Here is a 57,671-nt window from a genome sequence, read left to right as displayed (position 1 = left end):
CGACGGCGTCTGGGTCGTACCCGGGGCGCCGTACCACCACCAGCCCGGGGTGCACATCGCGGTGCGCCACGCACGCGAGCGGGGCCTTCCCTTCCTGGGGACCTGCGGCGGGTTCTTCAGCGCGCTGATCGAGCACGCCCAGAACGTGCTGAAGCTCCCCCAGGCGCAGGGGGTGGACGAGGACCCGGAGAAGCTGACGCACCTGGTCACCCCGCTGACGTGCTCCCTCAACGGGGAGACGGCACCGTTGCGCGTCGCCGAGGGCTCGCTGCTGTCCACCATCTACGGACGCACGGAGGCCGAGGAGGTCTTCCACTGCTCCTACGGGCTGACGCGGGAGTTCATGGACGAGGCCAGCGACGGCACCCTGCGGATCAGCGCCTGGGACGCCGAGGGCGCGCCCCGCGCGCTGGAGATCACCGACCACCCGTTCTTCGTCGGCAGCCTCTTCCAGCCCGAGCTGTCCTCGCGGCCGGGCGCCGAACACCCCATCCTCACCGCCTTTCTCGACGCGGTGAGGCGGCGCGCGACAGCGCCCGTGGGGCAGTCGGCGGGCTGATCGGCCCATCCCCGCGGAAGGCATAGCACGCACCAACCGGCGCTCCCCCACCCCGTTCCCGCGCCTCGGGGCGCCGGGGCGGGCAGCGCCGGCCGACCAGCGAGAGGGCAGCCATGACAGGGGAGACAAGCGGTGTGTCCCGCCGCGGACTCATGCGGACCGGCGCGGGACTCGGCGTGCCGGCGCTGCTGCCGGTGATCCACCCGTCCCAGGCCAGCGCCGGCACGCCGGCCGCCGGATCGGGGGCGGGGACCGGCGCCGCCCGGCTCGACGGGTCCGAACTGGCGGAGTTCACCGAGGGGTCGGCCGCGCTGACGCCGGACCGGACGGCGCGCACCGCCTGCCAGTTCTGCAACGCGAACTGCGGTCTGCGGGTCGACCTCAAGGCGGACCGGATCCTGGCCGTGCGGGGCGAGGCGGACGATCCCGTCCAGCGCGGCCAGCTCTGCGTCAAGGCCGGGATGATGCCGCAACTGACCTACAACGAGCGGCGGTTGACCACTCCGCTGATCCGCGTCGGCGGCGCCAAGGGATCGGGCGAGAGCCGCTTCGCAGCGGCCACCTGGGACGAGGCACTGCGGACGATCGCCGAACGGCTGCTGGAGCTGCGGGACGCCGGGCAGGCCCACACCATCGCCAACCGGACCACCGGTCGCCTCCCCCGTGGCACGGGCTCGCTGGTGGCCCGGCTCTTCGCGATGCTCGGCAGCCCCAACAACACCGACGTCGGCCCGGTCTGCAACGACGCCGGCGCCAACGCGCTCACGGCCACCTTCGGGCTGGGGAACTTCACCAACGGCTACGGCGTCGACGGGGCGAGTGGCCAGGAGGACCTGGGCGCCGCGCGCCACCACCTCTTCCTCGGCACCAACCAGGCCGAGACCCATCCCGTCACCTTCGACCACCTCCTGCGGGCCAGGGAGACGACCGGCGCGACGCTGACCGTCGTCGACCCCCGGCTCACCCCCACGGGGGCACTCGCCGACCGGTGGGTCGCGCCCAAGCCGCACACGGACCTCGCGCTGTTGCTCGGCATGCTGTACCACATCGTCGAACGCGACCTGTACGACGCGGAGTTCGTCGACCGGTGGGTGACCGGCTTCGCCGAGCTGCGCGACCACCTCGCCCACCACGGCCACACCCCCCGGTGGGCGGCCGGCATCACCGACGTGCCGGCGGCGACCATCGAGGCGATGGCCGAGGAGTACGCCGCCGCCCGGCCCGCCGCGATCTTCTGCAACGCGGGGATATCCCACCAGCTCGGCGCCTTCGACACCTATCGCGTGATCACCTTCCTCGCGGCGGTCACCGGCAACATCGGCCGCGCCGGCGGCGGTTGCAACTTCATGCACAACACCTGGCCGGGGGACCTCCGGCTGCCGCCACTGGACGTCGACCTCCCCGAACCGGCCACGGCGGCGCTGCCCGTCGGCCCGGACTACTTCGCCGAGTCGATCCTCACCGGCCGGCCCTACGGGCTGCGCGCGGTGCTCACCCAGGGCAATCCGTTGGTGTCGTCCGCCAACACCGCGAAGGTCAAGGAGGCGTTCGCCGCCCTCGACTTCTACGTCTACGCCGGCCTGTTCATGGAGGAGGCCGCCGACTACGCCGACGTGGTCCTCCCGGTCTGCGCCGGCCTTGAGACGGAGGGGGTGTACATGCGGCGCGACGACCGGGCCATCCGTTGGCAGGAGCGGGTCCTCGCGCCCGTCGGCGAGTCCCGGCCCGACTGGCAGATCTGGATCGGGCTCGCCCACGCGCTCGCCGAGCTCGACACCCGCCGCCCAGCCGCCGAGTGGCGCCGGGCGTTCCCGTCGGACTGGATGGACTACGGCGCGCTGTGGGCGGAGTTCGTCGCCCACACCCCGGGCATGGGCGGCATGTCCGAGCAGCGCCTGGCGGACCGCGCCGAACCGCTGCGCTGGCCCTGCCCCTCCCCCGAACACCCGGGCGTGAGCACCCTCTATCTGGACCACCCCAGCTGGTACGAGGCCGCCGAATCCCTCGACGCGGCCCACCGGGGCAAGCGGTTCCTCACCCCCAGCGGCACGGTGGAGATCACCACACCCGCGCTCCAGCTGAGCCTCGCGAGCGCCGGACACGACGCGCTGCCCACCTTCTACACCCACCCCGAGGTGACCGGGGGTCACCCCACCGTGGCCTACGGCACGGACTTCGTCACCAATCCGGTCAACCCCCAGGCACTCACCCACCCGGTGCGCCTGGGGGTGCCGGGGGACGGCGCCGTGCACCGTCGCTATCCCCTGATGGGCATGACGGGCCGCCCCAGCGTCGTGCACTTCGCGAGCGTCACGCACTGGACGGACACCGGGAAGCAGCTGAACGGCATCCGCTTCGTCCAGATCCACCCCGCCACGGCGCGCGCCGCCGGCATCGCCGACGGCGCGCCGGTCCGCGTCGAGTCCCCGCGCGGCTCGGTCACCGGCACGGCCCTGCTGTGGGAGGGCATCCGCCGGGACACCGTCTTCGTCCCCAACACCTTCGGCCCCGCCCAGGAGAGCGGCGACCTCTTCCAGACGCCGCGCTACGAGGCCGCCAACACCCTTGTCGACGACCGCTACTACGACAACCTCTCGGGCCAACAGGCGTACAAGTGCTTCGCCTGTCGGGTGGTCGCGATCTGATCCCGCCCCTCCGGTACGGCCCGCCCGCCCATCCTCCGCAGTCCCTCGAAAGGCAGCGCATGTCCCCCACCCCCGACGCCCGCCTCGCCTCGGCGGCGCTGACCGTGCGCCCCGTGACCGGATTCGACGCCACGGTGCGAGTCCTCGGGTCCAAGAGCTACACCAACCGCTACCTCGCGCTGGCCGCGCTCAGCGGCGAACCCACCGTCATCGACAACGCCCTGCTCTCCGACGACACCCGCTACCTGGCGCGCGCCGTCGAGGCGTTCGACCATGTCACCTGCGCGATCGACGAGACGTCGGCCCGTATCACCGTCACCCCCACCGGGCGCCCGATGCGCGCGCCCGACCAGGAGATCTACGTCGGCGGGGCCGGCACCCCGCTGCGGTTCCTGATCTCCATGGCGGGCCACGCCGCCGGCACCACCGTGATCACCGGCAACGCCCGGATGCGGGAACGGCCCATGGGGGACCTGCTCTCGGCGCTCGGCCCGCTGGGGGTGGCCGCCACCGCGGCGCACGGCAACGGCAGCCCGCCCATCCGGGTCACCGGCGGCTCCTTCAAGGGCGGCGCCACCAGCGTCAGCGGCGCGGTCTCCAGCCAGTTCACCTCCAGCCTCCTCATCAACGCGCTGCGCGCCGAGAGCGACACCGAGATCACCATCACCGACGAACTCGTCTCCAAGCCCTATGTGGAGATGACCATCGCGGCGATGGCCGAGATGGGGGTCCACCTCTCCCGCGCGGGCTACCGGCGCTTCACCGTGCCGGCGGGGCAGCACATCCGAGGTGGCCAGGTCACCGTCGAGCCGGACGCCTCCGGCATGTCCTACTTCCTCGCCGCCGCGGCGATCCTCGGCTCGACCGTGACCATTCCCGGCATCGGCACCACCTCCCACCAGGGAGACGTCCACCTCGTCGACGCGCTGCGACGGATGGGCTGCGAGACCCGTGCCGACGCGGAGTCGGTCACCCTCACCGGCGGCCGACTGACGGCCATCGACATCGACATGGAGGCGATGCCGGACGTGGTACCGACCCTCGCCGTCGTCGCCGCCCACGCCACCGGCACCACCCGCATCACCAACATCGCCTCGCTGCGCGTCAAGGAGTGCGACCGCATCGCCGCCGTCACCACCGAGCTCCGGAAGATGGGCATCGGCGTCGAGGAGCACCCCGACGCCATGTACATCACCGGCGGCACCCCGCACGGCGCGACCATCGACACCTATGACGACCACCGCATCGCGATGACCTTCGCCGTCGCCGGGCTCCGCACCGAAGGCGTCGTCATCAACGACCCCGGCTGCGTCGCCAAGTCGTTCCCCACCTTCTGGGCCACCCTCGACACCCTGCACCCGGAAGGGGTCAGCACCAAGTGACCATGTCTCAGCCCGGTCTGCTCCTCGTCCTCGACGGCTGGGGCCACGCGCCGCCCGCGCCGGACAACGCGATCTCCCTGGCCACCACCCCCACCCTCGACGCGCTCACGGAGCACGCCACCCTCGCCGAGGCGTCCGGGGACGCCGTCGGGCTGCTGCCCGGCACCGTCGGCAACTCCGAGATCGGGCACCTGGTCATCGGCGCCGGCCGACCGCTGCCCTACGACAGCCTCCTGGTGCAACACGCCATCGACGACGGCAGCCTGGCGCGCGACCCGAGGCTGACCAAGCTGATCTCGGACGTCGCCGCCCGCGACGGCACGCTCCACCTGATCGGCCTGTGCTCGGACGGACAGATCCACGCCCATGTCGACCATCTCCGCGCCCTGTTGGCCGCCGCCTCGGCGGCGGCCCCGCTGCGCGTGGCGATCCACGCCATCACCGACGGCCGGGATGTCGCCGACCACACCGCCGCCGGCTACCTCGACCGCGTCCTCGGCCACATCGGGGAGGCGGGCATCGGAACGCTGGCGACCGTCGTGGGTCGCGGCTACGCCCTCGACAAGGCGGGCCGCCTCGACCTCACCGAGCAGGCGGTCGCGCTCGTCGCCGACCTCGGGGGCCGGGCGGCGCGGACCCCGGAGGCGGCCGTCGCCGGCGGTACGGGCGACGAGTGGACCGCCCCGACCCACCTCCCAGGCGCCGCGCCGATCGCCGACGGCGACGGGCTGGTCTGGTTCAACTTCCGCAGCGACCGCGTCCAGCAGTTCGCCGACGCCCTGCACGACCACCTCGCCGCGACGGGCCGCACCGTGTCCGCGCTCAGCCTCGCCCGCTACGACACCCGCACCCCCATCACCCCGCTCGTCGAGCGGGCGGACGCCTCAGGCGGACTCGGCGACCAGCTGCGGGCCGCCGGCGTCCGCTCGGCGCGCATCGCCGAGGCCGAGAAGTTCGAACACGTCACCTACTACCTCAACGGCCGCGACCGCTCCCCGAGGCCGGTCGAGGAGCACCTCCGGATCACCGACGCCGCTCCGCCGGACTATGTCGCCCGCCCGGAGATGAACATCGACCGGCTCACGGACGCCATCCTGACGGCCACCGCCAGGACCGACCTCCCCCTGGTGGTCGCCAACCTGCCCAACATGGACGTCGTCGGGCACACCGGCGATCTCGACGCCACCGTCGCGGCCTGCGCGCACACCGACCGCGCCATGGCGAGCCTCCTCAAGGCGGCGGAGGAGGCGGGCCGTTGGGTCCTCGCCGTGGGCGACCACGGCAACGCCGAGCGCATGACCACCACCGGCGGCGGCGCGCGGCGCCCCTACGGCGGCCACACCACCCACCCCGTCCCGCTGGCCATCCGCACCGCCGACGGCGGGACTCCCCCGCCCGCCGCCCACGCGACCCTCGCCGACGTCGCCCCCACCGTCCTCCGGCTGCTGGACGTGCCGCCGGGCCTCACCATGACCGGCAAGCCCCTCCTCTGACAGCGCGGAGCGTCACAGCCAGTGCCTCGCCCAGGGAGCGACAGCCGGAACCAGCCGGTAGTAGACCCGGCTCGCCCTGCGCTCCGACACCAGCAGACCGGCCTCCCGCAGCTTCCGGAGGTGGTGGCTCACGGTCGGCTGGGAGACGCCCACGTCCTGGATGTCGCAGACACACGCCTCACCCCCCGGCCGACTCGCGATCCGGGACAGTAACCGCAGCCGCACCGGGTCCGACAGGGCCTTGAACATGCCGGCCAGCTTCTCCGCCTCCGACGTCGAAAGCCCCTCGACCCCCGACGACCCACAGCACCCGTCCGCCGACGTCACCAACCGCGACACGACACAGTCACACGAGGAAACCGACATGCGTCGATTTTGACAGCTGTCGATTCAGCCCGCCAAGTGGGCCGAGTCGGCAGCGCCTCGACGCATTACTTTACCTTCCGGATGGTAAAGTTACGCGCTATGCGACCGAGCGCGAAGAGAGCCATCCTGGACGCGGCCGTCCGCGTCACCGAACGCGAGGGCATCACGGGCCTCACCCTGGAGTCCGCCGCGGTGGAGGCGGGAGTCACCAAACCCGGCCTGATGTACCACTTCCCCAACCGCGACGCGCTGCTGCTCGCCCTCCAGCGGCATCTGACCGGCGCCTGGGAGGAGCGGCTGGAAGCCGAGGTGGGCGGGCCCGCCGCTGACGCCACCCCGCGGGAGAAGGCCGCCGCCTACGCCCGGGTCGGCGTGGCGGGTGGCGCGGCCAAGGCGGATCTCGCCTTCATGGTCGAGTCCGCCTCACGCCCCGAACTGGCCGCCGTGTGGGCCGCGTTGATGGAGCGCTGGGCGCCCCTGCCGACCTCTGCCGAACGTCGCGAGGTGGATCTGCTGGTGGCCCGGCTCGCGGCCGACGGGATGTGGCTCCTGGACGCCACGGGTGACACCGCGCTCTCCGGCGAGGTGCGGCGAGCACTGGGCGAGCGACTCGCCGAGCTGGCCGACGGCCGGTAGCAGAAGCCGGACGCAGGCCCCCGGCGCGCCCGCCGGGGGACGGCCCCACACCGCGAGGAGCAGACGATGGAGAGCAGAAGGCGCTGGTGGGTGCTGGCGACGGTCTCGGTGGGACTGTTGCTGATCACCGTGGACATGACCGTCCTGTACACCGCGCTGCCGACGTTGACCGAGGAGTTGGGGGCCGACGCCGCACAGAAGCTGTGGATCATCAACGCCTATCCGCTGGTGATGGCCGGTCTGCTGCTCGGCGCCGGCACCCTGGGCGACCGGGTCGGGCACAAGCGGATGCTGCTGTCCGGCCTGGCGATCTTCGGTGCCGCGTCGTCGGCGGCGGCGTTCGCGTCCTCACCCACCGCGCTGGTCGCGGCCCGGGCCCTGCTCGCGGTGGGCGCCGCGGCCATGATGCCCGCCACCCTCTCCCTGGTGCGGACGGTCTTCGAGGACGAACGCGAGCGGGGCGTCGCGATCGGCGTGTGGGGTTCGATGTCGGTGTGCGGCACCGCGCTCGGCCCGATCGTGGGCGGGGTGCTGCTGGAGCACTTCTGGTGGGGATCGGTCTTCCTGATCAATGTGCCGGTGGTGGCCATCGCGCTGGTCGCCACGCTCCTGCTGGTGCCCGGCGGCGCCCCGGGCGCGGACCGGCCCTGGGACCCGATCGCCTCGGCACAGGCGATGGCCGGCCTGGCCGCGTTGGTGTACGCGATCAAGGAGGGCACCCGCCCGGATGGACCGCTGCTCCCCGTCCTGGCCGCGCTCGCCGTCGCCGCCGGCGCGTTCACCCTGTTCGTGCGGCGGCAGCGCGTCCAGCGGCACCCGCTGCTGGACTTCGCGCTGCTGCGGGACCCCCGGATCGTGGCGGGCGTCACCGCCGCCGGGCTGGCCATGTTCGCCACCGCCGGGGTCCAGCTGCTGCTCACCCAGCGGCTGCAACTCGTCCTCGGTCAGACGCCGTTGGAGGCCGGTCTCGTGGTCACGGCGTTCGCCGTCGGCTGCCTGCCCGCGGCCCTGCTCGCCGGCGGCCTGGTGTACCGGGTCGGGCCTCGGCCGCTGATCTGCGGCGGGCTCGCACTGGGCGCGACCGGTGTCGCGCTGACCCTGCTGCTGACGCCCGGCGTGCTGCCGGTGCTCAGCGTCGAGCCGGACCGACCGGTGTGGGTGGTTCCAGGGCTGCTGGTCGCCGGAGCCGGGCTCGGCTTCGCGATGACCGCCGCCTCCACCGCCATCATGGGCAACGCGCCCGCCCATCGCGCCGGGATGGCCGCCTCGGTCGAGGAGGTCTCCTACGAGCTCGGCAGCCTCTCCGGCGTGGCCTTCCTGGGCAGCGCGCTCGCCTCCGTCTACACCGCCACGGTGCGGCTCCCGGACGGCGCGCCTGACGCCGCCAGCGACAGCCTGGACGCGGCGCACGTCGAGGCCGCCCAACTCCCGGAGCACAGCGGCGCGGCGCTGCTGGACGCCGCGCACACCGCCTTCGACCACGGCTACGCCCTCACCCTGGCGGTGGCCTGCCTGGTGCTGGCCGCCGGCACGGTCCTGACCCACCGCCTGCTAGCCCACCGCGCCTCACCCGAGTCCGGCGGCCAGGTGTCGGACGAAGCGGGCCAGGACGAGCGGCGACCGGCCGGGGCCACCGAGGCGGAACGGGCATGACGCCCGGAACGGGGCTGCCGCTCCTGACACTTCTCGCCCTCGTCGCCTGCTTCCCCGCGCCCGGAGCGCTCGCCCGCGCCGACTGGCCCGGCCGAGCGCCGATCCTCGCCCTGTGGACGTGGCAGTGCCTGCTCGGCGCCGCCCTGCTGAGCCTGCTCGGCGCCCTGTTACTCGGCTCGGCCGTGGTCCTCGCCGACCTTCCGGCCCCCGCGCCCGCCGCGCTCGGGAGCACCGGCCCGGACGCCGCCTCGCTCTGGCTCGCCCCCGTGGTGACGCTGCTCGCGGCCGGCGCGCTGTGGACCGTGCGCCACCTGGCCGGGGAGCTCCGCCAGGCGCGTCGAAGGGACCGCGGGCAACGGGCGTATGTCGCCGAACGCGTCCCCGCCCTACCCCCCGGGCTGGGCGTCGGGCCGCAGCCGCTGCTGGTTCTGGAGGACGAGTACCCCGACGCCTGGCGGGTGCCCGGCCGGCCGTATCGGCTGGTGGTCACCACCGGCGCCATGCGCCGACTCACCCCGGGGCAGCTCGACGCCGTTCTCCGCCACGAGCGTCATCACGTGCGCGCCCGGCACCACTGGCTCCTGCGGGTCGCGGCGGCGTTCGGCGCCGCCTTCCCGCGCGTACCGCTCTTCAGCACCTTCTGCGCCCAGACCCACCGGCTGGTGGAGTACGCGGCCGATGACGACGCCGCACGCCCGCACGGCCACCTGACGACCGCCCTCGCCCTGGTCGCGCTGAATCGGCACCGCGGCGTCCTCACCTGCTCACCCGACCGCGCGCGGCTGGGCGACCGCGTGCACCGTCTGCTGAACCCGGGGGACCGGATCGGATCGCCGCAGCGCGCGCTGATCACCGCGACCTCACTGCTGCTCCCGACGCTCGCGCCACTCACCACCGCGGCGGTGCTCCTGTGACATCGGGCGCCCAACACCGGCACACCTCGGCTGGCCGAACGCGGCGTCCCAGCCTCCGGGCCCCGCTCCTCGGGCGCACCTGGCGTTGACCGACATCCACGGCAGAGGGCTGATCCACCCGGGAACTCAAGCCGTCCACCATCCTGATCCCCCTGGCTGCCGCGGCACTAGCGTTGCTCCCGGGGCGTGGCCACCAGGCGGGTGGCCACCGCGACGCCGGCCGCCACCGCCGTGTCGAGGTCGGCGCCGGTGGCCAGCGCCGCCGCCAGGTGTCCGGCGAACGCGTCGCCGGCGCCCGAGGTGTCCACGGCCTCGACCCGCTCCGGCACCGGGATGTGCCGGGCGTTGCCGCCCGTCGCGACCCAGGCGCCGCCCGGTCCCGTGGTGACCACCACGGAGCGGGCCCGCCGCGCCAGCAGCGCCGCGAGCCGCCCGGGGTCGGGGTCGGCGCCGGCCAGCGCGGTGGCCTCGCCGAGGTTCACCAGCAGCGGGTCGGCCAGCGCCAACACCTCCTCCGGCACCGGGCGCACCGGGCTGGGGTTGATCAGCAGCCGCGCGCCGGAGCGGCGGCACCAGAGCGCGGCGGCCCGCACCGCCTCCTCGGGGATCTCGAACTGGGTCAGCACCACAGCGGGCCCGAGCCGCGTCAACGCGGCTTCCACCGCCTCGGCGGTGAGCGCGGCGTTGGCGAGCGGCGCCACCACGATGACGTTGTCCTGCTCGAAGAGGGTGATCAGAGCCCTGCCGGTGCGCTCGGCCGCGTCACGCACCTCGCTCACGTCGACCCCCCGGGACCGGGCGTGCGCGCGGATCCGCGCGCCCTCGGGGTCGGCGCCGACGGACGCGACCAGCGCCGTCGGCGCCGTGCGGGCGGCGGCGACGGCCTGGTTCACGCCCTTGCCGCCGACCTCCTCCTCGTACCGGGTGGCCAGGACCGTCTCGCCGGGCGTGGGGGCGGTGCGGACGCCCGCGATCAGATCGAGGTTCGCCGAGCCGACCACGGCGACGGCGGTGCGGCCCGTCCCCTCCACGGGCCGCACGTCGTCCGGCCGACGGCCGACCGCCCCGGCGGGCGCGTCAGTCACCGGCGACCCATGACGCCAGCGCCCGCCACAGCGGCACGTAGCCCGACCACTCCATGAACGGCGGCGGGGCCCAGTGCGGCGACATGTCCGAGGTGAACACGCCGGTGCGGCCCTCGCCCGCGGTGCCGACGGCGACCAGCGGATCGTCCTGGACCCGCGCCAGCACCTGCGCGCCCGCGCGGTCGCGGGTGCGGTTGTAGCCCAGCAGCGACGGCCATTCGGAGCCGACGCCGCCCAGCGCGTGGTGGTCGGGGGCCTCCACCAGGACCGGCGCGCCCTCGGGGTGCTCCGCCCTGTCGTCCGTCTCCAGCACCTCCACCGGGAGGATGTCGCCCAGCGGGCTGTTGGCGTAGTTCGCCTTGGCGTCTATGCCGGAGAACGAGAGGTAGCCGCCGACCATCAGCAGCCCGCCGCCGCCGAGCACATAGTCGCGGATCCGCGCCAGCTTGTTCGGCTCGCGCTCGCTGCGGCCGAAGACCGCCCGGCTGAGCAGGAAGGTATTGGCGCCCACGTCGCTGATCACGACGAGGTCGTAGGCGGCCAACTCCGCCGCCGAGGACGGGAAGTGGGTCTCGATGGTGTGCGCGGGAAGGTGCGTGACCTGCCAGCCGTCGCCCTCCAGCGCGGCGCGGAACTCCTGGCCGCCCTCCACGTACTCCGTGGTGGTGAAGGAGTCGAACCCCTTCTGGTGGATCATGTGAGTCGTCCAGGACTCGCCGAGCAGTAGTGCCTTCTTCATGGTGTCGCCTCGTTCCTGGCCTCAGCCGATGGTGCCGCTGGGGTGTTCCTGGAGGAACTGCCAGTCGTGTTCGGGGATGATGATGTCGGCCTCGTCGTGCAGTCGGTCGTAGCCGGCCATCAGCTCCGGCAGGTCCCAGAAGGAGCCCATCGGCCAGTTCAGTTCGAGGTTCCGGTAGTTGTACATGACGTCGCTGGTCAGACAGACGACGCCGACGTCGGTGGTCACCATCACGACCATGCAGCCGGGGGTGTGTCCACCGATCTTGACCAGCCGCACCGCGGGGTCCAGCTGGTGGTCACCGTCGATGACCTCAAGCCGGTCGCGGACGGCGTCGACCTTGTAGGCGTACTCGGGGTAGTAGAACATGCAGAAGTGCGGCGGGTGCTGGGCCTGCGGCAGCTCGTCCCGCTGCACCACGAAGCGCGCGTTGGGGAAGAGCTCGTTGTTGCCGACGTGGTCGAAGTGCAGGTGCGTCAGCACCACGACGTCCACGTCCTCGGGCCGCACCCCGTGCCGGGCCAGCCCGGCCACCAGGTCCTGCTCCTCGGTGCGCGAGGCGACGAAGTCCACGCCGTAGCGGCTCTGCATCGCCGACACCTCGTCGATGTCGCCGAGCCCGGTGTCGATCAGGATCGTCTCCTCGGTGCCCTCGATGAGCCACACCGGGACGGGCACCATGACGCCCGAGTGCACCGAACCGTCCTTGCGGACGATGTCGTCGCGGAAGCCGAACGGCAGTCGCCGCTCGTGCGGGACATCGGGGTGCGCCCCCGAGTTGAGCAGGGAGACCGGCAGGGAGCTCTCCAGTTCGCCGGTGACGATGTGATGGATCCTCACGCCCATCGTGTGCTGTCCTTCCGTACGGCCGGCGGTTCTCCCGGGGCCGGGGTGGCCACCGGGAGAGCCCGCTCGGCGGGTCAGTAGTCGGTCTGGTCCGCGCCGTAGGCGTCGACGTAGGCCTGCCACACCTGGGGCATCAGGAAGTTGCTGTCGGCCTCGACCTCGGCCGGGATGGAGTCGGTCTCCACCAGGTAGGCGTTGTCGCTGTCCCAGGTGTCGCGCCAGTAGGAGACGCCCTCCTCGTCGAGGATCATCTCCTGGGCCGCGGTGGCGTTCGGCGCGTACAGCTCGATGTTCTGCCACTGCTCCTCGAAGCCCTCGACGGTGAGCCCGGCGGCGGTCTCCGCGTTGAGCCGGTCCGTGATGGTCTCGCCGCACGCCGCCGTCTCGGCGTCGCAGTAGCGGACGATGCGGTGCATCACGTCGATGAACGCCAGCAGGGCGTCCTCCTCCTCCGTCACGAACGACCTGGTGGTGACAGCGCCGTTGATCGGCGGGGCGGCCAGGTCGGGGCCGGCGAGGCCGATCTCCATCCCCTGCTCCAGCGCGGTGCCGCGCTGCGGCACCCCGCCGAGGTAGGCGTCGCCGGTGCCGGAGAGGAAGGCGGCGAGTCCGCCGTCGGGGTCCATGTCGACGAAGTCGACGTCGCTGTCGTCCATCCCGACGGAGGTCAGCGCATCGGTTATCTGCTTGCCCATGTCGGTGGAGAGGGTGGTCACGATGGTCTTGCCGGCCAGCGACTCGATCATGGCGGTGCGGGCCTCGTCGCGGTCGCCGAACTGCTCCTCCAGCGCGTCGACCGTCTCCAGATCGCCGCCGGGGCGGATCATCAGCGCCGATCCCTCGGTGAACGGGTTCCAGCCGTAGGCGTAGACGACGTTCGGGTCGGCGTTGGCGACGGAGACCACGCCCGTGGTGTTGTTGACCGCAATGTCCACATCGCCGGAGATCAGGGCGGGCATCGCCGCGTTCCAGGCCAGGGAGCGCAGCTCCACCTTCAGGCCGGCCTCCTCGAACCAGCCCATCTCCTGTCCGATGATCGGAAGGTAGGTGTCCTGGAACGGGGAGATCCCCACGTCGATCGTCGTCAGGCCGTCCTCGGCTGTGTCGTCGTCGGACGAGCCACAGCCGGCGAGGGCCACCACCAGTGCCAGGGCGGGAGCCGCCACGGCGATGCTTTTCTTACGCATGATGTTCCTTGGGTCTATGGGCTGCGCTCCTGCGCGCGGTGCGGTTGGTCTTCGGCCGGGTCGAGGGGTTCGGCGGTCAGCGGTTGGCCGACCAGCGGGTGACGTAGGCGCTGATCCGGGAGATCAGCAGGTCGAGCGCGACCGCGAGGATCGCGATCACGATCGTGCCGAGCAGCACGACCGAGGTGTTGAGGGTGCGGCTCGCGCTCATGATGAGGCGGCCGATCCCCTCGTCGGCGCCCTGGAACTCGGCCGCCACGATCACCGCGAAGGCGAGCGCGCTGCCGATCCGGAAGCCGGAGAGGATCTCCGGCACGATCGCCGGCAGGACCACCGTCCGGTACACCTGGTTGCGGCTGGCGCCGAGGGAACGCGCCGCCTGCACATAGACGGGTGACACGTTGCCACAGGCCACGGTCGTGTTGACGACCATCACCATGAAGCAGGCCAGCGCGCCGAGGAAGATCTTGCCGCTGTCGCCGATGCCGAACCAGAGGATGACGAACGGGATCAGCGCGACCGGCGGCACCGGCCTGACCGCCTCGATGATCGGGTTGAGCACGTGGAAGATCCAGCGTGCCCTGGCCATCAGCAGCCCGACGCCCACGCCGAGGGCGGAGCCGCCGACCCAGGAGACCACGACCCGCCAGAGCGTGGCCGTCGCGTCGTCCCAGAGCTGGCCCCTGAGCGTGGTCACCGCGTCCCAGAGGGAGCCGGGGCTGGGGAAGTAGAGCTGGTCGATCGTCCCCGTGCCGGTGGTGAGCACCCACCACAGGACCAGGAGCGCGATCACCACCCCGAGGCTGATCAGCCGGCCGTACTCGCGGGGACGCCGTTCGCGGCCCGAGAGTTCGGCGACGGGGGCGGTGGGCCCGGTGGGAGCGGGCGGGCCGATGTCCACGGAGGACGCCTGGCCGGACGGGTCATGCCGCGTCATCGTGAACCTCCCGGAGGGTATGGGCGATCTCGTTGCGGAGCGACTGGAACTCGGAGCCGGCCCGGAGCTCCAGATCGCGGTCGGCGCCGAAGGGGACATCGACGACGCTGTGCACACGGGCGGGCCTGGGCGTCATCACGACGACGCGGTCGCCGAGGAAGAGCGCCTCCTCGATGTCGTGGGTGACGAAGACGATCGTCTTGGGCTCGGCCCGCACCACGCCCTGGAGGGCGAGCCACATCGCCTCCTTGGTGAAGAGGTCGAGCGCGCCGAACGGCTCGTCCAGGAGCAGCACCCGGGGCCCGCTGGCGTAGGCGCGGGCCAGGTCGACGCGCTTGCGCATCCCGCCGGACAGCTCCTTCGGATACGCCGAACGGAAGTCGGCGAGGCCGACGAGCTCCAGGTAGCGCTCGGTGCGGGCGGCCCGCTCGGCCCGGCCCATGCCCTGCACCCGCATCCCGTAGCCGACGTTCTCGGCCACGGTCAGCCAGGGGAAGACCGCGTCGGCCTGGAACACCACGGCCCGGTCGGCGCCAGGGCCCGAGACCGGCCGCGAACCGACGGAGATGGTGCCGGCGGTCGGCTCCAGGAACCCGGCGACCAGGTTCAGCAGCGTCGTCTTGCCGCAGCCACTGGGGCCGACGATGCAGATGATCTCGTTCTCGGCGATGGCGAGGTTGGTCTCGTTCAGCGCGACGGTGCGCTTGCGAGCCGTCGTGAACACCTTCGAGACACGATCGATGGAGATGTCAGCCACGGTTGTCCGCCTTTCCTTGTGCCGTGGGAGGGGCCGCTGTCGACCGCCGCGCGGTGAGGGAGACCGGCAGGACGTGCCGGTCGGGCCGTGCCGCCGGCTCCTCCTCCAGCGCCGCGATGAGCGCGGTGGTCGCGCGGCGCCCGAGTTCGTCCACGTCCTGACGGACCGTGGTCAGCCGGGGGTGCGCGTACCGCCCCGCCGGGATGTCGTCGAAGCCGATGACCGACACCTGTCCCGGCACCTCGATGCCCGCCCGCTGGAGCGCGCCGATCGCGCCGAGGGCCATCAGGTCGTTGACGGCGAACACCGCCGTGATTCCCTCGCCGCGCAGGGCCTCGACATGGGGACCGATCGCCTCGCGCCCGCCCTCCTCCGTGAAGGCCCCGGCGGCGACCAGCGGCGCCTCGGCGCCGCTGGCGGCCCAGCTGTCCTGGAACCCCCGCACCCGCAGATCACTGCTCACCAGACCGCCCTCGGCGGCGATCACCAGCGCCCGGCGGTGTCCCAGGCCGAGGAGGTGCTCGGCCGCCAACCGCCCGCCGTCGAGGTTGTCGGAGACGAAGGACGGGGCGTTCGCGCCGGGGACCTCCTCGTCGACGAGCACCAGCGGCAGGTCGCCGAGGAGCGCGCCGAGTTGGGAGTTGGTCGGGGGCGCGCCAGCGGCGTAGACCAGGCCGTCCACCGCCCGCGAGCGGATCATGGCCAGGTAGTCGACCTCGCGTGCGTGGTCGAACCCCGTGGTGCAGAGGATGACGTTGTACCCGTGGCGGATGGCGGTGGCCTCCACCCCGTGGGTGAGGTCGGCGAAGAAGCTGTTGCGGATGTCGGGAACGATCAGCCCCAGCACGCGGGTCCTGCCGATGGCGAGGTTCTGCGCGGAGCGGCTGGGCACATACCCCAGCTCCCGCATGGCGGCCTCCACCCGTGCGCGCACCCGGTCGCTCACCTTGCGCTTGCCGCTGAGCGCGTGCGAGACCGTGGTCGGGCTCACGCCCGCCCGCTCGGCGACGTCGGCTATCGAGACCATGAGACGCGGGTTCTCCTTGCTCGTGAAGAACGCTCGTGAACGACACGACGCGTAACGCAAAGCGCTTTGGCAAAGCGCTTTGGCCACACCATAGACCTCACCCGTCCCGCTTCCAAGAGGCGAAACCCGCTCGTTACCGAATGATTCGTTCCGGCCCGGTGGGACCGTCCTGCGGGGTCGGGCGCGGATCGGCCGGTGGCGGGACGGGCGGTGGGCGGGGTGGGGGCACGCCCCGCGTAGCCTCGTCCTGTGCCAGCCTCCCGCCAGCATCGCGTCGCCGTCCTTGTGCTTGAGGGTGCGAAGCCGCTCGATGTCGGAATTCCCGCGCAGGTCTTCACGACCCGCGCGAGCATGCCGTACGAGGTGCGGGTCTGCGGGGCGGCACCCGGTCTCGTGACCGGCGGCGACGGCCTCGCGTACCACGTCGACCACGGCCTCGACACGCTCCTGTGGGCCGACATCGTCTTCGTCCCCGGCTACCGGTTCCCGGACCGCGACGACCCGCCGGGGACCGTCGTCGACGCGCTGATCGCCGCACACGACCGGGGCGCCCGGCTCGCCGCCATCTCGACGGGCGCCTTCGCCCTCGCCGCCACCGGCCTGCTCGACGGCAGGCGGGCCACGACGCACTGGCACTACACCCGGGCGCTCAAGGCCATGCACCCGCTCGTCCAGGTCGACGAGAACGTGCTGTTCGTCGACGAGGGCCAGGTGCTCACCTCGGCCGGCGCCGCCTCCGGCATCGACCTGTGCCTGCACATCCTGCGCGGCGACCTCGGAGTGGCCGCGTCCAACCACGCGGCCAGGCGTCTCGTCGCCGCCCCCTACCGCAGCGGCGGCCAGGCCCAGTACGTGCCGCGCGGCGTCCCCGAGCCACTCGGCGAGCGGTTCGCCGCCACCCGCGAGTGGGCGCTGCACCGGCTGGGCGAGCCCCTCACCCTCGACCTCCTGGCGCGGCAGGCCGAGGTCTCGCCGCGCACGTTCTCCCGGCGCTTCGTCGAGGAGACCGGCTACACCCCGATGCAGTGGGTGATGCGCGCCCGCGTCGACCTGGCCCGCGAGCTGCTGGAGCGCTCGCAGCGCGGCGTCGAACAGATCGCGGCCGACGTCGGACTCGGCACCGGCGCGAACCTGCGCCTGCACTTCCAACGCATCCTCGGCACCACACCGAGCGAGTACCGGAGCACCTTCGCCCGGGGCGAGTGACCCAGCCGGCGGGCCCTGGCGAGATCCTTGTGAACCCTGGCGATCCCGCCACTGTCCGTGGCGCCGGCCGAGGGCGACCCTGGTGGCGAAGGGAAGGGACCCCACTCTTGGCTTCCTCCCCCTCGTGAACGAGGGGGATTCCTACGGCTCGCGCCGTGGGGTTTTCTGCTTCGTCGCCGACTGCCCGCCCGGAGTTCTCCGTTGAGGTCTTACACCAGCTCCACAGACAGACACCGTCAGCCCGACGGCCAGCAGGTTGCGCGCCGCGTTCACGTCCCGGTCATGGGTCGCCCCGTAACCGCCGCACGTCCAGACCCGGACGTGCAGCGGCATCCCACTCCGCACGGCGCCACAGGTCGAACACAGCTTGGAGGAGGGGAAGAAACGATCGACCGCGATCACTTCCCGCCCATACCAAGCCGCCTTGTATTCCAGCGTGCTCCGGAACTCCGACCACCCCGCGTCCGAGATGGCGCGGGCCAGAGAATGGTTTCGCACCATGTTCCGCACCGCGAGGTCCTCGATCACGAGCGTTTGGTGTTCACGCACGAGTCGAGTGGTCAGCTGGTGCAGGTGATCACGCCTGCGGTCAGCGATCCGGGCATATACCTTGGCGACCTTCCGGCGGGCCTTGGCACGGTTGGCCCCCTCGCCCCTGGCCTTACGGGCCAGCCGCCGCTGAGCCTTGGCCAGACGGGCACGATCCGCACGCTCGTGCCTCGGGTTGGTGATCTTCTCCCCCGTGGAGAGCGTCAGCAGGTGGTCGAGCCCGACATCGATACCGACGGCCGTATCGACAGCCGGGAGCCGCTGAATGGTCGGGTCCTCGACCAGCAGCGACACGTACCAGCGTCCGGCCGCGTCCTGCGAGACGGTCACCGTGGACGGCGACGCCCCCTCGGGCAGCGGACGCGACCACACGATGCCCAACGGCTCCGCCATCTTCGCCAAGGTCAACCCGCCATCCCTGAAGCGGAACGCGGACCTGGTGTACTCCGCCGAGCTCCGCGATCGCTTCCGCGACTTGAAACGCGGGTACTTGGCCCGTTTGTCGAAGAAGTTGGTGAACGCTCCCTGGAGGTGCCGAAGCGCCTGCTGGAGCGGGACCGACGACACCTGATTGAGGTAGGCGAACTCCTCGGTCCTCTTCCAGGCCGTCAGCATCGCCGAGGTCTGGCCGTAGCTCACCCGCTCCCGCCGCGCCCACGCTTCCGTACGCGCGGCAAGGGCCAGGTTGTAGACCTTCCGCACGCACCCGAAGGTGCGCGACAGCTCCGCCGCCTGCGCATCCGTCGGATAGAAGCGGTACTTCAACGCCCGCTTCACCTGGGTGGCCTTCACCGTTCACATGATACTGGAGCAATTCGCCACCAACTGCCGGTAGTTGCTGGTAGACGCCGGTCCGCCCTGACGGCGAACCGGCTTCCCCTGCCCTGCTCCGCAGGAGCTTCGTTTCCACCCCCGGCTGAAGCCGGGGATATCCACAAAGGAGTCCCGATGACTCGCATCGCCATCAACGGATTCGGCCGCATCGGCCGCAATGTGCTGCGCGCCCTGCTGGAGCGCGACAGCGCCCTGGAGATCGTCGCCGTCAACGACCTGACGGAGCCAGCCGCTCTCGCGCGGCTGCTCGCCTACGACAGCACGGCCGGCCGTCTCGGGCGCCCGGTGACCGTCGAGGGGAACACCCTCGTCGTCGACGGCCGCCGGATCGCGGTGACGGCCGAGCGCGAACCGGCGCGGCTGCCGTGGGCCGGACTCGGCGTCGACATCGTGCTGGAGGCCACCGGCCGCTTCACCTCGGCCGAGGCGGCCCGCGCCCACCTCGCGGCGGGCGCGCGGAAGGTGCTCGTCAGCGCACCGTCGAACGGCGCCGACGTCACGCTCGCGTTCGGGGTGAACGACGACGCCTACGACCCGGCCGCGCACACGATCGTCTCGAACGCCTCCTGCACCACCAACGCGCTCGCCCCGCTGGCCGCCGTCCTCGACGAACTCGCCGGTATCGAGCACGGGTTCATGACGACGGTGCACGCCTACACCCAGGAGCAGAACCTCCAGGACGGTCCGCACCGCGACGCCCGTCGCGCCCGGGCCGCCGGCGTCAACATCGTGCCGACCACGACCGGCGCCGCCAAGGCGATCGGCCTGGTGCTGCCGAACCTCGACGGCAAGCTGTCCGGCGACTCGATCCGGGTGCCGGTGCCGGTGGGCTCGATCGTCGAACTCAACACGACCGTCGCCCGTGACGTGACGCGGGACGACGTGCTGGCGGCGTACCGCGCCGCGGCGGAGGGGCCGCTCGCCGGCGTCCTCGAATACTCGGAGGACCCGCTCGTGTCGTCCGACATCACGGGCAACCCCGCCTCGTCGATCTTCGACTCGGCCCTCACCAGGGTCGACGGCCGCCACGTCAAGGTGGCCGCGTGGTACGACAACGAGTGGGGCTTCTCGAACCGCGTGATCGACACCCTGGAGCTCCTCGCCAGCCGCTGACCACCGGCCGCCGGCGCGGTCGGGGGCGGGCCGGCTGTCCCCCGGTGGAGTCAGCGACCGCCCTGCGCGAGCTGTCCGACCCCGTCCGCCATCGCGTCGAGAATGCCGCGCAGGGCGTTGTCGATATGGGCTGCCATCAGCTCGGCGGCGCGCTCCTCGTCGCCGTCGGCGACCGCTCCGCAGACCCTCGCGTGTTCCTCGGCACCGCGCGTGAGCCGGTCCGGGGAACGGCGGGCGATCCGACGCAGTCTGCGGAGCTGCGCGCGGAGGGAGAGCGCGGCATGGGTCAGATAGGGGTTTCCGGCGACGCGGTCGATGTGCTCGTCCAACCGCGCGGTGAGTTCGTAGTAGTCGTCCAGACGCGCCGGGTCGGTGCCGGCGGCGAGCGCCGCGTGCTGGTGCCCGAAGTCCCGCGCCAGATCGGCGAAGAGCTCCCGGCGGGGGGATCTGGCGCACAGCCGCACCGCGTAGGTCTCCAGCGCCTCGCGGAGTTGGAAGAGATGCCGGACGTCCTCCAGGGCGATCTCCGTGACGAACGCCCCGCGACCGGGCACCACCTTCACCAGGTTGTCCCCGACCAGGCGCTGGAGAGCCTCGCGCAACGGGGTGCGCGAGACGCCGAACTGCTCGGCGAGCCGAAGCTCGCTCAGATGGGTGCCGGGAGGCAGTTTCCAGTCGACGATCTCCTCGCGCAGTCGTTCATAGGCGCGTGTGCTGTGTTTCATGGTTTCCCTGTGAGTACGTCCGTCTCACGGACTCGGCGCCCCGTGGGTGTCCCGCCGGCTCGGGAGCGGGTGGCGCGCTTCTTCGCGAGCGCCCTCTGGACAGAGCTGTATACCCGCTGTATACAGGATACGCCGTGCTGTCGACACCCCTTCGGCGGCCCGGTCCTCCGCCTGTGCACCGGCAACTCAACGCCTTGAGGAGTACCGCCACATGCGCCCCAACTCCCTCCTCCGCCGGACGATCGAGAGCGAAGACCTCCCCCCTGCCCCGGGGGGACTTGACGGTTCGACCGCACGACCGGTGGCGGAGAGCGGCGCCCGCGTCCAGCGCGGCGTCCGGGCCAAGGAGCCCGTGGCCAGCGGAGCTTGAACCCCCAGGTCAGCACGCCGGCGCACCGATCCGGCCGCGCGCACCCGTACGGATCACACTCTCACGGGGGGACAAGCGATGCTCTTACCCGGCCTGGATGCCTCCGCCGCGAACAACCACCGGTTCACCGCCTTCGGATTGAGTCGACTCCGCCGCTCGAAACTGTTCCAGCGGCTCCCCGAGGAACGGCGCTTCGACATCGAAGTGGTGTCCCAGGTCCTGCCGTTCCGGGTGAACGACTTCGTGTTACGTGAACTGATCGACTGGGACGCTCCGTTGGATGACCCGGTCTTCCGGCTCACGTTCCCCCATCGCGACATGCTCACGCCGCCGGCCTACGAGGCCATGGCCGCGCTGCTCCGGTCGGGAGCCGGGCGCCGCGAGGTGGAGGGGCTGGCCCGCTCGCTGCGGGCTGGGCTCAACCCGCATCCGGCCGGGCAGGGGACGCTCAACGTGCCCGAGCTGAACGGCGTGGCCGTCCCCGGCGTCCAGCACAAGTACGCCAACACCGTGCTGTTCTTTCCCTCGGCCGGGCAGACCTGCCACGCGTACTGCACCTTCTGCTTCCGATGGCCGCAGTTCGTGGGTGCCGAGGACCGCTTCTCGGCGAAGGACGCCACCGGGCTCGCCGCGTATCTCAAGGCCCACCCCGAGGTGACGGACCTGCTGGTCACGGGCGGCGACCCCATGGTCATGCGCACGCACCGGCTCGCCTCCTACCTGCTTCCGCTGCTGGAGGACCCGGGTCTCGCGCACATCCAGACCGTGCGGATCGGCACCAAGTCCCTGACCTACTGGCCGCACCGCTACCTCCACGACGACGACGCCGGGGAGGTCCTCGCGCTGTTCCGGCGGATCGTCGCCGGCGGGCGGCATCTGTCGGTGATGGCGCACGTCAACCACTGGCGTGAGATGGAGTCGCCGCTCTTCGCCGAGGCGGTGCACCGCGTCCGCGAGACGGGGGCCGTCATCCGCACCCAGGCCCCGCTGTTGGCCCACATCAACGACGACCCGGCGGTCTGGGCGACGCTGTGGGAACGGCAGGTCGCGCTGGGGATGATCCCGTACTACATGTTCGTCGAGCGCGACACGGGCGCCGACCACTACTTCCAGGTGCCGCTGGAACGTGCCTGGCGCGTCCACGCGGACGCCGTCCGCCGGGTCGGCGGCCTGGGGCGCACCGCCAGGGGCCCGAGCATGAGCTGCGGGCCGGGGAAGGTCGAGGTCCAGGGGGTCGCCGAGGTGCTGGGGGAGCGTGTCTTCGTCCTGCGGTTCCTCCAGGCACGGCGGGCCAGTTGGACCGGCCAGCCGTTCTTCGCCGCCCACGACCCGCGGGCGACCTGGTTCGACCAGCTCAGGCCGGCGTTCGGTCGGTCGCGTTTCTTCTTCTCCGACGAGTACGACGAGATGACGCGCCGGGCGGCTCCGCCTCCCGGGGCCGGAGGGTGACATGCACGAGTCGGCACAGAGCTCGGCGGGAGTGCCGCTCTCCCGCGCCCAACGCCTGCTGTGGAACCTCGGGCGACTGCCGGGCGGCGGCACCGCCTACAACATCCATGTCGCCTACGCACTGCGCGGCCCGCTCGACGCCGAGCGGCTCACCCGGGCCGTCGAGCGCGTCTACCGGGAGAATCCCGCCCTCCACACCCGCTTTGTCGACGGCGCCGACGGGCCGCTCCAGGTGTCGGCCCCCGACCCGTACTGGAGCGTCGACCGGCGGATGACCACCGCGTCCGAGCTGCCCGGGTGTTATCTGCGGGAGGCGGCCAGGGAGTTCGACCTGATGGGCGGTCAGGTCTTCGTCGCCCGGCTGCACCGGGTCGACGAGGACCACCACGTGCTGGAGTTCAACGTGCCGCATCTGCTGGCGGACGGCTGGTCGATGGGGTTGATCTGGGACGCGGTACGCGCCTACTACCTGGACGAGGACCATCCCGAGTTCGACGTCCGCCACGCGGTGGACTGGGAGAGCGACGCCGACACCGACGCCTGGTCGGCCCGCCTCGCCGGGACCGAACTGCCGCCCCTCCCGTTACGGCTGCGTGGCGGCGGCCCACCCGATCGCCGATCGGTCCTGGAGAGCGAGCTGTCGACCGGGACCGCCGCAGCGGTGCGGGAAGCCTCAGGGGAGGGGGGATTCACCCCCTTCACCGTGCTGCTCACCGCCTACGCGATCGCGCTCAGCCGCTTCACCGGGCGTTCGGAGATCACCGTCAGCACGCCGTACGCCAACCGCCGGAAGCCCGAACTACAGCGTGCCATCGGCTACTTCGTCAGCATGCTGCCGCTGTCCCTCCGAGTCGACGAGGAGCAGTCCCTCACCCGACTCGCCACGGAGGTCTTCGAGGAGACCCGGTGGGCCATGGCTCATCCGGATCTCGACATGGACCGTCTGCTGCGCGGACTCGACCAGGACAGCGGGAGGGCGCACAACCCGCTGCAACACTTCGTCCTGGCCTGGCAGCACGGCATCAGCGGAAGCGGCCTGGGCGCCGTCCGGGTCGACCGCGTACCCCAGCCACCCGCCCAGGTGAAGTTCCCGCTCGCCCTGCTGGTCAACCCGCGGGGGGAGACGTTCGCGCTCCAGTGGGAGTTCGACTCCGAGCTGATCGCTCCCTACGCGGTCGAGGCCCTGGACCGCGAGTTCCGGCAGCTGCTCGACCGACTCGCCGTCTCGCCCGGCTCCCCGGTGGGTGCGGTGGCGCCGAGCGTCGACCGGCCCGAGGCCGCGGAGCGGTCCGCTCCCGCCACCGGTGCTGTCGCGAGCGCCCCGGGCAGCGACCTGCTGAGCCGCTGGGCGGACATCGCCGCCGCGCACGGGAGCCGCACCGCGCTGGTTCGGGGCGCGCGCCGCCTGGACTACCGCGAGGTGGACGAGCGGTCGGACGCGGTGGCCGCCGCGCTCCAGGAACAGGCCGTCGCGGCCGGCGAGTTCGTGGGCCTCGCGGTGCGGGACGGCATCGACCGCGCCGTGGCGGCCCTGGGCATCCTCAAGGCGGGTGCCGCCTATGTGCCGCTCAGCCGGGAGTGGCCCGCCGCGCGCCTGGCGCGGGCATGCGCGGAGCTGGGGGTGCGGACCGCGGTCACCGACACTGGACCGGCCCCCGCCCCCGATGTCACGTCCGTGCCGTGCGCGGCGCCGCCGGGCCGCCGTCCGACACCGGTCGGCCGGACCCCCGACAGCGCGGCGTATGTGAACTTCACCTCCGGCACCACGGGTGAGCCCAAGGCGATCGTCTGCACCGACCGTGGCGTCGTGCGGCTGGTCACCGGCCAGGAGTTCGCCCCCCTGGACGAGGAGTCGGTGATGCTTCAGGCCGCGCCGCCCGACTTCGACGCCTACACCCTGGAGCTCTGGGGCCCGCTGTTGAACGGCGGCACGTCCGTCTCTCCCGAGGGCGGGGGGCCGCTGACCGCCGCTCGGCTGCGCGCGGCGGTGGACGAGGGGGGCGTCACCACCGCATGGCTGACGTCGGCGCTCTTCAACACCCTCGCCGACCTGGACGTGAGCTGCTTCGCCGGGCTGCGCACACTGCTGGTGGGCGGGGACACCGTCTCGCCCCAGCATGTCGCGAGGGTCTACCGGAACCACCGGGACGTCCAGCTCGTCAACGGCTACGGCCCGACGGAGAACACCACGTTCACGTCCTGCTTCCCCATCCCCAGGACCTGGCCGTCCGACCGGCCCGTGCCGATCGGTCAGCCCCTGCGCGGGGGCGACGTCCAGGTGTGGGACGAACGCAGACGGCCGCTCCCACCGGGGTTCGTCGGCGAGCTGGTGGCCACGGGGGCGGGAGTGGCACGCGGGTACCACGGGGACCGGTCCAACGCCAGGTTCACCAACGTGCACCAGGACGGCGGCTGGGTTCGCGCCTACCGCACCGGCGACCTGGGCTACGCCGACCCGGACGGCTGCCTGCACTATCTGGGGCGGCGCGACAGCCAGGTGAAGGTCAACGGGCGCAGGCTCGACCTGGCCGGCCTCGAACACGTGCTGAGGGCCCACCCCCGCGTCCACGACGCGGCGGCACTCGTCAGCGCGGGCGAACAGGGCCAGACGCTGGTGGTCGCGGTCACCGGCGACGTCGTGGGGAGCGCCGACCTCACCGGCTGGCTCAGCGAGCGCGTCCCGTCCTACCAGCTGCCCGACCGTCTGGTGTCGGTGGAACGTCTCCCGCTGACCACCAACGGCAAGCTGGACCGGGGGGAGCTGGTCCGGCTGATGGCCGAGCCGCGCGAGGCCGGGGCCGGCAGGGAGCTGACGACGCACGAGCGGGCACTGGCCGACATCTGGTCGACGCTGCTGGGGGTGCCGGTCCTCTCCCCCGACGCCCACTTCTTCCAGCTCGGCGGGAACTCCCTGCTGTCGATGTCCGTGCAGACGATGGTCGAACAGCGCACCGGCGCCCATCTGCCGGTGACCACCGTGCTGGCCAGGCCGGTGCTCTCACAGCTCGCGTCCGCGCTGGCCGAGGCGGAAGCCGCCGTGCGCCTGGAGCCGGGAGGCGAGGACGCCGGAGAGCTGCCCCTCAGCGGGGAGCAGCGGCGGCTCTGGTTCCTGCACCGGCTCGCCCCCTCCGCCGCCTACAACATCCCGCTCGTCTTCGAGGTGCCGTCGGCGCTTTCGGGCGAGCGGTTGGAGGGCGCCCTGCGGGAGCTGGTCCGGCGCCACCGGGCGCTGCGCTCGGTGGTGGCGGAGCGCGACGGCGAGCCGTCGGCGCGGACGCTGGACGCCGCCGACTGGCGGCTGCGGCGGAGCGAGGAGCCCGACACCGCGCGGCTGGTGACCCGGGAGGCCGGACATGTCTTCGCGCTGGACCGGGAGTTCCCGCTGCGCGCCCTGCTGACGCGGCGCCAGGACGGTTCGCGGCAGCTGGTGCTGACGTTCCATCACATCGCCTTCGACGGGCATTCGCTCGGCCCCTTTCTGGCCGAGCTGGCGACGCTCTGCGAGGGGCGCCGACCGCCGCCGCCGGCCTACGGCTTCGCCGATGTCGTGCGCCGCCAGAGCACTCCCGAGTACGCCCGGGAGGTCGCCGCGGCCCTCGACCACTTCACCGAGCGGCTCGCCGGCGCGCCGCTCGCCACGGCGCTGCCGGGAGCGGGCGAAGGGGCCGGCTCGGGTGCCGTCCGGGTGCGGCTGGCGCCGCGCGGGACCGCGCGCGTCGCCGAACTCGCCCGGGCGCACGGGGTGAGCGAGTTCGCCTTCTGGCTCGGCTGCGTCGCGGTCGTGCTGGCCCGGCTGAGCGGGGAGGACGACCAGGTCATCGCCACTCCGGTGGCCAACCGGCAGCGCGGCGAGTTCCAGTCGGTCGTGGGTCTGCTCGCCAACACCGTGCCACTGCGGGTGCGGGTGCCCGAACAGCGGTCGTTCGGCGAGCTGTTGCGCGAGGTGTTCGACGCTCTCGCCACGGATCTCGCCCACCAGTCCTGTCCGCTGGACGAGTTGGCGGCCCGGCTGGGCGTCGCCCCCGGGCGGGGGCGCCCGCCTCTGAGCCAGGTGCTGTTCAGCGCGACCAGCTATGCCGGGGGCGGGGCGGAGGTGGGCCCGTGGGCGCCCCGCCCGGTGACGCCGGGCGACGCCAAGTACCCGCTGTCCATCGGCGTCTCCCGGGTGGACGGCGAGGACCAACTCGTCCTGGAGTACGACCGGGAGTGCTACGGCGAGGGGCAGATCACCTCGCTGGCCACGGCGTTGCGGCGGGCCGCTGAGCACTTCCTCGACGAACCCCACCGCCCGGTGGGCGAGTTGGCGCTCGCCCGGATCACGCCTTCCGCCGGGAGAGCGGGAGCGGCGGACGCCGGGGCGTTCGTTCCCATCACCGAGCACATCGCCCACCAGGTCGAACGTCGACCGGAGGCCACGGCGGTGCACGGCCCGTCCCCGGCGTCCACCGGCCTCGACTACGCGTCGGTCTGGCGGCGCGCCGGGGTACACGGGGCGGCGCTGGCCGCGCGCGGCGTGGGCCGGGGCAGCCGCGTCGCGGTCCTGATGCGGCGCACCGAGGACCTTCCGGTGGCCCTCCTCGGGGTGCTCCTGACCGGTGCGGCCTATGTGCCGCTCGACCCGGCGTACCCGACGGCGCGGCTCGCCTTCGTGCTGGCGGACTCGGCGCCCGACGCGCTGCTCACCGATCTGCCGGACGTGCCCGCCGAGTTGGCGGCACTGGCGCCGGTGGTGCCGGTCGCTGAGCTGACGCGGGAGCGCCACGACCCGGGCTGGCGGCGGGTCGTGCCGGCGGCCGACGACCCCGCCTACGTCATCTACACGTCCGGGACGACCGGCCGGCCCAAGGGCGTGGTGGTCAGGCACGAGGGGCTGCACTGGCTGCGGCACTGGGCCGAGGCGACCTACGACGCCGCGGACCTGCGGCAGGTGCTCGCCGGCACCTCCGTCTGCTTCGACCTGTCGGTCTTCGAGATCTTCGTGACCTGGTCGCTGGGCGGTGGGCTGCGTCTCGCGGGGAACGCGCTCGATCTGGTGTCGGGGAGCGAGGGGGTCACCCTGGTCAACACCGTCCCCTCGGTGTGGGAGGAGGTGCTCGGACTCACCACGCCGCCCAGCACGCTGCGCGTGCTCAACCTGGCCGGGGAGCCGCTGCGGCGCGCCCTGGTGGAGCGCACGGTGGCGGCGGCCGGCGCGTTGCGGCTGTTCAACCTGTACGGCCCCACGGAGGACACCACCTACTCCACCGCCGCCGAGGTGCCGCCGACCGGAACCGGCCCGGTCCCGATCGGACGCCCCCTCCCGGGGACGACGGCGTATGTGCTGGACGCGGCCGGTCGGCCGGTCCCCGACGGCTTCCCCGGCGAACTCCACCTCGGCGGGCGCACGTTGGCCGCCGAGTACCTCAACAGGCCGGACCTCACCGCGGAGCGCTTCGTCCCCGACCCCTTCGGCGGCGGCTCGATGTACCGCACGGGCGACCGGGTGCGCGTCGAGCCCGACGGTTCGCTGGTCCATCTGGGACGGCTCGACGACCAGTGCAAGATCAGGGGCTTCCGCGTCGAGCCAGGTGAGGTCGAGCGGGTCCTCCACGAGCACCCCGACGTCGCCGAGGTCCATGTGACGGCCAGGGAGCCCGGCACGCCACGGGCGCGGCTGGTCGCGTTCCTGGCCGGAGGCGGGCCCGCCCCTGAGGCGGCCGGGCTGGCGGCCTGGGCGGCCGGGCGGCTGCCGGCGCACATGGTCCCTTCCTCCTTCGTGGTGCTCGAGGGGCTGCCCCGCACCCCGTCGGGCAAGGTGGACCGGGCCGCGCTCGCCAGCCACCGGGGCGCCGACGCGCCAGCGGGTGAGGTGGTCGCGCCCGTCGGGCCGCTGGAGTCCTGGCTGGTCGACTGGTTCGCGGCGCTGCCCGGCGCCGACCGGGTCGGCGCGACCACGCACTTCACCGCCGCCGGCGGCGACACACCGGCCGCCGAGGCGCTGGCGGAGGCGGTGCTGCGGGCGCACGGGGTCACGCTCGCCCTGCGGGACGTGCTCGACCACCCCACCCCGCGCGCACTGGCCGCCCTGGTGCGCGGGCGCCTCGACGTGGAGTCCGGGCCCGGGAGTGGCACCCTGCTGATCTGACGCCCCGTCAACACCGCCCGGGCTGACCAACCCTCGGAGAAGAGGCACACGGATGCACGACCACCGCGAGTCCACCGTCGATCGCTGTCTGCTCTACCTGGACACCCGGGAGCTGCCCAACGAACGCGAGGCCGAGCTGCGGGCCGCCCTGGACCAGGGCTACCGTCTGGCGGTCGCCACCCCCAACCCCGCCGCCTATCGCGGCTACCCGCTCACCCACCTCGTCGAGGCCCCGGTCGGCGACTACGACAAGGCGGAGGAGGTGATCGTCGACTATCTGGACCGTCACTCCGTCACCGTGCGGGGGATCGTCGCGTGGAAGGACCGCGAGGTCGAGCTGGCCGCCCGCCTCGGCGTCCGGCTCGGGCTCCCGACGACCGATCCGGGGGCGGCCGTGAACGTCAGGGACAAGGTCCGCACCCGACGGCTGCTGGACGGCGTGGCGGGCGCCAACCCGCGCTACCGGGTGGTGCGGAGCGAGGCGGACCTGGCCGAGGCGGTGGCCGGCGTGGGAACCCCCTGTCTGCTCAAGCCCGCGGGGAACTCGGGGAGCCGGGGCATCCGCCGCGTCACCGACCCCGCCGAAGCGGTCGCCGAGTACCGCGAGTTCGTCGCGCACAACGCCGCCCAGGCCGGGGAGATGTTCCACTACTACGCGGACGCGGTCCTCGTGGAGCAGGAGCTGACCGGCAGCGAGCACTCGGTCGCCGGCGTCGTCAGCGACGGCCGGGTGATCACGCTGGCCGTCGCCGACAAGCTGTTCGACCGGTCGCTGCCGCTCCAGTACCAGAACACCGTGCCCTCGCGGCTGCCGGAGGCCGTGCTGCGCGAGATGCTCGACCTCACCCGCCGCGCCGTCACCGCCACGGGGATCGACCACTGCGGCTTCCATGTCGACGTCATGGCCACCGGGGACGGCGTGCGCGTCCTTGAGGTCGGCGGGCGTCTCGGCGGGGAGCTGATCAACTCCCATCTGGTGCCGCTGGCCCAGCCGGGGCTCAACCCGTACCGGGTGCTGCTCGACGTGGTGCAGGGCCACTGCCCGCTGGACCGGGACGACTACACCGGGCTCTTCGCCGGGTCCGCCGCCTCCCGGGTGGTGATGCCGCCCGGCTTCGGCGTGCTGGACCGCATCGAGGGGATCCAGGACGTGCGGCGCGACCCGCGCTGCCGGGGCTTCATGCAACTCCACGGCCCCGGCCAGGAGATGGTGCCCCCTCGGGTCCGCTTCAAGGGCTACGAGATCGGCTATCTCCTCGCCCAGTGCGGCCCTGACGAGGACATCGACGCCACGGTGGCCGAGCTGCTGGACCGCCTCACGATCACCGTGACCCCGGTGGAGGAGACCCCACGGAGGGAGAGCGCTCATGCCGTCGGATGACCGGCTGGTCCTCGATCTGCTGACCAGGCTGCACGAGAGCGCGGTCACCGTGCGGGCGGAGGGAGGAGATCTGCGGCTCGACGGCGCGGTGGCGACGCTGCCCGACGAGACGGTGGGGCTGTTGCGGGCGCACAAGGCCGCCGTTCTCCAACTCCTCTCGCGGGTCAGCAGCCGCATGGCGCGCCCCGGGGAACCGGTGGCCATCGGCCCGCTCTCCACGGCCCAACGGGCCGCCCTCGCGGCCGAGTCCGAGCCGAAGGCGGCCCGGGCGGTCCTGCGGCAGAGCGTGCGCACCACGGACGAGGTGGACGAGGGGGCGCTGCGCGCCGCGTTCGCGCGGCTGCTCGACCGCCACGAGTTGCTGCGGGCCGTGGTCGTGGCGGACGGCGCAGGCCCTCGGCTGGTCGCCGCCGCGCCCGTCCCCACCGCGACGCCACGTCGCGGCCCCGTCGATCTGTCCGAGGGGCCCGTGTGCACGCTCCATGTCCACGCGGAGGAGAACGGCACCCGGATCGAGCTGGCGGCCCACCCCCTGGTCGCCGACGAGCGGACGCTCGCGCTCGCCCTCGACGAGCTGGCGTGCCTGTACCGGGGCGCGGACGAGGTGCCCGAGCCCGTCCCGTACGCCGAGTTCTCCGTGGCGCAGGAGCGCTACCTCGCCCATCCGGCGGTCGCGGCCCGCCGCCGCCTGATACCGGCCGCCCCGGACGCGCTGCGGGTTCCGGCGCGCGCGACCGCCCGCCACACCGCCCCGGCGCCGAGCGCCGATGTGGTCGCGGTCGCCGCCGAGTTGAGGTGCACGGTCCCGATCCTGCGGCTGGGCGCCTTTCTCCTGGCGGTGCGCCGGCGGTGGCCGGGGCGGGCCGTCGCCATCCAGCAGCCGAACCGGTCCGGTGGCCCGTTCGCCGGGGTGTTGGGCCCCGTGGCCACCACCGCGCTGCTGACGCCGCCGGCCGCGACGACCGTCCGGGCGTTCCTCGTGGCGGTGCGCGACCGGGTGTTGGACGCCCACGAGCGCCAGGACCTGCCCGCCGACATCCCGGCCGGTTCGCTACCCGGGCTCCACTTCACCGAGCGCTCCGGGCCCACCCGTCGGGCGGCCTTCGGCGGCACGCTGCTTCCCGTCGAGGGCGTACCGCCCTGCGGCGATCTGACGCTCTGTCATATCGACGGCGTGGGGCTGGTCGTCGATCACGACGACACTCCGGAGCACGCCGCGACGGCCAGGACGGTCGCCGCCGTCCACCGGTTCCTGCTCGACCACCTGGACCGCTGTCTCGACCTGGCGCCCGACGAGCTGCCCGCCGGCCCCGAGGAGGCGGACCGCCTGGGGCGGGTGTGGGCGGGGGAAGCGGCCGAGGTGGACGCGCTGCGGGAGATTCTCGCCGGCGTCCTCGGCCGGCCCGACGTGGGGCCGCGGGACAACTTCTTCGAACTGGGCGGAACCTCGCTGTCGGTGGCCAAGGTCGTCTCACGCGTCCAGCGACGGTTCGGCACCGCCCCGAGCTTCGCCGACGTCCTGGCGCACCCTTCGCCGGCCGCGCTGGCCCGGGTGCTGCGGACGACGGGCGCACGCGACAAGCCGGCCCTGGCGCCGCTCCCGCCGCTGACGGAGCTGCCCGCCTCGCCCCAGCAGGTCCGCTACTTCCTGACGTACGACATCGACCCCGCCCGCTCGGGGCGCGTCACCGTGCTGACGGAGGAGTGGGAGAGCGCCGAGGCGTTCCGCACCGCCGTGGAGACGGTGGTGGCGCGGCACGAGTCGCTGCGCACCGGGTTCTTCACCGATGCCTCCGGGGACCTGTGGCAACGGGTGCTGCCGGCGGCGGCACCCGAGATCGTCGAGGTGCCGCTCGACGCCGAGAGCGACGCCGAGCAGCGTGCGGAGCTGGACGCCTCGATGCGGACCCACACCTTCGACCTGACGGCTCCCCCGCTGCTGAGGGTGCTGCTCCACCGCAGGCCCGACGGCGGAGCGCTGGCGGCGGTCGGCGTGTTCAGCGGCGTCCTGGACGCCTACTCGCAGGGCACGCTCGCCGCCGAACTCGCCCTGGCCTACGACGCGGCGCGGCGCGGCGCCGAGCCGCCGACCCCGCCCGCCCTCCAGTACCAGGACTTCTGCCGCTGGCAGCACGAGCTGGCCCGGGGAGCGGAGTTCGCGCGGGCCCGCGCCTTCTGGGCGGCGCGCTATCCCACGGACCACCGGGGCTTCCACCTGCCGGCGACGGCCGGGGAACGGGCGGGCGCGATGCGGATGTTCCTGCTCGGCGAGGAGCTGAGCGCCCGCGCGCGGGAGGCCGCCGCGCTCAGCGAGTCCAGCCTGTTCGGCTTCCTGCTCGCCAACTTCTTCGCTCGGGCGGCCGAGCTCCACGGCCGTGACGACGTGTCGGTCGGCGTGCTCTACCACGGCCGGGAGACGGAGGAACTCGCCGATCTCGTCGGGTACTTCGTCGACCTGTTCTGCCTGCGTTGCGACGTGGGGCGGCCCGGGGACTTCCCCGATCTCGTGCGGCGGGTCAACCAGGAGCTGTTCCAGGCGGTGGACGCCCGCGTCTACCAGTACCAGCACCTGGCGGAGCGCCTGGGCGCCTCCCCCACCGACGCCGTCTTCCCGGTGACGGGCTTCCATGTCAACAACGTGATCGTGCCAGGACGTACGGAACATGTCGGGGAGGGGTTCCGCGAGCGGGTGGTCGATCTGCCGTACCGGCCGAAGTTCGACTTCAACATCTATGTGCACGAGACCGAACGCGGAATCCTGATCCGGATGGCGTACGCGACGACGGTCGTCGACCACGAGCGGGCCGCCGCGTTCGCCGCCGACTTCGTCACCGGGGTCCGCCGCAGCGCGGACGCCGTCCTGGGGGGCGCCGCGTGACCGCGGACGCGCGCTCCTCGCCCCTCGACGCCCCACTCGTACGGCTCTCCCAGGGCAGGTGAGACATGACCGAGGTCCAGCTCGACCGGTCCAACCGCTTTCTGCTGATATCCGCCAAACCCGCCCCCAACGGGGGGCTGCACCTGGGGCATCTGGCCGGCCCCTATCTCCGCCAGGACATGCTCCGCCGCCACTACCTCTCCCGGGGCGCCTCGGTCACGGTGGTCGGCGGCACCGATCCGATCGACTCGTTCATCGCGCTGCGCGCCGCGCAGGACGGTCGGACTCCCGACGAGGTGGCACACGACTGCTTCGCGCGGATACGGGCCGACTTCGCCGCGCACGACATCGTGTACGACGCGTTCATCGACCCGCTCTCACCCCGGTGGCGGGAGCGCTACACCGCCTCGTTCGCCGAGGTGCTGGCGCGGGCGAGGGCGAACGGACGGCTCCTGACCCAGAGCGCCCCGTTCCCCTTCCGCGGGGCGGGCGGGCCCGGCGCTTCGGGAGCCTGGCTGTGCGGGGAGTGTCCCGACTGCGGGGCCGGGGTCTCCGGCTACTTCTGCGAGGACTGCGGGGCGCACTTCGAGCCTTCGCTGGTCCGCGCGCCCCGACTGCGCTTCCCCGACCGGGAGTTGGTCTTCCAGCCGGAGTCGGACCACTTCTTCGACATATCCGATCCCGAAGCCCGACTCGCGTCGCTGGCCCTGCTGGGGGTTCCCGGGGAGCTGCGGGCCGTGGTCGCCCGGCACTTCGGGGCCGGGCGCACCCGCATCCGGATGAGCGAGCCGTCGGACTGGGGCGTGCCGCTGGAGCCGGGATCCCGGCAACGCTACTTCGGGCACGGCCTCCTCTACGCGTACTGCCGTCTCCTGGGCGACCTCCACCGGGAGCTGACCGGCGACATGGGCCACCCCTTCGACGCGGGCTCCCCCGTCACCAGCGTGAACCTCTTCGGCATCGACAACACCGTCTCGCACATGGTGAACATCCAGGCCGTCGGTGAGGAGGTGGCCGGCTGGAAGGGGTTCGACGGATTCGTGGTGAACCGGTTCCTGAGCCTGGAGGGACGCAAGATCTCCACCAGCGCCCGGCACCTGATCGCGGCGGCCGACCTGACCGACGGCTGCGGGCTGGAGAGCGACGGCGTCCGCTTCACCCTCGCCACGATGAGCCCGACCCACGCCGAAGTCGACCTGAGTACGGAGGAGTTCGCCCGGATCTACAACGAGGTCTTCCGCACCGAGCTCTGCCGGGTGGTGGCGGCGGCGACAACCGAGCTGGCGGACACGCCCGCCTCCGCCCCAACGCCAGGGGTCACGGAGCGCTTCGAGGGCGTCTTCCGCCGGGTCTGCGCCGGCCACCGCTTCGCCCGGTACGACCCGGCCGAGCAGGTGGCGACCGTGCGGGCCTGGCTCGCCACGCCTCCGCCGGCGGGCAGCCCCGACCGGTACGGCTGGCTCAAGGCACTGGCCCTGCTGCTGTATCCGATCGCCCCCAGGATCGCCGGGTGGATGTGGCGCTCGCTCGGCGCCGAAGGCGATCCCCGGTACGCCGCGTTCCGACTCCCGGCCCGGCCACGTCCCCAGGGACCGCCGCCGATCCCCGACCCGGCGAGAGCGGCGCTGCTTCGCGCCGCGATCCCGGAGACCAGCACCCCCTGACGCCCGTCCAGGACGGGACCCACCCCGCACCGTGTCCGCGTGACACCACACCGCATCGAGGAGAGCCATGCTCAACCGCTTCCCGTTCCTGCCGCCGGAGTCCAGCCGCCCCGGAGTCCAGATCAGCGAGGCGGACTTCTCCGCCTTCGGCGCCGGCCGCGTCCCCTTCTCGGGGGGCCGCTTCACCCTGGAGCCCGGCGCCACCTCACGCCCCGACACCCATCAGGTCTCCGAGTGCTGGATGATCGCCCAGGGCTCGGGGACGGTGACCTACGACGGAACCGAACACGCCGTGTCCACCGGCGACTACCTCTTCTTCGAGCCCCAGAAGACCCACTTCGCGCACAACGACGGATCGGAGGTCCTGGCGATCCACACCGTGTGGTGGCTGGAACAGGATTGACTTCCTCCCCCTCGTGAACGGGGGGGTCCTACGGCTCGCGCCGTGGGGTTCTCCGCTTCGTCGCCGACTGCCCGCCCGGAGTACTCCGTTGAGGTCCTACACCAGCTCCACCGACAGACACCGTCAGCCCGACGGCCAGCAGGTTGCGCGCCGCGTTCACGTCCCGGTCGTGCGCCGTCCCGCAGCCGCCGCACGTCCAGACGCGGACGTGCGGCGGCATCCCGCTCCGCACGGCGCCGCAGGTCGAGCACAGCTTGGAGGAGGGGAAGAAGCGGTCGACCGCGATCACTTCCCGCCCATACCAGGCGGCTTTGTTCCGCACCGACAGGTCCTCGATCACGATCGTTTGGTGTTCACGAACGAGTCGAAGCGGCTGAATGGTCGGGTCCTCGACCAGCAGGGACACGTACCAGCGTCCGGCCGCGTCCTGGGAGACGGTCACCGTGGACGGCGACGCCCCCTCGGGCAGCGGACGCGACCACACGATATCCAGCGGCTCCGCCATCTTCGCCAAGGTCAGCCCGCCATCCCGGAACCGGAACGCGGACGCGGTGTACTCCGCCGAACTCCGCGACCGCTTCCGCGACTTGAAACGCGCGCCGGCAGTTGGTGGCGGGTGCCGGTCCGCCCCGACGGCGCACCGGCTCTCCCCGCCCTGCTCCGCAGGAGCTTCGTTTCCTCCTCGGGCTGTAGCCGGGGGTATCCACGAAGGAGTCCCGATGAGCGGCCCCCTCCCCGCCCCGGCCTACGACAGCGCGGTCGTGGGCGCCGGCATCCTCGGCTGTCTGCTCGCCCACCGGCTGGCCGCGACCGGCCGCAGGGTCGCCCTGCTGGACCGCCGCGCGGTCGGCTCCGGGTGCAGCGCCCACGCCGGCGCCATCGCCTCGCCGCTCGCGCGCGGCGAACGGCTGCGCGCCATGTCCGCGCGGAGCCGGAGGTGGTACGAGGAGTACCGACGAAGCGGCCAGCGGGCCCCGATCCGCTCGTTGCCGGTGCTCTTCCTGTGCGCCGAGGGCCGGCAGGCGGCGCTGCGCGAGCGGTGCACCCAGCCGCTGGCCCCGGCGCGCGCCTCGGCGCTCCCCGCGTGGATCGCCAGGCCAGGACCAGGTGTCGTGCTCGGCGGCCCGACCGCGCTGCACGCCCAGGTCACGGATCTGTGCCGGATGTTGAGCACCGGCTCGGGCATCGACGTGTACGAGTGCGCCCCGGTTCGGCGTTGGCACGGCACGCCGGGCGCCTTCGCGGTGGAGCTCTCCGACGGACGCGCCCTGCACACCGGGGAGTTGGCCCTGGCCAAGGGCGCCTGGCTCGCGTCCGTTGACCTGCCGGCCGGCCCGGTCGATCCGCCGCGCACCAAGAAGATCGTCTCGTACACGCTTGCGCTGCCCGCCTCGCCGGCCGACTCGCTGGTCTACCTCCCCGACCACGACGCCTTCCTGTTGCCCCGCCCCGAGCGGGCGCAGTGGTGGCTGAGCATCACCTCCCGGGAGTGGGGCTGCCGGCCCCAGGACGACCCGGCCGCCTCCCCCGAGGATCTTCGGACCGCGCGCGAGGTGCTGAGGACGTACGCGCCCTCGGCGCTTCCCGCGCTGCGCGGAGGCAGCGTGCACTGCGACTCCTACAGTGCCGACGGGGGGCCGCTCGTCGCCGCTCCGCCGGGCCGCCCCGTGGTCGTCCACGGTGGCTCGGGCAGCGGCTTCCGCTACGCGCCGGCCACGGCCGACGCGGTGCTCGACGCGCTCGACGCGCGGCCGGAGCGCGCCTCATGACGCTTCGCCCCGCCTCCCTGACCGAGGCCCCGGTGCTGCGGAGCATCGCGGGGGCCGGTCTGGCCAACCTGCTGGCCTCGGTCGTCCTCGTCGGGCGCAACCTCCTCGACGGCTACTACGCGGCTCGGGTCTCCACCGACGCGCTCGCCTCCTTCACCCTGGTCATCCCCGTCATCCTGCTGCTCATCGGCCTCAGTCAGGGAGTGAGCGTCGCGGCCGGCAACGTGCTCTCCACCCGCACCGGAGCCGGAACGCCGCCGTCCGCCTCCTTCGTCAGGCACGCGGCCCTGGTCGCGCTCGGCGCTGGCTGCGCCATCGCCGCGCTGCTCGCCGTGGTCGCCCCGGCGGCCATGGGCCTGTACCAGGCGACGCCCGACGTGCTCGACCGGGCCGTGACCCTGGCCCTCTGGATCGTCGCCGGCGTGCCGGTGCTCTTCCTCTACGGCGTCTCGACCGCGCTGCTGCGGGCGCTGGGCGACGCCGCCGGCGCGGCGAAGGCAGCGACCACCGGCCTGTTGGGCGGCGTGGCGGCCACCCCGCTGCTGGTGTTCGCCCTGCCGCCCTTTCCCTCCGACCCCCTGATCGGCATCGCCCTCGGGCTCCAGCTCGGCTACGCGACGACCACCGTGCTGGTCGCGCTGCGGCTGCGGCGCCACGGGCTGCTGGGCGGCCGGGTGGAGCGCGCCGCGTTGCGCCGGGACCTGGCGGACTTCGCCCGGCTCGGCGTGCCGGTCACCCTGACCAACCTCGTCACCCTCGGCGCCGCGTTCGTCGTGACGGGAGTGATGGCGAACGCGGGGAAGGAGACCACCGCCGCCTACGGCGTGGTCTCCCGGGTCGACCAGTTCGCGCTGATCGTGGTGAACAGCGTCATCCTCGCGCTCGTTCCGTTCGTCGGGCAGAACTTCGGTGCCGGCCTGCGGGACCGGGTGCGCGCGGGGGTCATGTCGGCGCTGGCCCTGATGCTGGGCTGCTGGGCGCTGCTCGGTACGGTGCTGGCGCTCGCGGCGCCCCGCGTCGCCGAGCTGTTCGACCTGCCGGCGGACGCGGCCCAGATCGCCACCGGCTGGCTGCGGCTGTCAGCCCTGGCGTTCTTCTTCCAGGGCGTCGCGATGACCACCATCGCCCTGCTCCAGGTGCTCGGCAGGCCACGGCTCGCGCTGGCCTGCAACGCCGTGCAGCTCTACGCCCTCCTGCTGCCCTGGCTGCTGTTCCTGGCACGCGACGACGACCCGGCCGTGCTGTACCGGGCGATCGCCGGGTCACAGGTCGTCACCGGCACCGTGTTCCTGCTGGCCGGGTGCTGGCTGGTCCATCGGTGGAGCAGACAGCCGAAGATGTCGGAAGAGTTGGAGACCACGAGTGTCGCAGAGGCCTGAACCGTCCCCAGGGCCCGAGGGCGGACCGCTCTCCGGCATCACGATCGTCGATCTGACCCGCGTGCTGGCCGGCCCGTACTGCACGATGATCCTCGCGGACCACGGCGCCAGGGTGATCAAGGTGGAGCGCCCGCCGAACGGTGACGACGCCCGGAGCTACGGCCCGCACGCCCGTGGCCGCTCCGCCTACTTCGGCTCCGTCAACCGCAACAAGGAGAGCATCGCTCTCGATCTGCGCTCGGCCCAGGACCGGGAGATCTTCGAGCGACTCCTCGGCGAGGCCGACGTCCTCACCGAGAACTTCCGGCCCGGCACCATGGAGCGGCTCGGCTACGGCTGGCCCGAACTGCACCGGCGCTTCCCGTCCCTGGTCTACGGCAGCGTGAGTGGATTCGGCAGGACCGGCAGCCCGCATCGGGACCGTCCCGCCTACGACATGGTGGTGCAGGGCATGTCCGGCATGATGTCGGTGACCGGTCAGCCGGGCGGTCCCCCGACCCGGGTCGGGGTGAGCGTCGGGGATCTGGCCGCTGGGCTCTTCCTGACGATCGGCGTCACGATGTCCCTGCTGCGGCGGGCCCGCACCGGCATCGGCAACCAGGTCGACATCGCCATGCTGGACTGCCAGTTGGCCCTGCTCTAATACTCGATCGGGCGTCACCTGGCGACCGGCGAGGTCCCGGGCCCGGTGGGCACCTACCGCCCGGGGGTGCCGCCGCCGTTCGGCTCCTTCCGCACCCGCGACGGATACCTGGTGATCGCCGCGGGCAACGACAAGCTGTTCGGCGCGCTGTGCACGGCGCTTGACAGGCCCGACCTGGCCCAGGACGAGCGCTTCGTGCGCGGTGAGTCGCGCAAGGACGACGAGGCGGCGTTGCGGCGCGAGATCGAGGCGACCCTCGCCGGCCATACCACCGCGCACTGGTGCGACGTCCTGGGCACGGCCGGTGTCCCGTTCGGCACCGTCAACACGGTCGACGCGATGCTCGCCGACCCGCATGTCGCCGGCCGCTCGATGCTGGTCGAGGCCGGCGAGGGCGCCGCGCTGCCGCAGGCGGTGGGCACCCCGATCAAGTTCTCCGACATTCCGGACCTGACCCGCGTCAGGGCGGCACCCGAACTCGATCAGGACCGGGCACGCATACTGGCGGAGCTCGCCACCCGCGCCGGGGACCACGCGGGTGACGGTTCATGACCGGCACCCCGCTGTGGGCGGAACGGCCCTGGCGTCCCCGCGCCGACACGCCGCCCCGCCGCACCGGAGCGCTCGTCGTGGGAGGTGGCCTCACCGGTCTCGTGGCGGCCGTCGACCTGCTGGACCGGGGCGTGGAGGTCACGGTGCTGGAGGCGCGGGCGGCGGGCGAGGGGGCCTCCGGGCGGGCGTTCGGCTCTATCGCCCTGGGCTGCACCGCGACGCCGGCGGCCCTGGCCGAACGCCACGGCGAGCGGCGGGCGCGCGCGATCTGGCGGGAGTCGTCGGACTCCGCCCGGGCCTTCACCGACTATGTCGCCGAACTGGACGTGGCGGTCGAGCAGCACCGCGCCGGCCACGTCCGGGTGGCGGTACACCGGGGCCAGGAGGCGGACGTCCGCGCGCAGTACCACCTCTGGCGTCGGCTGCTGCCGCACGAGGAGATTCGCCTGGCCGGGCGGGAGGAGTTGGCCGCCGAGTTCCCCGGGGCCGGGTTCCGGCTGGGCGTGCTGGACGAGGGCTCCTCCACGGTGAACCCGTACCGGCTGCTCGGGGAGTTGGTCGCCCGCTTCCAGCGGCGGGGCGGCCGGTTCGTCCCCCACACCCCCGTGGCCCGCGTCCGACGTCGCGGCGGTTCCTTCGCCGTCCGCCACGGGGCCGGCGAGACGACGGCCGACCGGGTGCTGGTGGCCACGGACGGGTACACCGACGGCCTGGTGCCGTGGCTCGGGCGGCGGGTGTATCCGGTGGGCAGCTACATGATCGCCACGGCGCCGCTGCCGTCGGCGCTGCGGTCCGCGTTCAGCCGACGGACCGTCACCACGGCCCACGCGCGCAAGAACTACTTCCGGGTCACCGGCGAGGGTCGCCTGGTCTACGGCGGCCGGCTTGACCTGTCCACGGGAACGCCGCCCGCGCGGATCCGGGCGCGGCTGCGCGCGTCGGTGGTCCGCCGCTTCCCGGCCCTGGCGGATGTCGAGATCACCCACTCCTGGGGCGGCCGGCTCGGCTTCACCTTCGACCAGGTCCCGCATCTGGGGGTCAGCGACGGGATCCACTACGCGGTCGGCTACTGCGGCCGGGGGCTGCCGATGTCGGTCCTGCTCGGGCGGCTGATGGCCCGGCGGGCACTCGGCGAACCGGCCCCCTCGGCCTTCGGCGACGGCCCGTTCCCGCCGCGCTGGCACTATCGCGGAGTTCCGTGGTTCCGTCCGCTGGTCGCGGCGGGACACCGCGCGCGGGATCTGCGGGACCTGGCCCGCCGTAGCGGGGGCTGAGCCGCCACCGCCTTTCCGGGCGGCGGGGCGGCGCCGCTGTCGCGAGCACCGGTCCGGGGGATCGGCGCCGGCCGGCGGTCTGGCGTCGCTGTCCAGGTCCGTCGGCATCCCCTCGCTCTCGGGCGACGAACGGGAGTTGGCCGTCCATCCGCGCGAGTGGTGCCGGCGGCGCGGCATCGAAGCGGGGACCGGCGCGGTGACGCCAACTCGGAACGCCTTGGCGGGAGTCGAGCGGCTGGACCGGTTCCGCCCGTTCCGCGAGGGCCTCGCCGAGCGCCGGGCCAGGAGCTGTCCGGACGTCGACCTGCTCATCGGGGATGTCGCGCGCGCCCTGGGCGCGGGGGTCACTCCAGGACGCCGCGCTCTATCCGGTCGAGGCGGTCCGTGATGTCGGCGAGGCGGGACCGCAACCAGGCGTCCTCGGAGTCGCGTTCCAGCCTGATGCGGCCGAAGGAGACCCCGAAGTAGAGGGCGGAGAGCACGGCCGGGGTCACGGTGTCGGCCACGCCCGAGCGGCGCATCGCCTCGCCGGCGGGACCGGCGTCGAGGATGAGGCCGAGGAGCAGATGGCTGGCGGTGGTGAGATCGGAGCCGTGCTCGGTCGCCTGGTCGGCGCCCCTGGTGAGCGCCGTCCTGGTCCCGGCGGACAGGCCCGGCTGGGAGGCCCCGGCGGGACGTCTGGCCGGCGGCACCGCCGTGGCCTCGGCGCGGTGCGTCGCGGCGGCGTGCTCCAGCGCCTCACCGATGAGCGCGCGCGGGAAGCCGAGCCGCTCGACGGTGGTGAGGGCGACGCTCTCGCCCTCGTCGAGCATCGCCTGGAGCACGTCGGCGGTGTCCACCTCGGCGGACCCCCTGGCCGTGGCGGCCTCGTACGACTGACGCAGGATCAGCGCCACATGGTGGTTGGGCGGGGGTGTCAGGGCGAGGGGTTCGAGCAGGGCGGAGTCGCTCGCCCCCCACTCGGCCGCGGCGCCGACGGTCTCCAGCGCCTGGGTGAGCGCGATCTGGCAGATGCGCGAGATCGGGAGCCTCGCCTCGCGCACGCGGTCGGCCAGGCCGTCGGGCAGATAGACGTTGATCTTGGGCACGGAGGCATCCTGTCACGGACCCGGGGCCGACGGGAGGGGACTTGAAGGGGTTATACCCCTGGGGTTATAGTCCCCCCATGTTCGCGTTGCTGACCGCTCGTCGCGCCGTTGACTACGGCCGTGTCGCCAGCGCGCTGTGTCGCGGTCGCTGACCTTCTCCGGATCTCCTCCTCAGCCGCGCCGCGCCGCGCCCGGGCCCCTCGCCCTGGGCCGCGCCGCGCCGTGGCACCACGAGACAAGGCTGCGACGCGATGACCACAACCCCCTTCTCCCCTGACGGCACCGAACCCTTCGGCGCCGACGAACTGCGGGCCGCCAGGACCGAACTCAGCACGGCGGTCAACCGGCTCTTCGCCAACTCGGTGATGTCCGCCAGCGGGCACGGCAACGTCAGTGTCCGGCTGCCGGGACACGACGACCTGCTCGCGGTCAACGCGGGCGAACTGCTGCGGCCCTGGCCGGCGGACGACCCGAGGGTCGCCGTGCCGGGCCTGCGCACGGTCAACGACGAGGTGGTCGTGGTGAACCTCGACGGCGAGGTGCTGCACGGACTGCCCAGCCCGTCCGTGGCCGCGATCCTGAAGATGCACGTCGGCGTCTACCGGACCCGGCCGGACGTCACCGCCGTCATCCACACCCACTCGCCCCACGCCACCAGTTACGCGCTGGCCTCGGTCGCCCTGCCGGCCAGGTACGAGGCGTTGCTCGTGCACGGCCAGAACGTCGACGTGCCCGTCGCGCCATGGGCCCCGCGGGGCACCCGCGAGGCGGTGGCCGCCATCGCCGACACCTTCCGGGCCCATCCGGAGACCTATGGCGTGCTGCTGGGCAACCACGGCCTGCTCGTCGCCGGTGACACGGCCGTGCACGCGGCGACGCTGGTGACCGCGATCGAGGAGGCGGCCGTCTCCAGCATCGGCGCGCTGCCCCTCGGCGGGCCCGTCCCCTTCCCCGCGTACGCGCGCGACCTCGACCTGCGCCTCCGCTTCTAGGGTCCGCCGGCGGCCCCGGCTCTGGTTCCGCGCCCGGCTCCCCCGGCCGCGCCCCCGTCAACCCCCCGTGAACGCGGGCCCGTTCGCGCCCCCCTTCTTCTCCTCCGACGTCCCCTGACTTCCCCTGTTCTCCCCTGACGTGATCTGGTCTTCCCGGAAAGTGAGCACCGCCATGTCCCCTGCCGCCCCCTCCCGAAGCCGTCCCCGGCACCTTCGGCGCCGTCTGGTCGCGGCGACCACCGCTCTCCTGCTCGGCGGTGTGCTGGTCGCCTGCGGAGACGACGCGTCCTCGACCGACGAGGCCGGCCCGGACGAGGACGGTCTCACCACCATCACGCTCGCCTCGGCTCCGCTCGGCCACCTCGCCCCGATCCACCTGGCCCAGGAGCACGGCATCTTCGCCGAGCACGGGCTGAACGTCGAGGTGGACACCGAGAACTCCGAGCTCACCTCGGTCCCCTCCGTGCTGGCCGACCGGGTGGACTTCGCCACCGGCGACCTCACCACGCTGATCGTCGCCCGCTCCAAGGGACTTGACGTCAAGGCCGTCGTGCCCGCCTCGGCCTCGACCGGCGTGCCCGGCGAGGACTACGGCGCGCTGGTCGTCGACGGCGACTCCGGCATCACCCGGCCCAGCCAGCTGGAGGGCAGGACGGTGTCCGTCAACATCCTCACCAACATCGCCGCCGCCGCGGCACGCGAGGCCGTCGCCGCCGACGGCGGCGACCCCGAGGCGGTGGAACTGGTCGAACTGCCCTTCCCGCAGGTGCCAGCCGCCATCAGCACCGGGCGGGTCGACGGGGCCTGGGTGGTCGAGCCGTTCCTCTCCGCGGCCCAGGCCGAGGGCGCCGTGCCCATCGGCTGGGGCTTCACCGACCTGGCCGAGGACCTCACCGTCTCCTCCTGGTACACCTCCGGGACGTTCGCCGAGCAGAATCCGGAGACCGTCGAGGCGTTCCGCGACGCCGTGCGCGAGGCGTACGCCTACGCCCGCGACAACGAGGACGAGGTCCGCGAGATCATCCCCACGTTCACCGACATCAGCCCCGAGGTGGCCGAGTCGATCACCATCACCGGGTGGCGCGACGAGGTCAGCCGCGCGGCGGCGGAGAAGCTCGTCGGCTACGCGCTGCGGGACGGACTCATCACCGAGGAGCCCGATCTCGACGAGCTGATCCTGCCGTGAGCGCCGGCCCCGGGACGGTCCGGTGGCCCCGGCACGACAATCGTCTCCTCGGACCCGTCGGGCTGGTGGGCACCGCCATCCTGTACGAGGTGGTGGCCAGGGTGTTCTTCGACCCCCGGCACGTTCCCCCGCTGAGCGACACCCTGCCGGAGGCCGTCGGCCTGCTGGGCGACCCGGTGTTCTGGACGGCTACCTGGCGCACCCTGCTCGCGGCCGGCACCGGCGTCGGGATCGCGGCCGTGGCCGGGATCGGTCTGGGCTTCGGCATCGGCTCCGTGCCCCGGCTGCTGCGGGTCGTGTCCTCCACGCTGGACTTCCTGCGGCCCATCCCCTCGATCGTGCTGATCCCCGCGCTCGTCTTCCTGCTGGACATCACCCAGATCACCGTGCTGCTCGTCGCGGTCTCCTGCTTCTGGATCGTGGTGTTCCAGGTGCTCTACGGGGTGCGCGACGTGGACCCCGTCGCCATGGAGACCGCCCGCTGCTTCCGGATGGGCCGGCTGGCCAGGACCGTCCACGTCACCTGGCCGACGGTCCTGCCCTACCTCGGCACGGCGCTGCGCCTGGTAGTCTCCGTGGCCCTCGCGCTCGCCCTCACCGGGGGGCTGGTGATGGGCGCGGCCGGCCTGGGCGAGCTGATCTGGCGCAGCCAGGAGGCCGGCGACGTCACCGGGATGTACGCCCTGGTGCTGCTGACCGGTGGCCTCGGCGTCGGCCTCGACCTGTTGGCGCGGCTGGCCGAACGACGGCTGCTGCACTGGCATGTCGCCACCCGGCCGGAGGCCGCCCGATGAGCGGCCGGGGCCGGACGGCGCTGCGGGGCCTGGCCGCGCTGGGCGCCGCGCTCGGCCTGCCGCTGGCGCTACTGGCGCTGTGGTGGGTCGCCAGCGAGGACAGCACCCATGTCTATCTGCCGCCGCTGCGCGACATCCTGGAGGCGTTCGGCCGGGTCTGGTTCTCGGAGACGTTCGTCGGCGATGTCGTCCCGAGCCTGCGGCGGTTGGGCATCGGCCTGGGCATCGCGTTCGTGCTCGGCGTCACCGGCGGCTACCTGCTGGGGCGTTCGCCGCTGCTGCGGGGGTTGGCGAGCCCCGCGCTCGCCTACGCGCGGGCGCTGCCGCCCCCGGTGATCATCCCCGTGCTGCTGGTGGCCGTCGGCATCGGCGAGACCACGAAGATCGTCGTGATCGCCCTCGGCGCGCTCTGGCCGATCCTGCTCAACACCTGCGACGGCGTCCGCGATGTCGACGAGGTGGCCCGGGAGACGGCGGCGGCCTACCGGCTGACGGGCTGGACGAGGCGCCGGCTGGTGCTGCGGGCCGCCAGCCCCCGCGTCTTCGCCGGCCTGCGGCAGGCGCTCGGCCTCGCGATCATCCTCATGGTGGTCAGCGAGATGCTGATGAGCACCGACGGTCTCGGCTTCACCATCGTGCAGTTCCAACGGTCGTTCGCCCTGCCGGAGATGTGGAGCGGCGTCCTGCTGCTCGGCGTTCTCGGCTTTGTCCTCGCCAAGCTCCTGGAGCTGGTCGAGCGGCACGCGCTGCGCTGGCACAGGGGGATGACCGGACGTCAGGAGAGCTCGACATGACCGACCAGACCACCACCACGGACACCACCGACATCGCCGACACCGCCGACCTGGCGGGGGGCGAGGGCGCGCTGCTGCGGGTCGTCGGCCTCGGCCGGACCTACCGGGCCAGGGAGCGCACCGTGGAGGCGCTGGCCGGGATCGATCTGGCGGTGCGCGAGGGCGAGTTCGTCTCCGTCGTCGGCGCCTCGGGCGGCGGCAAGACCACCCTGCTGAAGATCGTCGCCGGGCTGCTGGCGCCCACCGCGGGTGAGGTGGTCATCGACGGCCGCCCGGTCGACGGGCCGCCCGAGGAGATGGGCGTCGTCTTCCAGGAGTACGGCCGCAGCCTCTTCGCCTGGAAGACCGTCAGGGCCAATGTGGAGCTTCCCCTGCGGCAGCGGCGGCTGTCCAGGGCGGAACGCCGGGAACGGGTGACCGAGGCGCTGGACGCCGTCGGCCTGGCCGACACCGGGGACGCCTACCCGTGGCAGCTGTCCGGGGGGATGCAGCAACGGGTGGCCATCGCACGGGCGTTGGCCGTCCGGCCCCGGCTGCTGCTGATGGACGAGCCGTTCTCCGCGGTCGACGCCCAGACCAGGGGCGATCTGGAGGACCTGCTGGCCGGCCTGTGGCGGCGCTACGCCTTCACCGTGCTGTTCGTCACCCACGACATCGACGAGGCGGTCTACCTCGGCCAGCGGGTGGTGGTCCTCGGCCGGGCCCCCGCCGGGATCGAGGCCGAGATCGCCGTCGACCTGCCGGGCCCCCGCGACCAGCTGACCACCCGCTCCGACCCCCGGTTCGCCGAGCTGCGGGCCCGGGTGTACGAACGCATCCGCCGCTCCCGGCCGCCGGGCGGCCCCCACGAGAACCGACAGGAGAACGCGCGCTCATGAACACACCCGCTGACAGGACGGCCGGCACGGGACCGCGTTGGGTGGACACGGGCGGGGGCACCGGGCCGCTGTGGTCCTTCCCCGTGGGCGACATCCGGGTCCACCCCATCCGGGAGGTGGACTACCTGCCGCTGCCGACGGACTTCTTCCCCCAGCTGGAGACCGAGTCCTGGACGGAGGGCGCCTTCTACACCCGGGAGCCCTTCACCCGCGACGGCCGCATCGTCCTCAACCAGGAGGCGCACCTGCTGGTGACCGCCGACCGGCGCATCCTCATCGACGCCGGGGGCGGAAACGGCAAGCGGCGCAACGGCGGGGTCTTCGACCGTGCCGACCGCCCGTTCCTCGAACAGTTCGCCCGCGCCGGCGTGGCGCTCGACGAGGTCGACACCGTGGTCTTCACCCATCTCCACGTCGACCATGTCGGCTTCGCGACCAGCGCCGACGGCGCCGGCGGCTGGCGTCCGACCTTCCCCAACGCCCGCTATCTGCTGGCGGAGGAGGAGTTCGCCTGGTGGACGGGGACCGAGGGCACCCGTCAGCTGGAGCGCACCGGCGACTACCTGGCCGACAGCATCCTGCCGCTGCGCGCCGCCGGAGTGCTGGACCTGGTGCCGGCCGACCACGAGGTCGCGCCGGGCATCCGGTTGGTGCCGGCGTTCGGTCACACCCCGGGCAACGTCTATGTCGAGGTGACCTCGGCCGGCACCAGGGCCCTGTTCGCCGGCGACATGCTGCACCACGGCGTGCAGTTGGAGCGGCCGGAGTGGAACATCCGCTACTGCGTGCTGCCAGGCGACTCGGCCGCGCAGCGGCGCGCGCTGCTGGAACGGGTGGCCGACAGCGGCGACCTGCTGGTCCCGACGCACTTCCCCTTCCCGTCGGCCGGCCATGTCAGCAGGGCCGGACGCGGGTTCACCTACTCCTTCATCGACGTCTGACGCGGGTGAAGGAGCCCGTGCGCCGCTACCTGGCCGACTTCCACACCCACCACGCGAACCCCCGGCTGCCGGCGCTGCCCCCGTCCCACTCCGCGGCCTCGCTGGCCAAGCGGTGGGACGGACTCGCCCGCCGCATCGCCGATCTCGACGATCTGCTCGCCGAGACCGGCCGCCACGACATCGACCTGAGGGTGCTGAGCGCGCCCCCCTCGCTGGTGACCCCCGCGGGGCGTCGGACCACCCCGGCCGAACTGCGGCTGCTCAACGACCATCTGGCGGCGGTCGCCGCCGAGGTGCCGGAGCGGGTGACCGGGCTGGCCACCGTCGACGCGTTCGCCGGCGACTCGGCCGCCGACGAGGTGGTGCGCGCCGTCCGCGATCTCGGGTTGCCCGGCATCGTCGTCGACTGCGCGACCGAGAGCCAGTTGCTCGGCGCGCCCGCCGCCCGCCCCACCCTGGAGGCAGCGGCCGAGTTGGGCGTGCCCGTCCTCGTCCACCCGGTCAGCACCAGGACGCTGTCGCTGCCCCTGGCCGGGCTCGGCAGGTTCGGCACCTCGCTGGCGCGCGGCACGGCCAACGCCGCGGCCCTGCTGTCCCTGCTGACCGACGGCGTGCTGACCGAACTCCCCGGCCTGCACGTGGTCTTCCCCATGCTCGGCATCGCCGGGCTCGCCCTGGCCGCCGCCGCCGACGAGGGCGAGATCCTCACCTCCGGCGCACCCGGGCGGGACCGCGCCCATGTCTATCTGGACACCATGGGCTTCGCCCCGGCCTCGATCCGCTTCGCGACCGAGGTCCTGGGCGCCGACCACGTCCTGATGGGCAGCGACTGGCCGATCGGCGCCAGGTCGGCCAGCAGGGAACGGGTGGAGGCGGCGCTGGGCGCCGCCGGCCTCACCGCGGCCCAGTCCGATCTGGTCGCCGGCGGCAACGCCGTGCGCCTGCTTGGCCGTTGACCGCCACCGGCCAGCGCGCGGCCAGCGCTACAGGGTGCCCCTCGCCCAGAAGGGGCAGGACTCGTCGTCCGGCATCTCGTGGCACGGTTGGAAGGCCGGGACCTCCTCGTCGAGGGGGAGCCCGGCGACCACCGGGCTGGCCAGCCAGTACTGTTCGGGCCGGTCGGGGGCGGCCTCGGCGAAGAACGGCTGGTCGCCGTCGCGCAGGATCATCTCGTCGCTGTCGCCCCCCGCGTCCCGATACCGGGCGCGCAGCTCCCACGCGCACGACTGGTCGCGCACCAGGGCCTCGACGCGCAGGCCGCCCGGCTCAAGACCGCCGCCGACGTCGACGCGCCGACGGCTGAAGTACGGCTGGCCCTGGTCGGGCCCGTCGTCGAAGATGAACAGCGTGGGATCGGCTGCCTCCAGGTCGACGACCACGCCCGGGTAGAACGCCTCGCCCTGCGGGGGCACGTCCACGACGGTCCTCCCGGTCGGCGCGTGGCACGAGATGTTCACCGGGGTCATGTCCACGATGCTCAGCTGGGAGGATCGCTCCGACAGCAGCGTCATGGTGAACGTGGTTCCGTCGGCCGGGCCGCGCGGGTCGGATTGGCCGGGCGGCAGCGGGATCGTGGCCACGGGGTAGCGGATCAGCCGGCCGCCCAGGGGGCGAAGGTACTCCCAGACCTCGTCGTACGGCGTCGCCTGGAGCGTCGCCTGTTCCTCCGGAGTCAGGGGCCGGTCCAGAACGACCTTGAACTCGTAGGGCACGGATGTGTCATAGGCGATGGAGTGGGTGAAGGGCTCCTTCTCCTGGTCCAGCCGCCGCTCGGCCTCCTTCTCGGTGCCGATACGGGAGCCGGTGCTCCAGCGTTCGAACCAGAGGATCACCGCGAGGCCGCCCAGGCCGGCCAGGAGCCCCAGCGCGACGACGATCGCCAGGGCGGCGCGCCGGGTGCGCCGGGACGCCCCCCGCCCCTCCGGCAAGTACCGGTCGCCCAGCACATCCCGGATCGACCGCTCGCCCGGCGGTGGTGGGGGACGCGACGGTGGCGGCGGTAAGGGAGGTGAACCCACAAGGAACTCTCAGCCTTCTGCGTCGGGTTGGAGGGCCACGCTCGGTAGTCCGTCGAACTCGAATGGCCCCTCAAGGGTATCGCCGACGCCGGCCCGGGTCCCGGTCCGATGGCCGGGGTTCAGGACTCCGCGTCGACCACCAGGAGGCCGCCCGGGATGCCCGCCTTGTCCGGGGTGTAGTAGTCCCGGATGGCGACCTCACAGGTGGCGGCGGAGATCCGGTCGTCGGCCGAGGGGCCGAAGGCTTCGAAGAGCGCGTCGATCCCGCTCCGCTCGAAGCCGATCGCGGTCATCAGCACCACGAACTCGCCGCGCCCGACGAGCCCTTGGCCCTCCGGATCGCCCAGCACGCTCAGCGCCCTGGCGAACTCGCCGACCGTCTCGTCGAACCGCTCGGGGGAGAGCTTACTGTGGGCCATGCGGCAGGGCATGGCAGGAAAGAACGAAGCGCCGGCCCACACCCGAGAGCCCAGGACCACCGCCCGACAACTATGAGACGCGGCGGGGGTGTTGGGCAGGAGACAGCGCGGGCTCTCATCCGAATGAGGGATCCGACACCACAGGAGCGTGAGAGAGATGACCGGCCCGACAGAGGGCTCTCGGTTCTTCCAGGACCCCTATCCCGTCTATGCCGCGCTGCGCGCCGAAGCCTCCGTGCGGGCGCGTCCCACCCGTTCGCAAGAGGGGCAGCGCTACCTCGTGCTCGGCTACGACGAGGCCCGGCAGGCCCTGGCCGACCCCCGGCTGTCCAAGGATCCGGCGCCCTTCTTCGCCGACCAGCCGCCCCGCGACATCCACCCGGCCGTCTCCCGCAGCATGCTGGCCACCGACCCACCCGCCCACACCCGGCTGCGCAGACTGGTGACCAAGGCGTTCACCACCGGAGCCGTCACCCGACTGCTGCCCCGCATCACGGAGTTGACCCACGAACTGCTGGACCGCTGGCCGCTCGACGGCGACGTCGACTTCGTCGCGAGCCTGGCCACCCCGCTCCCCGTGACCGTGATCTGCGAACTCCTCGGCGTACCACCCGCCGACCGACCCACCCTCCAACGGTGGTCGGGCGACCTCTTCGCCGCCGGCGACCCCGACCGCCACGACGCGGCCTCCCACCAGGTCGCCGACTATATGGCCGACCTCATCGCCACCAAACGCAACCACCCGGGCGACGACCTCCTCGACCACCTGATCGCCATCCGGGACCACGGCGACCACCTGAACGAGGACGAACTCGTCTCCCTCGCCGTCCTGTTGCTCATCGCCGGACACGAGACCACCACCAACTTCCTGGGCAACGCCCTCCTCGCCCTCCTCCAACACCCCCCAGCGCTCGCCCACCTGCGCGACCACCCCGACCAGATCACCCACGCCCTCGACGAACTCCTCCGCTACGACGGCCCCATCAACACCGCGACCTTCCGCCACGCCACCCAGGACATCCCCCTCGGCGACACCACCATCCCCGCCGGCACCGCCGTGCTCGTCTCCCCCGCAGCCGCCAACCACGACCCCCAGCGCTTCCCCCACCCCGACCAACTCGACCTCACCCGCGACCCCACCGGCCACCTCGCCTTCGGCCACGGCATCCACCGCTGCCTCGGCGCCCCCCTCGCCAAAGCCGAAGCAACCATCGCCCTGACCGCGACGCTCACCCGCTTCCCCCACCTCCGCCTCGCCGTCCCACCCGACCAACTCCAGTGGCGCCACACCCGCCTCACCCGCGGCCTCACCACCCTCCCCCTCCACACCTGAACACCAGGCGAGCTCCGTGGGCGGCCCGCCCGACGGCGTCACCCGGCCGAACACATCGCGCGGTCGGCCCCGACGCGGCCCCGCGTCGCCGGTTCCGTCGGCTCAGCCCGGTGTGTCCAGCAGGGTGGTGAGGTAGGTGTCCAGCCGCCGCTCGACGGCCTGGTTCGTCAGGTCCGCTCTCCCCGCCTCCCGCCATGGGCGCGCCACCAGCCGCACCTCCTCCGAGAAGGCCAGCACGTCCCGCACGCGCCAGTAGAGGCGTTCGCTCGCGGACGCGGCCAGCGTCCCGCCGGCCTCCTCGTAGGCCTCGGCGAACCGCGGGCCCCATGCCGGGCCGTGCAGCAGCGCGAGGTTGGTGGAGCAGTGCGCCACATCGAGGTCGGCCGGGCCCCAGGAGGCCCCTGCCCAGTCGACGACGCCGGTGATCCGGGTGTCAGCCGGCGTCGCGGGCGGCACGTCGAAGAGCACGTTGCCCGGCTGGAAGTCCCGGTGCAGGAAGCGTCCTTGGTAGGGCGGCGCCGGCTCGCGGATCATGTCGATCGCCATGGCCCACGCCGCGGCGTCGGCGCCCTTCGGGACCACGACGGTGTCGGCGGTCGTCAACGCCTCATAGGTTCGGGGCCGGTTGGCGGGGCGCACCGCGTGGATCGCCACGAGTTGACGGGCCAGCAGCGGAACGCGCGTCGCCAGTCCCTCGTCCTCGACGGCCGTCCGGCCGGCCAGACGGGTCATCAGGAGCGACGGGTACTCGCACCGCGCTGCGGTCGGGTCAACCGCGACCAGGCAGGGCGCCGGCACGTCTGTGCCCTTGAGCAGGGCCAGGGCGCCGGCCTCCCTGTGCAGCGCGTCCTCGGCGCGCGCCAGGTGGAACGGGTCGACGAAGCTCCGCAGCACCAGGTCACGGTGGCCGCCGTCCGGTGTGCGGATGGTCAGCCGCCGCATCTCGGCGGTGACGCCCCCGTGCAACGCCTCGGCTCCGACGATCCGTTCGCCGGCGGCCAGGTGTCGGCTAGCCCAGGTCAGTGTCAACGGGCGGACGGCCGCCGCCTCATCGTGGTCGGTCACCGTGCCACCTCAGCATCAGGACGGCGGCACCCGCAATCGCTTTCGTGGGCCGCGACGGCCGTCAGCCCGACAGCGGGGTGCCCTCGGGCACGGCGATCCCGAACCGCTCGTCCAGGACGAGGCGCACCTCCGCCTCGTCCGCCAGCTCCCGCACGGAGACCGTTCCGTCGGCCCCGGTCTCGACCAGCTGGCGGCCGTCGACGGCGAGGTGGTGGTCGGCCAACGTCCGTTGCGCGTAGAGGCGTTGGGCGAAGGGGGAACGCGGATGGGTAGCCACGTACCAGTTCTGCGTCACCATGTGCACCGGTTCGAAGGGCTCCAGGGTGAACCCGACCTGGGGCTGCCAGGAGTCGCCGGTCCGTGCCTCAAGCTGCCACAGGGGCAGCGGTCCAGGGCGCGGGGCGTGCACCAGGCGATGGAGCCGCCGGTCGGTCCTGAACTCCACATCGGCCACCAGCGGCACCGGCTCCAGGAGTCCGCCAGCGGCCCCGAAGCCGACATCGGCGAGATGGTGCTCGGGGTCCCCCGGGACCCCGACCAGCAGGAGCTGGTGCGAACGTGGCCGGCTGGTCAACTCCTCGGCTCCCAGCGCCACCCACCCGGTCAGCAGGGTCACCTCGAAGCCCAGCGCCTCCAGCGCAGCGGCGAGCAGGGTGTTCTGCTCGAAGCAGTAGCCGCCGCGCCGCCCGTGCACCAGCTTGGCCACCAGGTCGTCGACCTCAAGCGAGGGCGCGGTGCCGCGCAGGGCGTCGAGGTTCTCGAAGGGGATGGAGAGGAGATGGGCGCGGTGCACGCCGCGCAGGGTCGCCAGGTCGGCGGCCGGCTCGGCCCGCCAGCCGATGCGGTGCAGATAGGCCGTGATATCGAAATCGAACTGCTTTTCGTAGGACACGAGTTGACGGTAGTCAGCCGCCCGGTGCCCGGTCACCGGCCGCGAGGCCGAGACCACCTGGGCAGTTGGCCCTACGTCCCGAGGGCCCCCGCCCCTCGGCCGGGACGTGCCGGCCGGGGCGTAGTGCGTGGGCACCAGGGGAGGTGAGCGGCTGGTCCCGGCGCACCAGGGGAAGACGGCGACGGGGGACGATGCCGGGCGGGGCGCCGGAAGGGAGTGTGGGAGACGCGTGGATCCCACGCGTCTCCCTTTCCTAGTGGTGTCTGGAGTGATCACGGGTGGCGACTTTCCTTTATCTGATCGCACGGTGGGCCTTTCGGCGGCGCCGGCTCGTGGGTGGCCTGTGGCTGGGGGCCGTGGTGCTGGCCGTCGCCGCCGCGGCCGTCGCGCCGGCCGGGGAGGAAGAGGCCCTGGCCATGCCGGGCACCGAATCACAGCGGGCGTTCGACCTGCTGGACGAGCGTTTCCCTCAGGGCAACGCCCAGGGCGCCGAGGCCCGTCTGGTGTTCCAGGCCCCGGACGGCCAGCGGGTGACGGACGGGGAGTACCGGGCGGCCGTCGAGGACACGCTCGGCTCGCTGGAAGGGGGCGATCAGGTCGCTTCGGCCACCGACCCCTATGAGACCGGCGCGGTCAGCGAGGACGGCGCCATCGCCTACTCCACGATCGCCTACAGCGCGAGCACCGTCGACCTGAGCGAGCCGACGAAGCACGCGCTGGAGGAGGCCGCCGACCAGGCCAGGGGCGCGGGGCTGACCGTGGAGATCGGCGGCTCGGCCCTGGACTCCCAGGAGGAGCCGGGCGGTACGACGGAGATCATCGGCGTGGCGGTGGCCGCGGTGGTGCTGGTCGTCGCCCTCGGGTCGCTGGTGGCCGCCGGTCTCTCGCTGCTGACCGCCTTCGTGGGGGTGGCCATCGCCTTTGGTCTGGTCACCGCGCTGGCCGTTCCGCTGGGCCTGACGTCCACCGTCGCCATCCTGGCGCTGATGCTGGGGCTCGCGGTGGGCATCGACTACGCGCTCTTCATCACCTCCCGCTTCCGGGACGAGCGCGCCAAGGGCTGGGAACCGGAGGAGGCCGCGGGCCGGGCCGTCGGCACGGCCGGATCCGCTGTCGTCTTCGCCGGTGCGACCGTCTTCATCGCCCTGGTCGGGCTCAGCGTCGTCGGAATCCCCGAGCTCACCAAGATGGGCCTGGGCGGCGCGGGCGCCGTGGCCCTCGCGGTGCTTGTCGCGCTGACCCTGGTCCCGGCGCTGTTCGGCTTCTTCGGCCGGCGGGTGCTCTCCCGCACCGCCCGCGGGGCCGGCGAGGCCGGGCGAGCCGGCGAGGAGGGCAGCGCGGACGGGACCGGCCGGCCGGGGCTCGGCACCCGCTGGGCGCGGTTCGTGCTGCGCCGCCCGGTGGCCGTGCTGACGACCGCCGTGCTCGGCCTCGGCGCCGTCGCCCTGCCGGTGCTGAGCCTCGAACTCGGGCTGCCCGGAGACGAGTCCAAGTCGGTGGAGACCACCGAGCGCCGCGCCTACGATCTGCTGTCGGAGGGCTTCGGCCCCGGCTTCAACGGCCCGCTGACCGTGGTCGTGGACACCGCGGGGTCCGGGGACGCCCGGGCGACCACGGATCTGGTCGTCGAGACCGTGCGGGGCGTGGACGGGGTCGCCTCGGTCGGCGATCCGGTGCTCGACGAGGCCGGGGACACGGCCGTCCTCACCGTCGTCCCCGAGACCGCGCCGAGCAGCGGCGAGACCAAGGACCTGGTGCAGGCGATCAGGGGCGCGGCCTCCGACGTGGAGGCCGACACGGGCGCCGGCGTCCTGGTGACCGGCGCCACCGCGATGAACATCGACATCTCCGACGCCATGTCCGACGCCCTCATCCCCTATCTGACCGTGGTCATCGGCCTCGCGGTGCTCCTGCTGACGGTGGTGTTCCGCTCGGTCCTGGTCCCGGTCAAGGCCGCGCTCGGCTTCCTGCTGTCGGTGGGTGCCGCCTTCGGCGTCCTGGTCGCCGTCTTCCAGTGGGGCTGGGCGGCGGACCTGATCGGCATCGAGCAGACCGGTCCTGTCATGTCGCTGATGCCGATCCTGGTCATCGGGATCGTCTTCGGCCTCGCCATGGACTACGAGGTCTTCCTCCTCACCCGGATGCGGGAGGCCCACGTCCATGGCGCGTCGCCCGAGGAGGCGATCGTCAACGGGTTCCGGCACAGCGGACGCGTGGTGGCCGCGGCGGCGATCATCATGATCAGTGTGTTCGCCGGATTCATCGGGATGAACAGCCCGACCATCCAGACGATGGGCGTCGGCCTGGCCGCCGCCGTCGCCTTCGACGCCTTCGTGGTCCGGATGGCGATCGTCCCCGCCGTCCTGGCCCTGCTCGGCCACCGGGCGTGGTGGCTGCCCCGTATCCTGAGCCGTGTGCTGCCGAGGGTCGATATCGAGGGCGAGAAGCTGAGCGGGCGTCACGCGACCGCCACGGCCGAGCCGGCCGAGCCGGGGCCGGCCGCCCCGGGGGCCGCCGTGGCGCCGCTCCCCGTCCGGCACCGGCGCTGAGCCGGCCATGACGAACACCGGTGGCTCCCTCCCGCCGTCCCCCGGCACCGGGTGGCGGGAGGGGGTGATCATCGGGACGGCGTTCGCGTTCTGCCTGCTCGGCGGCGTGGTGCGGAGCGACGACACGTTCTCGGCGCCGACCGCCAGCGCCTACTTCGTCGCCGTGGCGTCCTGTGGCGTGCTGCCGTGGCGGCACCGGGCGCCGCTGGCCGCCCTGGTGACCACGGTCGCGGTCGGTGTGCTGGCGCCGTTCCTCGACCTCCTGCTGAGCCCGCTGATCATCGCCGCGGTCCTGGTCGCCGCCTACTCGTACGCCTTCACCGCGCGCACCGAGTGGCACGTGTGGGGTGTGCTGTCGGTCTGTGCGGCGGCGCTGGTCGCCTCCACCCCGTTGTTCGGGGAGCTCTCGTGGCAGGACGCGAGCAGGGTGGGATCGACGGCGCTGTTCCCGTTGGTGGCCGGCCTCCTGGGGCGCTCGGTGCGGAACCGGAGGGCCTATCTGGCGGCCGTCGAGGAGCGGGCCACGCGGGCCGAGCGGAGCAGGGAGAGCGAGGCGCGGCGGCGGGTGGCCGAGGAACGGCTGCGCATCGCCAGGGAGTTGCACGATCTGGTGGCCCATCAGATCACCCTGGCCAACGCGCAGGCCAGCGTCGCGGCCCATCTCTTCGACACCCGCCCCGAGCAGACCCGCGAGAGCCTCGACGACCTTGTGGAGACGACGAGCAACGCGCTCGACGAGCTGCGGGCCACGGTCGGCCTGCTGCGTCAGTCGGGGGACTCGGCCGCGCCCGCCGAACCGGCGCCGGGGCTCTCCCGGCTTCCCACCCTGCTGGAGTCCTTCCGCCGCGCGGGTCTCGATGTGTCGGTGCGCCAGGAGGGCACGGCCAGGCAGCTGCCGCCGGGCGTGGATCTGACCGCGTACCGCATCGTCCAGGAGGCCCTGACCAATGTGACCAAGCACGCCGGTACCGGCAGCGCCCGGGTGCGCCTCGACTGGAGCCGCGACCGGCTGACCGTCAGCGTCGCCGACGACGGCGGGGGCGAGGCCGCGCCGACGGCGCCCGACCGTCCGCCCGGCTACGGCCTGATCGGGATGCGGGAACGTGCCACCGCGGTCGGCGGACAGCTCTCCGCCGGCAGCCGTCCGGAGGGCGGCTTCCTGGTCTCCACCCAGCTGCCCCTCCCACCCGCCAGGGACACGCCGCGCAGGGCCGACGGACGGATGGACGACGGAGAGGACGGGGCGGCGCGATGACGCTCAGGGTGCTGCTCGCCGACGATCAGGCGCTGCTGCGCGGGGCCTTCCGGATGCTGCTCGACAGCGCCGACGACATCACCGTGGTCGGCGAGGCCGCCGACGGCCGCGAGGCGGTGCGGCTCACCAGGGAGCTGCGCCCCGATGTGGTGATCATGGACATCCGGATGCCCGAGGTGGACGGTCTCACCGCGACGTCGGAGATCTGCGCGGACCCGGAGCTGCGCGGCAGCCGCATCCTGATCCTCACCACCTACGAGACCGACGAGTACGTCGCCCAGGCGCTGCGCGCCGGGGCCGGCGGCTTCATCGGCAAGGGCATCGGGGCCGATGACCTGCTGGCCGCCGTGCGGACCATCGCCGACGGCGACACGCTCCTCTCCCCGGCGGCGACCCGTTCCCTGGTCGCCCGTTTCCTGGCCACGCCGGACACCGCGCCGCCGCTCCACTCCGAACGGCTCGCCCTGCTCACCCCGCGCGAACGCGAGATGGTGGCCCTGGTCGCGACGGGCCTGTCCAACCAGGAGATCGCCGAGAGGATGTTCCTCAGCCCGTTCACCGTCCGCGCCCATGTGCAGCGCGCCATGACGAAGCTGGAGGCCCGCGACCGGGCGCAGCTCGTCGTCATCGCCTACCGGACGGGGCTGGCGCGTATCGCCCCCGACGAGGGCACCGACCGCCTGCCGTAGGCCCTGGCCCGGGGAAGCCGCCTGCCCCGACGGGGAGTTGCCAGGGCCACCGGGCAAGGGTGCTCCGGTTGTTGACGCCGGCGTTGGGGGACACGCCCCGCAGTTGGCTCGTTACGGGCGATATTCGCTTGGTTTACCCCCTTGACCCGCTTCGGGGTCAGGTGCAGCCTTACCCGCCCCAAAAGACGGAACGCCTGTTCCGTTTAACGGAACAGCGCTTTGTGCGTGAAGTCGCGGGA

General features: G+C 72.9%; 43 protein-coding genes and 3 pseudogenes (1 of these 46 only partly in view). 30 read left to right on the top strand and 16 right to left on the bottom strand.

Features of this window, described 5'->3' with window-relative positions; genetic code table 11:
- The 4 genes from K4G22_RS27995 to gpmI all read left to right on the top strand — a co-directional run.
- Positions 1–559: the 3' portion of a glutamine amidotransferase-related protein gene (locus K4G22_RS27995; RefSeq protein WP_228083252.1), read on the top strand. The gene continues 161 nt to the left of window position 1, outside the view; the window shows 559 of its 720 coding nt (coding positions 162–720); the start codon falls outside the window, past its left edge; its stop codon occupies positions 557–559.
- A 113-nt stretch (positions 560–672) separates the two neighbouring features.
- A complete protein-coding gene (locus K4G22_RS27990) occupies positions 673–3,204 on the top strand; it encodes a molybdopterin-containing oxidoreductase family protein (protein ID WP_228083251.1) in 2,532 nt (843 codons plus the stop codon).
- Positions 3,205–3,263: 59 nt separating this feature from the next.
- Entirely contained in the window at positions 3,264–4,586 is a 1,323-nt protein-coding gene (gene aroA, locus K4G22_RS27985) for a 3-phosphoshikimate 1-carboxyvinyltransferase (protein WP_228083250.1), read from the top strand.
- Between the two features lie 2 nt (positions 4,587–4,588).
- Positions 4,589–6,079, top strand: a complete 1,491-nt coding sequence (gpmI, locus tag K4G22_RS27980; protein WP_228083249.1) for a 2,3-bisphosphoglycerate-independent phosphoglycerate mutase — start codon at positions 4,589–4,591, stop codon at positions 6,077–6,079.
- Positions 6,080–6,091: 12 nt separating this feature from the next.
- On the opposite strand, the gene K4G22_RS27975 is transcribed toward gpmI, so the two are convergent.
- Complete coding sequence (locus tag K4G22_RS27975; RefSeq protein ID WP_228083248.1) at positions 6,092–6,445, bottom strand: ArsR/SmtB family transcription factor; 354 nt, start codon at positions 6,443–6,445, stop codon at positions 6,092–6,094.
- Positions 6,446–6,544: 99 nt separating this feature from the next.
- Between K4G22_RS27975 and K4G22_RS27970 the strand changes: the two genes are divergently transcribed.
- From K4G22_RS27970 to K4G22_RS27960, 3 genes are all read left to right on the top strand, one after another.
- Positions 6,545–7,081 (top strand): TetR/AcrR family transcriptional regulator, encoded by a 537-nt coding sequence (locus K4G22_RS27970; RefSeq protein ID WP_228083247.1) that lies wholly within the window; start codon positions 6,545–6,547, stop codon positions 7,079–7,081.
- A 66-nt stretch (positions 7,082–7,147) separates the two neighbouring features.
- Positions 7,148–8,734, top strand: a complete 1,587-nt coding sequence (locus K4G22_RS27965; RefSeq protein WP_228083246.1) for an MFS transporter — start codon at positions 7,148–7,150, stop codon at positions 8,732–8,734.
- Positions 8,731–9,648, top strand: coding sequence for a M56 family metallopeptidase (locus K4G22_RS27960; RefSeq protein ID WP_228083245.1), 918 nt, complete (start codon positions 8,731–8,733; stop codon positions 9,646–9,648). The genes K4G22_RS27965 and K4G22_RS27960 overlap by 4 nt, the downstream gene beginning before the upstream one ends.
- 167 nt (positions 9,649–9,815) lie before the next feature.
- On the opposite strand, the gene K4G22_RS27955 is transcribed toward K4G22_RS27960, so the two are convergent.
- From K4G22_RS27955 to K4G22_RS27925, 7 genes are all read right to left on the bottom strand, one after another.
- Complete coding sequence (locus K4G22_RS27955) at positions 9,816–10,733, bottom strand: ribokinase (protein ID WP_228083244.1); 918 nt, start codon at positions 10,731–10,733, stop codon at positions 9,816–9,818.
- The gene (locus K4G22_RS27950) at positions 10,726–11,472 is read right to left on the bottom strand and encodes a glutamine amidotransferase (RefSeq protein ID WP_228083243.1); all 747 of its coding nucleotides are present in this window, start codon (positions 11,470–11,472) and stop codon (positions 10,726–10,728) included. Before K4G22_RS27950 ends, K4G22_RS27955 begins: the two co-directional genes overlap by 8 nt.
- Before the next feature lie 21 nt (positions 11,473–11,493).
- Positions 11,494–12,312 (bottom strand): N-acyl homoserine lactonase family protein, encoded by an 819-nt coding sequence (locus tag K4G22_RS27945; protein ID WP_228083242.1) that lies wholly within the window; start codon positions 12,310–12,312, stop codon positions 11,494–11,496.
- 80 nt (positions 12,313–12,392) lie between these two features.
- Positions 12,393–13,505: an ABC transporter substrate-binding protein gene (locus K4G22_RS27940; protein ID WP_228083241.1), complete on the bottom strand. Its 1,113-nt coding sequence runs from the start codon at positions 13,503–13,505 to the stop codon at positions 12,393–12,395.
- Between the two features lie 76 nt (positions 13,506–13,581).
- Complete coding sequence (locus K4G22_RS27935) at positions 13,582–14,442, bottom strand: ABC transporter permease (RefSeq protein WP_228083240.1); 861 nt, start codon at positions 14,440–14,442, stop codon at positions 13,582–13,584.
- Positions 14,429–15,199, bottom strand: a complete 771-nt coding sequence (locus tag K4G22_RS27930) for an ABC transporter ATP-binding protein (protein ID WP_228083239.1) — start codon at positions 15,197–15,199, stop codon at positions 14,429–14,431. Before K4G22_RS27930 ends, K4G22_RS27935 begins: the two co-directional genes overlap by 14 nt.
- A complete protein-coding gene (locus tag K4G22_RS27925; RefSeq protein ID WP_228083238.1) occupies positions 15,192–16,226 on the bottom strand; it encodes a LacI family DNA-binding transcriptional regulator in 1,035 nt (344 codons plus the stop codon). The genes K4G22_RS27930 and K4G22_RS27925 overlap by 8 nt, the downstream gene beginning before the upstream one ends.
- Before the next feature lie 249 nt (positions 16,227–16,475).
- On the opposite strand from K4G22_RS27925, the gene K4G22_RS27920 reads away from it, so the two are divergent.
- A complete protein-coding gene (locus K4G22_RS27920) occupies positions 16,476–17,432 on the top strand; it encodes a GlxA family transcriptional regulator (protein WP_228083237.1) in 957 nt (318 codons plus the stop codon).
- A gap of 141 nt (positions 17,433–17,573) precedes the next feature.
- Here the strand turns inward: K4G22_RS27920 and K4G22_RS27915 are convergent, their stop codons facing one another.
- Entirely contained in the window at positions 17,574–18,773 is a 1,200-nt protein-coding gene (locus K4G22_RS27915) for an RNA-guided endonuclease InsQ/TnpB family protein (RefSeq protein WP_228083236.1), read from the bottom strand.
- A 156-nt stretch (positions 18,774–18,929) separates the two neighbouring features.
- On the opposite strand from K4G22_RS27915, the gene gap reads away from it, so the two are divergent.
- A complete protein-coding gene (gene gap / locus K4G22_RS27910) occupies positions 18,930–19,928 on the top strand; it encodes a type I glyceraldehyde-3-phosphate dehydrogenase (protein ID WP_228083235.1) in 999 nt (332 codons plus the stop codon).
- 50 nt (positions 19,929–19,978) lie between these two features.
- On the opposite strand, the gene K4G22_RS27905 is transcribed toward gap, so the two are convergent.
- Positions 19,979–20,653, bottom strand: coding sequence for a GntR family transcriptional regulator (locus K4G22_RS27905; protein WP_228083234.1), 675 nt, complete (start codon positions 20,651–20,653; stop codon positions 19,979–19,981).
- 448 nt (positions 20,654–21,101) lie between these two features.
- Here K4G22_RS27905 and K4G22_RS27900 point away from each other — a divergent pair, with 448 nt between their 5' ends.
- The 6 genes from K4G22_RS27900 to K4G22_RS27875 all read left to right on the top strand — a co-directional run bounded on the left by K4G22_RS27900 (position 21,102) and on the right by K4G22_RS27875 (position 34,922).
- Entirely contained in the window at positions 21,102–22,472 is a 1,371-nt protein-coding gene (locus K4G22_RS27900; protein ID WP_228083233.1) for a KamA family radical SAM protein, read from the top strand.
- A 1-nt stretch (position 22,473) separates the two neighbouring features.
- Positions 22,474–28,596, top strand: a complete 6,123-nt coding sequence (locus tag K4G22_RS27895; protein WP_228083232.1) for a non-ribosomal peptide synthetase — start codon at positions 22,474–22,476, stop codon at positions 28,594–28,596.
- A gap of 52 nt (positions 28,597–28,648) precedes the next feature.
- Positions 28,649–29,977 carry an ATP-grasp domain-containing protein gene (locus tag K4G22_RS27890; RefSeq protein WP_228083231.1) on the top strand — a complete coding sequence of 443 codons (1,329 nt, stop codon included), beginning with the start codon at positions 28,649–28,651 and terminating at the stop codon, positions 29,975–29,977.
- The gene (locus tag K4G22_RS27885; RefSeq protein WP_228083230.1) at positions 29,964–32,855 is read left to right on the top strand and encodes a condensation domain-containing protein; all 2,892 of its coding nucleotides are present in this window, start codon (positions 29,964–29,966) and stop codon (positions 32,853–32,855) included. The genes K4G22_RS27890 and K4G22_RS27885 overlap by 14 nt, the downstream gene beginning before the upstream one ends.
- Before the next feature lie 65 nt (positions 32,856–32,920).
- Entirely contained in the window at positions 32,921–34,519 is a 1,599-nt protein-coding gene (locus K4G22_RS27880) for a class I tRNA ligase family protein (RefSeq protein ID WP_228083229.1), read from the top strand.
- A 67-nt stretch (positions 34,520–34,586) separates the two neighbouring features.
- Positions 34,587–34,922, top strand: a complete 336-nt coding sequence (locus K4G22_RS27875) for a cupin domain-containing protein (protein WP_228083228.1) — start codon at positions 34,587–34,589, stop codon at positions 34,920–34,922.
- 28 nt (positions 34,923–34,950) lie between these two features.
- Here the strand turns inward: K4G22_RS27875 and K4G22_RS27870 are convergent.
- A pseudogene (locus tag K4G22_RS27870) lies at positions 34,951–35,517 on the bottom strand (RNA-guided endonuclease InsQ/TnpB family protein); the annotation flags it as partial.
- 124 nt (positions 35,518–35,641) lie between these two features.
- Between K4G22_RS27870 and K4G22_RS27865 the strand changes: the two are divergent.
- The 4 genes and pseudogenes from K4G22_RS27865 to K4G22_RS27850 all read left to right on the top strand — a co-directional run bounded on the left by K4G22_RS27865 (position 35,642) and on the right by K4G22_RS27850 (position 40,539).
- Entirely contained in the window at positions 35,642–36,691 is a 1,050-nt protein-coding gene (locus K4G22_RS27865; RefSeq protein WP_228083227.1) for an NAD(P)/FAD-dependent oxidoreductase, read from the top strand.
- Complete coding sequence (locus K4G22_RS27860) at positions 36,688–38,070, top strand: MATE family efflux transporter (protein ID WP_228083226.1); 1,383 nt, start codon at positions 36,688–36,690, stop codon at positions 38,068–38,070. Before K4G22_RS27865 ends, K4G22_RS27860 begins: the two co-directional genes overlap by 4 nt.
- Positions 38,054–39,265, top strand: a pseudogene (locus tag K4G22_RS27855) (CaiB/BaiF CoA transferase family protein). Before K4G22_RS27860 ends, K4G22_RS27855 begins: the two are co-directional and overlap by 17 nt.
- Positions 39,262–40,539 (top strand): NAD(P)/FAD-dependent oxidoreductase, encoded by a 1,278-nt coding sequence (locus tag K4G22_RS27850; RefSeq protein WP_228083225.1) that lies wholly within the window; start codon positions 39,262–39,264, stop codon positions 40,537–40,539. The pseudogene K4G22_RS27855 and the gene K4G22_RS27850 overlap by 4 nt, the downstream one beginning before the upstream one ends.
- A 344-nt stretch (positions 40,540–40,883) precedes the next feature.
- On the opposite strand, the gene K4G22_RS27845 is transcribed toward K4G22_RS27850, so the two are convergent.
- On the bottom strand, positions 40,884–41,627 hold the full coding sequence (locus K4G22_RS27845; RefSeq protein ID WP_228083224.1) for a Clp protease N-terminal domain-containing protein: 744 nt from the start codon (positions 41,625–41,627) through the stop codon (positions 40,884–40,886).
- A gap of 251 nt (positions 41,628–41,878) precedes the next feature.
- Here K4G22_RS27845 and K4G22_RS27840 point away from each other — a divergent pair, with 251 nt between their 5' ends.
- The 7 genes from K4G22_RS27840 (at position 41,879) to K4G22_RS27810 (ending at position 48,168) form a co-directional block, all read left to right on the top strand.
- Positions 41,879–42,619 (top strand): class II aldolase/adducin family protein, encoded by a 741-nt coding sequence (locus K4G22_RS27840; RefSeq protein WP_228083223.1) that lies wholly within the window; start codon positions 41,879–41,881, stop codon positions 42,617–42,619.
- 172 nt (positions 42,620–42,791) lie between these two features.
- Positions 42,792–43,805: an ABC transporter substrate-binding protein gene (locus K4G22_RS27835; RefSeq protein ID WP_228083222.1), complete on the top strand. Its 1,014-nt coding sequence runs from the start codon at positions 42,792–42,794 to the stop codon at positions 43,803–43,805.
- 65 nt (positions 43,806–43,870) lie between these two features.
- Positions 43,871–44,599 (top strand): ABC transporter permease, encoded by a 729-nt coding sequence (locus K4G22_RS27830; protein WP_228083221.1) that lies wholly within the window; start codon positions 43,871–43,873, stop codon positions 44,597–44,599.
- Positions 44,596–45,393 (top strand): ABC transporter permease, encoded by a 798-nt coding sequence (locus tag K4G22_RS27825; RefSeq protein WP_228083220.1) that lies wholly within the window; start codon positions 44,596–44,598, stop codon positions 45,391–45,393. Before K4G22_RS27830 ends, K4G22_RS27825 begins: the two co-directional genes overlap by 4 nt.
- 71 nt (positions 45,394–45,464) lie before the next feature.
- On the top strand, positions 45,465–46,271 hold the full coding sequence (locus tag K4G22_RS27820; protein ID WP_425336819.1) for an ABC transporter ATP-binding protein: 807 nt from the start codon (positions 45,465–45,467) through the stop codon (positions 46,269–46,271).
- The gene (locus tag K4G22_RS27815) at positions 46,268–47,212 is read left to right on the top strand and encodes an MBL fold metallo-hydrolase (RefSeq protein WP_228083218.1); all 945 of its coding nucleotides are present in this window, start codon (positions 46,268–46,270) and stop codon (positions 47,210–47,212) included. The genes K4G22_RS27820 and K4G22_RS27815 overlap by 4 nt, the downstream gene beginning before the upstream one ends.
- A gap of 5 nt (positions 47,213–47,217) precedes the next feature.
- The gene (locus K4G22_RS27810) at positions 47,218–48,168 is read left to right on the top strand and encodes an amidohydrolase family protein (protein WP_228083217.1); all 951 of its coding nucleotides are present in this window, start codon (positions 47,218–47,220) and stop codon (positions 48,166–48,168) included.
- Between the two features lie 27 nt (positions 48,169–48,195).
- Here the strand turns inward: K4G22_RS27810 and K4G22_RS27805 are convergent, their stop codons facing one another.
- The gene (locus K4G22_RS27805; RefSeq protein WP_228083216.1) at positions 48,196–49,158 is read right to left on the bottom strand and encodes a hypothetical protein; all 963 of its coding nucleotides are present in this window, start codon (positions 49,156–49,158) and stop codon (positions 48,196–48,198) included.
- A gap of 191 nt (positions 49,159–49,349) precedes the next feature.
- Positions 49,350–49,634 (bottom strand): annotated as a pseudogene (locus K4G22_RS27800) (EF-hand domain-containing protein); the annotation flags it as partial.
- A 172-nt stretch (positions 49,635–49,806) separates the two neighbouring features.
- Between K4G22_RS27800 and K4G22_RS27795 the strand changes: the two are divergent.
- Positions 49,807–50,982: a cytochrome P450 family protein gene (locus K4G22_RS27795; protein WP_228083215.1), complete on the top strand. Its 1,176-nt coding sequence runs from the start codon at positions 49,807–49,809 to the stop codon at positions 50,980–50,982.
- Positions 50,983–51,084: 102 nt separating this feature from the next.
- Here K4G22_RS27795 and K4G22_RS27790 read toward each other — a convergent pair whose 3' ends face one another.
- A complete protein-coding gene (locus tag K4G22_RS27790; RefSeq protein ID WP_228083214.1) occupies positions 51,085–52,047 on the bottom strand; it encodes a phosphotransferase family protein in 963 nt (320 codons plus the stop codon).
- A gap of 61 nt (positions 52,048–52,108) precedes the next feature.
- The gene (locus K4G22_RS27785) at positions 52,109–52,939 is read right to left on the bottom strand and encodes an arylamine N-acetyltransferase family protein (RefSeq protein ID WP_228083213.1); all 831 of its coding nucleotides are present in this window, start codon (positions 52,937–52,939) and stop codon (positions 52,109–52,111) included.
- Between the two features lie 278 nt (positions 52,940–53,217).
- Between K4G22_RS27785 and K4G22_RS27780 the strand changes: the two genes are divergently transcribed.
- Genes K4G22_RS27780 through K4G22_RS27770 form a run of 3 tightly spaced genes read left to right on the top strand, consistent with a single transcriptional unit; the run spans position 53,218 to position 57,432 of the window.
- Positions 53,218–55,488, top strand: a complete 2,271-nt coding sequence (locus tag K4G22_RS27780; protein WP_228083212.1) for an MMPL family transporter — start codon at positions 53,218–53,220, stop codon at positions 55,486–55,488.
- 7 nt (positions 55,489–55,495) lie between these two features.
- On the top strand, positions 55,496–56,743 hold the full coding sequence (locus K4G22_RS27775; RefSeq protein WP_228083211.1) for a sensor histidine kinase: 1,248 nt from the start codon (positions 55,496–55,498) through the stop codon (positions 56,741–56,743).
- Complete coding sequence (locus K4G22_RS27770; protein WP_228083210.1) at positions 56,740–57,432, top strand: response regulator transcription factor; 693 nt, start codon at positions 56,740–56,742, stop codon at positions 57,430–57,432. The genes K4G22_RS27775 and K4G22_RS27770 overlap by 4 nt, the downstream gene beginning before the upstream one ends.
- The last annotated feature ends 239 nt before the right edge of the window (positions 57,433–57,671 follow it).

Source organism: Streptomyces profundus, from assembly GCF_020740535.1.
Lineage (GTDB): Bacteria > Actinomycetota > Actinomycetes > Streptomycetales > Streptomycetaceae > Streptomyces > Streptomyces profundus.
The sequence above is the reverse complement of the archived record's forward strand: the minus strand, read 5'-3'. Positions and strand labels throughout refer to the sequence as shown.

What these genes read in the sequence shown, in the direction of transcription:
- K4G22_RS27990 (WP_228083251.1), top strand. Translation starts at nt 673, where the DNA reads ATGACAGGGGAGACAAGCGGTGTGTCCCGCCGCGGACTCATGCGGACC.
- aroA (WP_228083250.1), top strand. Translation starts at nt 3,264, where the DNA reads ATGTCCCCCACCCCCGACGCCCGCCTCGCCTCGGCGGCGCTGACCGTG.
- gpmI (WP_228083249.1), top strand. Translation starts at nt 4,589, where the DNA reads ATGTCTCAGCCCGGTCTGCTCCTCGTCCTCGACGGCTGGGGCCACGCG.
- K4G22_RS27975 (WP_228083248.1), bottom strand. Translation starts at nt 6,445, where the DNA reads ATGTCGGTTTCCTCGTGTGACTGTGTCGTGTCGCGGTTGGTGACGTCG.
- K4G22_RS27970 (WP_228083247.1), top strand. Translation starts at nt 6,545, where the DNA reads ATGCGACCGAGCGCGAAGAGAGCCATCCTGGACGCGGCCGTCCGCGTC.
- K4G22_RS27965 (WP_228083246.1), top strand. Translation starts at nt 7,148, where the DNA reads ATGGAGAGCAGAAGGCGCTGGTGGGTGCTGGCGACGGTCTCGGTGGGA.
- K4G22_RS27960 (WP_228083245.1), top strand. Translation starts at nt 8,731, where the DNA reads ATGACGCCCGGAACGGGGCTGCCGCTCCTGACACTTCTCGCCCTCGTC.
- K4G22_RS27950 (WP_228083243.1), bottom strand. Translation starts at nt 11,472, where the DNA reads ATGAAGAAGGCACTACTGCTCGGCGAGTCCTGGACGACTCACATGATC.
- K4G22_RS27940 (WP_228083241.1), bottom strand. Translation starts at nt 13,505, where the DNA reads ATGCGTAAGAAAAGCATCGCCGTGGCGGCTCCCGCCCTGGCACTGGTG.
- K4G22_RS27935 (WP_228083240.1), bottom strand. Translation starts at nt 14,442, where the DNA reads ATGACGCGGCATGACCCGTCCGGCCAGGCGTCCTCCGTGGACATCGGC.
- K4G22_RS27925 (WP_228083238.1), bottom strand. Translation starts at nt 16,226, where the DNA reads ATGGTCTCGATAGCCGACGTCGCCGAGCGGGCGGGCGTGAGCCCGACC.
- gap (WP_228083235.1), top strand. Translation starts at nt 18,930, where the DNA reads ATGACTCGCATCGCCATCAACGGATTCGGCCGCATCGGCCGCAATGTG.
- K4G22_RS27905 (WP_228083234.1), bottom strand. Translation starts at nt 20,653, where the DNA reads ATGAAACACAGCACACGCGCCTATGAACGACTGCGCGAGGAGATCGTC.
- K4G22_RS27900 (WP_228083233.1), top strand. Translation starts at nt 21,102, where the DNA reads ATGCTCTTACCCGGCCTGGATGCCTCCGCCGCGAACAACCACCGGTTC.
- K4G22_RS27895 (WP_228083232.1), top strand. Translation starts at nt 22,474, where the DNA reads ATGCACGAGTCGGCACAGAGCTCGGCGGGAGTGCCGCTCTCCCGCGCC.
- K4G22_RS27890 (WP_228083231.1), top strand. Translation starts at nt 28,649, where the DNA reads ATGCACGACCACCGCGAGTCCACCGTCGATCGCTGTCTGCTCTACCTG.
- K4G22_RS27885 (WP_228083230.1), top strand. Translation starts at nt 29,964, where the DNA reads ATGCCGTCGGATGACCGGCTGGTCCTCGATCTGCTGACCAGGCTGCAC.
- K4G22_RS27880 (WP_228083229.1), top strand. Translation starts at nt 32,921, where the DNA reads ATGACCGAGGTCCAGCTCGACCGGTCCAACCGCTTTCTGCTGATATCC.
- K4G22_RS27875 (WP_228083228.1), top strand. Translation starts at nt 34,587, where the DNA reads ATGCTCAACCGCTTCCCGTTCCTGCCGCCGGAGTCCAGCCGCCCCGGA.
- K4G22_RS27865 (WP_228083227.1), top strand. Translation starts at nt 35,642, where the DNA reads ATGAGCGGCCCCCTCCCCGCCCCGGCCTACGACAGCGCGGTCGTGGGC.
- K4G22_RS27860 (WP_228083226.1), top strand. Translation starts at nt 36,688, where the DNA reads ATGACGCTTCGCCCCGCCTCCCTGACCGAGGCCCCGGTGCTGCGGAGC.
- K4G22_RS27850 (WP_228083225.1), top strand. Translation starts at nt 39,262, where the DNA reads ATGACCGGCACCCCGCTGTGGGCGGAACGGCCCTGGCGTCCCCGCGCC.
- K4G22_RS27840 (WP_228083223.1), top strand. Translation starts at nt 41,879, where the DNA reads ATGACCACAACCCCCTTCTCCCCTGACGGCACCGAACCCTTCGGCGCC.
- K4G22_RS27835 (WP_228083222.1), top strand. Translation starts at nt 42,792, where the DNA reads ATGTCCCCTGCCGCCCCCTCCCGAAGCCGTCCCCGGCACCTTCGGCGC.
- K4G22_RS27825 (WP_228083220.1), top strand. Translation starts at nt 44,596, where the DNA reads ATGAGCGGCCGGGGCCGGACGGCGCTGCGGGGCCTGGCCGCGCTGGGC.
- K4G22_RS27815 (WP_228083218.1), top strand. Translation starts at nt 46,268, where the DNA reads ATGAACACACCCGCTGACAGGACGGCCGGCACGGGACCGCGTTGGGTG.
- K4G22_RS27795 (WP_228083215.1), top strand. Translation starts at nt 49,807, where the DNA reads ATGACCGGCCCGACAGAGGGCTCTCGGTTCTTCCAGGACCCCTATCCC.
- K4G22_RS27775 (WP_228083211.1), top strand. Translation starts at nt 55,496, where the DNA reads ATGACGAACACCGGTGGCTCCCTCCCGCCGTCCCCCGGCACCGGGTGG.
- K4G22_RS27770 (WP_228083210.1), top strand. Translation starts at nt 56,740, where the DNA reads ATGACGCTCAGGGTGCTGCTCGCCGACGATCAGGCGCTGCTGCGCGGG.